We start from the raw sequence: 56,429 nt of genomic DNA, 5'->3' as shown, positions 1-56,429 counted from the left end.
CAACAATTTCATGCGGCACATGGCTGAGTTGCCAGGCACACGCATCGAGGGCAAAGACGATGGAAAACAATTGGCTTGATCAAGTGACCGAAAAACTCACCCGACAGACCGCTCGCAGCACGTCGCGTCGAGGTTTTCTCGGCGGCCTGGGCACTCTGTTGATCGGTGCGGGCGCCTTTACGCTGCTGCCGGTTTATCGCAACAGTGCCTTTGCCTCCACGGGCATTGCTGAAGAAGGCAATCCCAATAGCTGCGACTACTGGAGACATTGTGCGATCGACGGTTTTCTTTGTGGATGTTGCGGTGGCACGGCCAGCAGTTGTCCGCCTGGCACCGTGAAGTCAGACATCACCTGGATCGGCACCTGCCGAAACCCCACGGACGGCAAGGACTACGTCATTTCCTACAACGACTGTTGTGGCAAAAGTAATTGTGGGCGCTGCATCTGCCAGCGAGATCAGGGCGACACGCCGATCTATCGGCCGCAGAGCTCGAATGATCTCAATTGGTGTACCGGCAGCCAGGCGAATGTGCCTTATCACTGCTCGCTGTCGGTCGTGATAGGAGTGAAGGAACAATGATTCGCGCAGTTGCGCTGGGGCTTCTCCTGTCCAGCAGCTGCAGTTGGGCGACCGAGCCGGCTCAGGTCGATTACATGCTCAATTGTCAGGGTTGCCATTTACCAGATGGCAGCGGCTTTCCCGCACGACAGGTGCCAGATTTGCGTAATCGGATGGGCAGCTTTCTCAGTGTGCCGGGCGGTCGCGAGTATCTGGTGCAGGTGCCGGGCACCGCCCAGACGGCGCTGCCCGATTCTGATCTGGCACGCTTGCTGAACTGGATGCTCCACAGCTTCAGTGCGGCACAGATACCGGCGGATTTTCAACCCTATACCGCTGCTGAAGTAGGCACCTTGCGTCAGTATCCCCTGGCCAACCCATCAGTCATTCAAGCGCATCTGCTTGAACAGATCGTTCAGCGTGAGCAACAGCAGCACAGTGGAGCATTCGCAGATGAATAAGATGACCAGCCTGGCCTTACTGTTTCTGGCTCCGCTCGCCACCCAGGCGACGGAGGCGCCCACTGCAGCGTTGAGTGCAACCTGTGCGGTGTGCCACGGCGCAGAAGGCCAGGGTAATCAGGCGTTGGGCGCACCGCGCCTGGCGGGGCAGAACGCACAATATCTGGCTCGTCAGCTGCTGAATTTCAAAGCCGGCCGGCGCGGCTACGCTCAACAGGATCAGGCGGGGCAGAGCATGCGTGCGATTACCCAGAGCCTCAGTGAAGAGCAACTCGCCAGTCTGGCTGCGCACTACGCCGGTCTGCAACTGGCCAAGGCGCCACAGTCTGACAGTGCCACTGCCAAGGTTGGCGCAGCACGCTATCAGGATACCTGTGCCGCTTGCCACGGCCAATTTGCCCAAGGTTATGCACACCTGCAGGCACCTGATTTGCGAATCCTTGACGGCTGGTATATCGATCAGCAGCTGAACAATTACGCTCAGGGTTGGCGGGGGGCAGATGAGTATTCCGATATCCAGGGCAAGTGGATGCAAGCCATTGCCACGCAGATCAATAACGAAGAACGGCGAGCCGTGGTCGACTTCATAGAAACACTGGGGGTTGATCCAAAGTAAGGTAACCCAGCCCTGGCTGACGGTGTTATCCGAGAACCCTCCGCTGCCAGCGGAGGGTTTTTTATCGCGGCTTGTCACAGAATCTCATGGTATCGCTGGAATCTATCTGATCAACCGGCGGCTGCGACTAGGCCACCGTCCAGCGCCAGCGTATGTCCGGTGATCCAGGAAGAGGCCCTGGATGCCAGGAAGATGGCAGCGCCAGCCATATCGTCCTGATTGCCAAGACGCCCCCTCGGGACCATGGCCATGATGGAACCTGCATCTTGCTCAACCGCGTAAGCGGTCATTTTCGTGTGAAAAAAGCCGGGCGCGATTGCGTTGACATTGATATGAGCGGGAGCCAGATCAACCGCAAGGTGCCGGGTCAGATGAATCAGCCCGGCCTTGCTGGCGGAGTACGCATAGTTATCGACGCCGGGATTTACCAGGCCGTTGACCGAGGCAATATTGATTACCCGGGACGGAGTCTCTGCTTTAGCCGCAGTTTTGAGCAGTCCGAGCAGACGCTGCGTCAAAAAGAACGGTGACTTCAGATTCAGATCCACAACCTTGTCCCAGCCCGCCTCTGGATACACGGAAAACTCCGCGCCCCAGGTAGCGCCGGCATTGTTAACCAGGATGTCCAGGCCAGACTCACGCTTGCCAATCTCATCGACCAAAAACTCGATGCCCTCCAGGCTGGAGAGGTCAGCACGAATCGCAATGCACTCCCCAAGGCTTGCGACAGCGTTGGTAAAATTCGCCAGCTCCTCCTGGTTTCGCGATGAAATGTACACCTTGACCCCGCATTGCAGGTAGGCACGCGCGATCATCGCGCCAATCCCTCGCGCCCCACCGGTGACCAGCGCCACCCGACCTTGCAAACTGAATAGATCCTGCATACTGCCTCCGAGAAAAATGCGCCCGTCCGTCAACCGGACAAGCGCAGAAATTGAATTGGATACGCCGCTCAGGCGTGCGATCTCATTGATTGCCGAAGCTGGCGGCAGCCTTGGACAGGAACTTCTCTGTCTGCTTGAAGCCCGCCTCCAGGGCGCATTGATCTGTGGTGTCACAGATAGCGTCCCAGATCGCCAGCACACTCTCAGGGGTCTGCAAGGCAGGTGGGAGGAACACGCCATTGGTCTCGAAAATCCGCGTAGTGGCATAGCCACCTGCACCGGCACAGAGGATCGTGCGCTGCGGTGCACCCTCGTGGCACAGCAGTAGCGCGCCTGCGGTAACCGACTCAGGGGTCAAGAGTTCAAATACCGTCTTGTCCAATAAATCTTCGGTCATGCGGGTGGCGGCAGTGGGGGCCAGTGCATTGACCCGGATATCGTGTTTCTGTCCCTCCAGCGCCAGGGTATTCATGAGCCCTACAACCGCCATCTTGGCCGCACCGTAATTCGACTGACCGAAATTGCCGTAGAGACCGGAAGAGGAGGTGGTCATGACAATTCGCCCATAGTTCTGCGCCCGCATGATTTCCCAGACGGCCTTGGTGCAGTTGACCGAGCCCATCAGGTGCACGTCCATCACCAGCCTGAAGTCGGCCAGGTCCATCCTGGAGAAGCTTTTATCGCGAAGTATTCCGGCGTTGTTGAGCAGAATATCGACCCGCCCCCAACGCTCCATGACCTGCGCGACCATCGCCTCGACTTCAGAAAAGTTGGCAACGTTGGCGCCGTTGGCAATGGCTTCGCCGCCCATTGCCTGGATTTGCGCAACCACCTCGTCTGCAGCCTGCAACGAGTTACCCGCGCCGTCACGGGCGCCTCCCAGATCATTCACCACCACCTTGGCACCGCGCCTGGCCAATGCCAGCGCATGGGAGCGTCCGAGTCCGTTTCCGGCTCCGGTGACGATGGCGACACGCCCAGTGAAATCGATACATTGCTGACTCATATGAAACCTCTGCGATTGATACGGTTATTCAACGGACAAACCAGGTACGCCGCAGCCATCAAAACCACTCTTCTCGGGCCATGTAGAAGGCATCTTCGAAGTCGCACAGAATCTGTTTCCAGACCTGTATCTCTGGCAGTTCGTAGGCGTAGAAGTATTTGAGGGCTTGCAACTTGCCCAGGTAGAAGTTCCGGTCATCCGCATGCGGGTCCCTGGCCAGGCCAGCGCTCGCGGCTATGCCTTGCTTGAGCCACATCCAGGCCACAACCACGTTGCCAAACAGCTCCAGGTACTTGACCGAATTGGCCAGCGCCAAGTCGATGTGCAGTTTCTGCATGCCGCCAAGAACAGCACCGGTGGTTTCCTCGAGCACTTGAATGGCGGCCAGAAGCGCAGCCGCAGGCTCCTGCAATGCCGGGTGCTGGGTGGCCGTCTCAATGTCGTCACGCATCCTGCTGATACAGTTCGTGTATCCGGCCATATTGTCGGCGGGCACCTTGCGTGCGAGCAGGTCAAGCGACTGCACGCCATAGGTGCCCTCATGGATCGAGTTGAGGCGGTTGTCGCGGTAGAACATCTCGACCGGATGCTCATTGGTATAGCCATGCCCACCCAACACCTGAATCGCCAGGCTATTGGCGCGCGGGCCGTATTCGGATGGCCAGGACTTGATGATCGGCGTCAGGAAATCCAGCAGTACCTTTGCGCTTCTGCGCTCGGCCTCGTCAGGAGCAGTGCGCACGTCGTCAGCCAGTTGTGCACCGAACAGACACAGGCTGTAGGCACCTTCGGCGTAGGCCTTCTGTGCCAACAGCATGCGTCGCACATCCGCATGCTCAATGATCCGCACGGGCGCAGAGAGCGGATCCCTGGACGAAGGTAAACGCCCCTGTCGCCGCTCCTTCGCGTAGTCGAGGGAGTACTGATAACCGCTTAACGCGGTGAGCGCGGCGCTGGTTCCGACCATGATGCGTGCCTCATTCATCATGTGGAACATGTAGCGAATACCCTGATTCTCCTCACCTACCAGGTAGCCGATCGAGCCGCCCTGTTCACCGAAGTTGATCGCACAGGAGGTTTGCCCGCGCCCACCCATCTTGTGGAACAAGCCAGCCAGGCTCACATCATTGCGGCTGCCGACCGCACCTGTTTCATCGACCAGATACTTGGGAACAATGAACAGGGATACGCCCTTGATGCCCTTGGGCGCGCCTTTGATCCTTGCCAGGACGAGGTGAACAATATTTTCGCTAAGGTTGTGATCACCGCCAGAAATGAAGATCTTGTTGCCAGTAATCAGGTAACGACCCTCTTCAGTCCTGGTCGCGCTGGTCGCCAGGTCTGCCAACCCCGAGCCCGCCGACGGCTCGGTCATGGCCATGGTTCCGGCGAACCGGCCCTGACGCATCGGCACGACCCACTTGGCGATCTGTTCGGGCGTGCCGTGAGCCTCGATAAGGTTGCAGTTGGCATTGGTCAGACTGGTGTAACCCAGTGTGGTGCTGCCAGCAGCTGACAGGAAAGAAGTGGCCACACTTGCGACGATGGCCGGCAATTGCATGCCACCCCATTCATAATCGGCTTCCGGGCAAGCGAGCCCGGATTGGATAACGGCATCGATTGCAGGCTTGATCTCGGGAAGCATGTGCACCTGCTTGCCGTCGAACGTAGGCTGTTGCACATCCACCTTCTGCCGGATTGGCAGGAAGTAGCGTTGCGCGATCTTGCGCCCGGTTTCGATGGCCGCCAGATAGGTTTCCTTGCTGTGCTCGGCATAGCGCGGGCGGGCGGTCAGGGCTTGCGCATCGAACAACTCGAACAGATAGAAATGCAGATCTCTGACGTTTAGTATGGAGGCCGCCATGGTATTACTCCGCGAAGAATGGACGAGACCCGCCCATTTTGCCGAGGCCGGCCCCAGCCACCACGACATGGGATGTCTGATAGAAGGGATTTCTCGCAACAATGGACATGGCCGAGACACAACACTTACAGCGCTTTGCTGACTTTCTCAGGTTCTGGCGCGGAGTCTTCGGGCTGAGCCAGGAGCAACTGGCCGAAATGGTCGGCACCTCGACTCGACATGTCAGTCGCCTGGAAAACGGGATAAGCAAGCCAAGTGAGGTGCTGACCGACCAAATCGCGGACGCGCTAAAGCTTGGCCGCAGGGATCGCAGCCATCTGCGCATTGCTGCGGGTTACGCGACCAACGAAATAGCGCAGGACTTTCACAGCCCGGATCTCAAATGGTTAAGGTCTGCAATGCTCAGAACATTGCAGACGCTGGACCCGTATCCATCCACCCTGACTGATGGCGCGGGCAATATCCTGATGGTCAACAAGGCCTGGGTAGGCTTCTATCAGGACAAAGTCGATACCGAGCGGCTCAGGCAAACCGTCAACTTGTATGACTTTCTGTTCAACGACGGCAGCGATGGCGCGCTGAGCGAGGAATGGCAAGACGCATTGTCGTTGGTGATCATGGCGTTCAAGCAGCATGTCATGCTCAACGGCAGCGATCAGGAAGATCAGACCCTGAAGCGTATTCTTGGCTACCCCAACGTTCCAGCTGACTGGAAAATACGCGCCTCCAGGCTCGAGCCCAGAGCCAGCTTCAAAGTCAAAATTCAGCATCAGGGAATAGTCAGAGGCTTCTACAGCGTCAGCCAGATGGTGGGTGCACTTGGCCCGGCGGCGTACATGACCGAACCCAGGCTCAGCATCAACACCCTCTATCCCGAAGATGCCGCACTGAGCCTTGAAAAGCTGCTAACTACCTCCTTGGAACATCCCCTGTTGTACTACTGAGTGGCAGTGGCTCAACCGCATGGTTAATGCCATTGGAACAATCAGCACTGTGGTAGCGACAGCCTTAGCCTTCGCAACAGGCATGCTTCGTTGGTATTCGGTACCCGGGCTGATGGCTAATCTGATCACGGTTCAGGTCGACAAAACCGGTCGCTGCCTTCCATTTGATCTGGTGGTCCGGGTCGAGGGATGCGGCAAAGGCAGCGCCGATCATCAGCGCCTGGCTATCCACTCGGTGTTGACCTAGTTGCCCTGAACGGTGACCCGCCGGTTTCCACTTGGTAACGCCGCACGGCTACATGATCGCACCCCATGTCGTTGATTGCGCCGACCTCGGTGTGAATCGCCCCGGCTCGGGGCACCACTTCAAAATCCGCTGCATCTTCCAAATCTCATCCCGATCACTAGCGTCTAACTGACTCTGGTGCTTTTTGCTGTCTGCGATATGGCATAACAGGGCGGCTGGCGCCCTGTTAGCGGGATCGGATGGGGGTTAGCGGGTGTTCTTGTTATAGAGCAGCATGGAGGCTATGGCCGGCATCAGGATCAGCGCGCCGACCATGTTCCAGATGAACAGCAGTACCAGCAACAGACCCATGTCAGCCTGGAACTTCAGCGCCGAAAACGACCAGGTGGCGACGCCCATCGCCAGGGTGACGCCAGTGAAGGCCACTGAGGTGCCGGTGGTTTTCAGCGCTTCGAAGAACGCGGCGCGGAACTTCAGGCCTTGATGGAGGAAGCCTTGCATGCGGCTGTACAGGTAGATGCCATAGTCGACGCCAATACCGACGCCGAGGGCAATGACCGGCAGTGTAGCTATCTTCACGCCCAGGCCCATGTATGCCATCACTGCCTCGCAGAGCACGGTGGACAGATAAAGCGGGGCCATCAGAGCGAAGGTCACCCTCAACGACTTGAACTCCCACCAGACAACCAGCGAGATGATCACGAACACCAGAATCAGCATGAGCTTTTCCGAGTGTTTGATCACGATGTTGGTGGCGGCTTCGATCCCGGCATTCCCGGCGGCTTGCAAGATTTCGAACTCGCCGGTGTCGTGTTGCTGGCTGAACGCCTCTATCGCATTGACCACCCGCGTCAGGGTCTCGGCCTTGTGATCGGCCAGGTACAGGCTGATCGGCGCGACGCTGCAGTTGGGGTCGACGAACTCACTGGCGACACCGGAGCGTGCGTTGTTCATCACGAACTGGTCGCGGGAGAACTCGGCCCACTTCGGGTTGCCTTCGTTCCGCGCGAGAATGTTGAAGCGCATGGCACGGTACAGCGACTGCACTGACTCGACGCCCTCGACTTCCAGCAGCGTGTCTTCCAGTTGGTTGGCGAGGTCAGCCGCGGCATAACGCGCGCACTGCTCCTGCGGGGTCTTGAACATCACCACGAACACGTCGGTGCTGGTGGTGTAGTGATTGAGCAGGTAGGCGTTGTCCTGGTTGTAACGCGCATCCGGACGGAACTCCGGCGCACCCTTGTCCAAGTCGCCGATCTTCAGGTCCTGCCGGGCATGATAGCCAAAGCCCAGCAGCACCAGGCTGAACAGAATCAGCGGCACCGCGACCTTCGGCTCGACCACGGCGGCCACACGGCGGAAGATCGGCCACGAGGAGTGAGTGCGCTTGTGCTGTTGTTGCATACCCCGTGGACTGACGCCCACGTAGGACATCAATACCGGCAACAGGAACATCTTGGTGAAGATGGCGACGAACACGCCAATGCTGGCGGTGATGGCCAACTGTTGGATCACGCCGATATCGATCACCAGCAAGGTGATGAAGCCGACGGCGTCCGCCAGCAGGGCGGTGGTGCCGGGGATGAACAGGGCGCGGAAGGTGCGCCGAGAGGCTTCCAGTGGCGTGGCGCCGAGGCCCATTTCGCTCATCATCAGGTTGATGTTTTGCACTGCATGACTGATGCCGATGGCGAAAATCAGGAAGGGCACCAGGATCGAGTATGGGTCCAGTCCATAACCCAGCAGGCTGAGCAAACCGAGCTGGCAGGCTACGGTGAGCAGGCACGTCAGTACCGTTACCGCAGTGCTGCGCCAGCAGCGGCAATAGAGGTACAGCATCAGGCTGATCAGGCCAACGGTGATGGCGAAGAACAGCGCGATGTCGGTGGCGGCGGCCAGCAGGTCACCGATGATCTGGGCGAAACCGATGACGCGGATATTGACGCCCTGATCGGCAAAGTGCTCGCGCACCTGCTGCTCCAGGGCCTGGGTAAAGGCGCCGTAGTCCAGGGGTTTACCGGTATCCGGGTCGCTCTCGAGCAGCGGCACGCGGATCACCACCGACTTGAAGTCGTTGGCAACGTAGCTGCCGATCAAGTTGGCGCGCTGGATATTCTGTTTAACCTGCGCCAGCGACTCGGGGCCGCCGTCATAGGTGTCGGGGATCACGCGTCCGGCGCGCAGTCCCTCGGTCGTCACCTCGGCCCACATCGCGTTGGGGGTCCACAGCGATTTCAGGTTGCCGCGGTCGACGCCGGGCAAGTAGAAAATCTTGTCGTTGACCTCACGCAGCGTCTCCAGGAATTCTTTAGTGAGGATATCGCCCTGGGGGGCTTCCACCAGCACCCGTAATACGTTGCTCTGTGGGCGCAGCACGTCCTCGAACTTCAGGTAGTTGACGATGAACGGATGACCGGTAGGGATCATGCGGCTGAAGCTGGCGTCCGGGCGCAGCGACAGCGCGGCGATGCCGAGCACGACCGAGACAACAAGGAACATCAACAGCACGACCAGGCGATTGTGAAACAGGGCGCGCTCGGTGCGGTCCACCAGGTGCTGCATGGTGCTTTTCTTCAGCGGTCGCAGGGTTGGCCGCGAGTTCTGCTGGGCGGTCATTGCAGTTGCTCCTTGAACGTGGACAGGGGCAGGACTTGTAGGCCATTGCTGCCGATCAGGGCTAAGTGATCGGGGGACAGCGCGGTGGCGCCGAGCAAGGAGGCCTTGCTTGTGCCTTGCCAGGCCTTGAACTTCTGGCCGTCGCGACTGAACAGCAGCACGCCGCCCTGACCGGCAAGCACCAGGCTGCCATCAGCCAATTGCTCGCCGCCGTAGAGGCCGACACGTACCGGCAGCGCCAAGGTTTTCCAGTTCAGGCCCTGGTCCTGGCTGGAGAGCAGGGTGCCGCCGAAACCGAGAATCAGTAATTGACCGTCTTTGAGTTGCAGCAGCTTGTACAGCGAGGCCTGGGACAATTGCCGGGACGGCTGCCAGTGCTGGCCATTGTCGGTGGAGAGGGACACGCGACCGCCTTCGCCGGCGACAAGCAGACGACCATCGGCCAGGCCGAGCACGGCGTTCAGGTGCAGGCGCTCGGGGTTGTCCAGGTTGGATACATAGGCCCAGGTTTTACCGCCGTTGCGGGTGTGGAGGATGATGCCGTAGGCGCCAACCACCCAGCCTTCATCGGCATTGCGAAACCACACATCCAGCAGCGGCCGGGAGGGGCCGGACGCGCTGCCGGCCTTGACGTCGTCGAGGGCGAAGAGCGCATTGTCCAGCGCGGCGACCAGGGCTTCGTCATCGGGCGCGGCAGCACTGGCTGCTTCCAGGCGCGCGACTTCGGATTCCGCCCAGGTGAGCATCAGCGTGCTGATGTCGTTGCCGTCGAGCTGTTTACTCCAGCTCTTGCCAGCATCGTTGCTGTGCAGGATCACCCCGTCGTGACCAACGGCCCAGCCATTGCTCGGGTCGGGGAAGTGCACCGCAGTCAGCAGCAGGTCGACCGGTACTTGCGCCTGGCTGATGACGCCATCGGCATCGCGCAGCAGTATGTGACCGCTTTCGCCGACCATCACCAACTGAGTGCCCAGCGTTTGGGCGTCGGTGAGTGGGGCCTGATCAGCCAATGCCGATGGCCGTGAAGCGCGTTCCAGGCGGTCGGTCTGAGGTGCGGCTATGGCGCTGCCCATGGCGATCAACAGCGCGAGCGCGCTGAGCGAGAAAGTTTTCATGCGCAGTACTCGTGAAAGCGGAAAAAACTCGAGCCTTCAGGCGTCGGTGGGGGGGCGAGGCGTGGGTCGGCTAGCGGGGGGGAACACGCCAGGGAGGGCTGCTGCCGAGACGGTGCAGGCCTGCGGGGTGGACGTTTGCCAAAGGCACTGAAAGCTGGGGCGCGGTACATGCAAGCCCTCCTGTTTATTATTATCGGGGGTGTGCTGGATCGAGAGACTGCGGACGCTTGCAGGAGTACACAAGACCAGGCGACCGACAGAAGTGCCCGAGTATTAATCAAGGAATGGCTGGGCTGCTGGATGTTTCATGCCAGAGTTTTGCTAATCGGCGCCAGTCGGCAAACCCATTGAGCGCAAGCGCGGGCAGGGCCAGGACGTTCTCGTCCGGCCGGTCGATGGGTGATGTCATCGACGTCTCCAGGGGCAGGCTTGGCGTCTGCATGCGGCCTGCCGGTGTGCAGGGCAAACATCAATGAAATCGCCGCGCCGGCGGCTCAGCCAGTGGGGCGATTTCATCAAGCAGGCCGCATCCTCGGTCCTATTGGCTCCGCTGTTTGACGGGCGGTGGGGCCCAGCGGCCGCTTTGCAAGCGCTCGTCCGGATTGTAGATGCGCATGATCAGGTAGAAACCCTCCGCGGGCGCGGGCAGCCAGTTGGCTCTTTGCTTGGGGTCACTGGGGACCTGGTGCTGCAGATAGATATCCAGGGAACCGTCGTCGTTGGTCACGATGGCTTCGGTGCGGTTGCCGAACGAATAGCGGTTGATCGGGTTCTCGACAAAGGAGCCATCCGCGAGGTTGTACATCGACACCGACCAGAAGGCCTTGGCTGGCGGTAGCTGACCCTTGTCGAAATGCAGAACGTAGTTGCCCTTGCCGTTAAACGCTTGCCCTTGCTCGTCCTGGCGCGCGTCCATGTAAACGGCCTCTTCGGGCGCATTGCCGCCGGTGTACCACTTGGCGAAGGCGGCGCGGAACAGGTAATCATTACCCATCACGCCGGACTTCGCGCTCCAGCGCCAGCCATTGATTTTCTTGACGTCTGCTCCGCCGGACTGGGCGCTTACGTCCATCAGGTGCAGGGCAAATTGCGCACCTTTTATCAGCCCCGTGCGCTGGCTCGGCGTGAGCGAGTGGTAATCGAAAACCCGGTTGCCGTTCTTGAAGCCGATCTGTTCCAGGCTGGCCGCGACAACGGCGTCCTGGCCGGGTTTGGGTGGGGTGAACTGCAGGGCGTGCGCCAGTTTGGCGTAGAGCTCGAGGCCTTCCGGAAGATCCTTTGGCAGTTCGAAGGCTACCCGCTGCCTGGAAAAATCGAGGTCTGGCGCGACCTGCTGCTCGGATTGGCCGAATTGGCTCAGCGGCGTGAGGCGCAGTTGATCTTCAATCTCCAGGGCATTCTTCAGATCCTTGGGACCGTCGACGCCAATGCGACCCCAGACCACCAGGCTGTCGGACGGGCTGTCGATGCGCTTGACGTTGGCCGGCAACTCGCCCTGCCAGCCCGGTGCGACCAGTGCGTAGTGGCCGGCGGCGCGGCCGGTCGTTCGGCTGCCAACATAAGCAAAGGTGTCGCCGTTGGGGTCCCACAATTGGAAGGTGTAGTAACGGTTGGCGGCTACCGCCGGAACGGACAGCACCAACGGCTCGCGACTGACATCACAAAATGCCTGGGCGAACAGCGTGTCGTTGTTGGGAGTGGCAATCTGTTTGTATTCCGGCCCGCGTAGCTGACGCATCAGGCCAAACTGGTTGACGGCAGATTGTGGGTTGCCCAGCTTGATAATGTCTGGCGAGGTGCGCTGGCGCATCAGGTCTTCAAAGAGGATGCTCGGGTAGCCCCAGATGATGGCATTGGCCCCCAGGTAGAATGCGCTGGCCTCGGGGCCTGTCATCTGGCCCAGTTCCGGTGCCGGAGTGCGCTTGTCTGCCGCCTCGATACTGTGGGCTGGCAACAACCCGGCTGTGACTATCAGGGCCAGGGCGAGGTGCGGGAGCATGCGTTGAAGGTTGAGTTTCCTGGCCATGCTGTCGGGTAATTTGCCCATCGTTTCTCCTGGTGCGGCGTCAAGACGTGCCGCCTTATTGGCTCGTTATTGTTGTTGCGCTGGCAACGGGCAGCAGCCACCGCATGAGGGGACAGTATGGCGCCGCAGGCACAGGCCTTAAGGGCCTCTTACGCCAGATAGTTGACAATGAATGCCAGGCAGCGTGCCGTTCGCAGCCATGGGCGAGCGGGGCGCGCAGGTAAAAAAAGGGTTCTTCACGGATTACCGGGAAAGACGCTCTTGATCTTCATGAAAAAGAACTCGCTATCCCGGTAACCGTACGCCATTCGCTTGATGACCTTTATTCGATTATTTATTCCTTCCAACTGACCGGTGTGCATCGGCCAGCGAACCCGGCTGACGATGCCCCGCCAGTAAGTCTTTAGCCGTTTGGCGAACTGGATCAGTGCCGGTATTTCGCTTTCATGCGCATGGCGCAGCCATTGCTTCCAGGCCGATCGCCAACCCCAAGCGGTGCTCGGCGTCCAAAGCGTTTTGAGTTCAGTCTTCATCAAATAGACCTTCATCAACGCGTGGTTGGCCGCCAGCAGATCCTCCAAGCGGACCTGTTGCTCCGGTGTTTTCAGGTTCTGCGGGTTGCGCAGGAGCAGCCAACGCGCCTGCTTGATGACCTGTCGGGCCGGCTTGTCATGACGCAGTCGATTGGCTTCGTCGACACGAACCCGATCAATCACCTCTCGGCCATACTTGGCCACCACATGGAAGAGGTCGTAGACCACTCGCGCGTTGGGACAGTGCTGACGAACCTCCAGGTCAAAAGCGGTGTTCATGTCCATTGCCACCGCTTCGATTCGGGCGCATCCCTCTGGCCCCAGCTCTTCGAAAAACGGCCTGACCGCCGCCCGGCTGCGGCCTTCGCCGATCCACAGCACTCGTCGTGTATCCGCATCCAGCACCACACTGGCGTAACGATGGCCCTTGAACAGGGCGAACTCGTCCATCACCAGACGCCGTGGTTGCGCCTTCGGCAGATCGCTCAATGCCGCTTGCAAGGCACGACGCTCCAGCAACCGAACGGTGTCCCAATGCAGCCCAAACATCTGCGCCACGTGCAGCGTGGGAAGGCGCTCACAGGCTTGAATGACCGCCTCTGCCAGACGCCGCGTCATGCGGGCATAGCGATCCAGCCAACTGACGGCCTCCATGCGTTTACCACAGTCGCGGCAACCAACGCGTCGGAGCAAAACGCTCAGGCGCACCGCACGACCGAGAATGGGCAAATCACGAATGACTCGCTCGCAATACTCATGCGTGGTTGAACAGGGTTTTTGGCACCCGCCACAGGAAGGGAATCGGGTGGCGTGGGGTGTCAGATCGATCTGGAGGGCGTCACCATCAGGCTTGATCGTGACGACAGAAAAGCCCTCCCAAAAAGGAAGGAAAGTATTAATATCGCGCATAAGAACGCCGGTTTGTTAGATGTGTTTGCTCGCACGAACATCATCAATCAAATCGGCGTTCTTGTTTCTGTGTTTCCCGGGATTCCGTGAAGAACCAAAAAAAGGGGGTGGCTCAGCTTGCGCTGGCCACCCCAAAGGTTCACATGGAGTTGTGACGGTGTTAGCGGCCGCTGCGACGCAGGGCGGCCGGGCTGAAATCTTTCAGTTCGGCTTTGATGCCGAACTTGGTGGCCTTTTCCTCGTTGTCCAGGCCGTAGACGATGTAGCGGTTGGCCTGCAGGTCATAGTTGACCTCGCTGGTGTGGATCGCCGAGAGCACATCGTAACGTTGCATGCTGTGGGCTTCCTGGGTGCGCCACAGTTCGCCGCGGCCGTCGTAGAGGTCGGCGGCGAGGATGTTCCAGCTGTCCTCGTCGATGTAGAACACACGCTTGGCGTAGATGTGGCGCTCGCCCGGTTTCAACGTGGCCTCGACGACCCAGACGCGGTGTGGCTCGTAGCGCACCAGATCCTGGTTGAGGTGGTTGGGCTGGATGATGTCTTTGTACTTGAGCGTACGAGCCGCCAGCTTGTAGTCATTGTAGGGCACCAGCATTTCTTTCTTGCCCACGAGTTTCCAGTTGTACTTGTTCGGCGCACCACTGTAGAGGTCGAACTGATCCTGGGTGCGCAGGCCATCAGAGGTCACTTGCGGTGAATCGTAGGACACCTCGGGGGCGCGCAGTACACGACGCTGACCCGGGTTGTACGACCATGCCAGGCGCGGTTCCCTGGTCTGGTCGATGGGTTCGTGTACCAGGGTCTGGTTGCCGGCCACACTTTCCGGCGAGACGACCTTGCCCAGGAAGTAGTACAGGCGGTTCGGTTCCGGGTTGCCCATGGCCGAAGCCATGACGGCTGTCTGCTCACGGCGTACTGGGGTGAAGTTGCCGTTGCTCTGCACCACCATCTCGGTCGGATAGGTGGTGTAGCCACCGTCGCGGTAACGCACGAAGTGGTTGTAGATGGCTTCCAGGCCCTGCTTGGGGATCGGGAACGGTACGCTGGTTTTTCCGTAATTAAGCATGCCGTTGCCGCCGTCGGCCAGCTCGACGGTGGCGGCTTCCTTGGCGATCTGCGCGTACTCCGCCGCTGGCAGGGCGGCGGTACGGTGGCTTGGGTAGATGTTCATTTTGTAGCTGGGGTATTTTGCCAGCATGGCCTTGTGACCAACCGTCAGATGGTCGGCGTACTGCGCCATGTTGGCCTTGGTCACGGTGTACAGCGGCTGTTCGCTGGCGAACGGATCGACATAGCCCTTGCTGGCGTCGTATCCAGCGGGTGGGGTGGTCAAGCCGCCGGTCCAGGCCGGGATGGTGCCGCTGGCATTGCCGGCTTTTTCCGCACCGACTGGGGTCAGGTCCTGACCCAGCCGGGCTATTTCAGCAGCGTCCAGCTTGGCCAGGGCACTGCCGCTTACCAGGCTCAGGAGGCCGCCGAGAATGGCGGCAGAAAGCAGATTCTTATGCATGATCTTGCCTCGTCAAGTTAGAAACCCATGCGCAGACTGGCTGCGATGAAGTCTTTGTCAGTGGGGGCGAATGGGGTGTTGCCGGTGCTGGCCCAGGACACTTCCGCCGAGTAGTTCTGCAGGTAGTCGGCGCGCACGCCGAGCGAGCCGAGCAGGCGGCCTTCGACGAAGTTGCTGTCGTAGGACCAGCCCTTGACGTCTTGGCCGAAGGTGGCGAATGGCGAGATGTTGACCCCGGCAAATACGCCCGGGTAGTTCAGCTGTGCGCGGAGGCGGTAGCCCCAGGAGAAGTCCGAGGTGAAACCGTCCTTGCTGCAGGCGTATTTGCGGTACTTCTCGGTGGGCACGCCGCCGGTGCAGCCTTTCACGTTGCCGTTGGCCAGGTCGCTGCCATAAACGTCGACTTTGTTGTAGCGGCGCTCGGACTGGCCAGGAAGGTCATGCATGTACTTCATGCCGGCTTCGCCGATCAGGTTCAGGCTGTCGGCACCGAGCACCTGTGGGAAGGACTTGATCAAGCCCAGCGACAGTTGCGAGACCTTGAGGCGGTCGTAGCCGTCGTACGTGGAGCCAGGTGCGGCATTGATCGCATCCTGGCCGAGGGTCAGATCCCCCCCGATGACGCCGCCAATGACGCCGGGATTGCCGGCAAAGGCTGGAATCAGGTCGCCCGTCGCCAGTTGCACCGGCTGATTGGGCCGAAAGCTGTACTCACCAAACACCGAGGTGCCGGCAATATTGCTGGAGAAGCTCAGCCCAAAGATGCGGATATCCTCAGGGAACTCGGCGAAGTAGCGGGCGTTGTTCACACCATTGCCGTTGACCGGCGTAGGTGGACGCCAGCCGGCACCCGTCGGACCGTAGCGGTCAGTGATAATGCTGGCGTAGGGCATGCGCGAGTGAATATTCATCGCGTAGGCGCCGAACTCGGTGCCGATGCTGTCGGCGAAGTAGCGCAGCGCCAGACCGAATTGACCGCTGTCGGAGGCTTCCTTGTCGTTGGCGCGCTGGATGATTTGCCCGGTGGCATAGGCATCGGGGTCGTCCAGGCCGGCCGCAATGGGGCCTTGGGGGACGCCGTAGCAGCCTTGGGTAATGAAGTCGTTGGCCGAAAAGTAGGTGCCGCAGCCTTCGAGTACCGACTGGCGCCATTGCAACTGGTAGAACGCCTCCATGCTCAGGGCATCAGTCAGGCCATAGTTGCCGTACAGCATGGGCACTGGCAGCAGGGCTTCCTTGAGTTGCGAGCCAGGGCGGCGCAGGGCGGCGATGTCGACCGGGTTGGCGGCATTGATACCGTTCTGCAGGAACAGGCCTTCGCCCCAGTTGACCACTTGGTTACCCAGGCGCGCATTCAGCGGTCGCTCGGCGACGGTGAAGTCGCCAAACACGTAAGCATCCAGCAACGCCACACCCTGGAACTTGGCCAGTTCGTCGAAGTGGCTGTCATCCAGCTTGCTGTTGGGTTGGTAGCCATTGGCCGAGTGACCGAAGTCTACCTCGCGGTTGTTCAGGGTGTAGTCGTACCAGGCTTTTGCGCGAAGAAAGGCGCCGTAGTTCTGGTACTTGAACTCGACTTCGCCAAGCAAGGTGACCGGCGAGGACACCAGGTTGCGCTTGCGGAAGTTCAGGCGCCCGTCATCCAGGTTACGGCCACCGCTTGGGTTGAACTGGCCGGGTGCGCCGTAACCGATGCTATTGGCATTGCGTTGGTAGACGTAGGCACTGTCCGGTTTTTCCGCGCTCAAGATGGCACCAACGCTAACACTGCCGTTGGCGCGCCCACTGACTTCGCCCCATTCAAATTCGCTGGCCTGGGCGTGCAGGGAGATGGCGTAAGCCAATGGGGTCAAGCTCAGGGCCGTGAGGCTCAGCCAGCTACGACGGTGAGTGCTGCTACTCGCGAGTGAAGTCACGCGACTGCCTCCAGATTTTTTGTTATTGGGGGGGCTAATTGCCGGCATTGCTCGGGTGGCCGATTGGCCGCGCTCCGAGGGGTCTATAGATAGGTCAATTCGGTGGGGGATTCTGGATGTTTGATGCCAATGATTTGGCAGTTGGCGACAGAGGTTCGGGCGGGATGATTGCTGAGGGGTGGCGTGAATGAGCAGTAGGTTGACATCTAAGGACAAGTTTTTCGGCGTGCGTCGCTTTATGCTGCCGCTGCTCTAAGTCCGACTGTTCAACGCGGTCGTCGAATGTCGATTGCTCCCAGGCGGGCAATCCACAACTAATAAAAATAATCCTGGTACTGAGGAACGCTGCGTGTCGACCGCCAAGAACCTGATCCTGGGGCTGTGCTCCATTGTGTTGTTCAACCTCCCGCTGCAGGCCCAGGAATCCGTGTCGCCGCACCTGGCAAAAAACCCTGCGGGCTATGCCGCCGCTGGCAGCTGTCAGGGCTGCCATGCCGAGCAGGCCAAGGATTGGAAAAACTCCGATCACGACTGGGCGATGCGCGAGGCGACGCCGGCCAACGTGCTGGGTAACTTCAAGGGCGCACGTTTCGAGGACGCCGGCGTCAAGGCGAGGTTCTTCCGTCGCGGCGACAAATTTTTCGTCAACACTGAAGGTGCGGACGGCAAACCGACCGATTTCGCCATCAGCTACACCTTCGGCTATAAGCCGCTGCAGCAGTACCTGGTGGAATTCCCTGGTGGCCGCCTGCAGAGCCTGACCATCGCCTGGGACACACGACCCAAGGCCGAAGGCGGGCAGCGCTGGTTCTCGCTCTACCCCGGCCAGCGATTTACCCCGAACGATCCGTTGCACTGGACCGGGCGCTATCAGAATTGGAACGCCATGTGCGCCGATTGCCATTCGAGCAATCTGTTGAAAAACTACGACGATAAAACCGACAGCTTTGCCACCACCTGGCATGAGCCGAACGTCGGCTGTCAGGGGTGCCATGGTCCGGCGCAGAAGCACGTCGAGTGGGCCGAACAAGCCAAGAGCAAACCCCAGGATAGCGCTGCGTACGCGCCGGCAAATACCTCCGCCTCGGCCAAGGATGTGGGCTTGCCCGTGGATTTCAAAACCCTTGGCAGCCAGGGCCAGGTCGAGCAATGCGGCTATTGCCACAGCCGCCGGCAAAGCCTGGGTGTCGGCCAGCAACCGGGCAAGCCGCTGCTCGATGCGGTGCTGCCGGCCACCTTGCGTCCAGAGCTGTATCACGCGGATGGGCAGATCCAGGGCGAGGTCTACGTCTACGGCTCTTTCACCCAAAGCAAGATGTCCGCCGCCGGGGTGACCTGCACCGACTGCCACGATCCGCATACCACCAAGGTCAAGATTGCAGGCAACGGTCTTTGTCAGCAGTGCCACACCGAAACGCCACCAGTGCGTTTCCCCAGCTTGCAGGCGAAGAACTACGACAGTCCCGAGCACCATCGTCACCAGCCCGGTTCGGCTGGCGCGCAGTGCGTCAATTGTCACATGCCGGCGCAGACCTACATGGTCGTCGACCCGCGCCGTGATCACAGCTTCCGTCTGCCACGGCCGGACCTGGATACCAAGACTGGCAGTCCGGATGCCTGCACCGCCTGCCACAAAGATCAAGAACCGGCGTGGGCGGCCAAGACAATCGAAGATTGGTTTGGTAAACCGCAACGCCCGCCGCACTACGGCGAAACGCTGCATGCTGCGCGTCAGGGCAGTGCCGGTACGCTGGCGCAACTGACGGCACTGATTGGCGACCTGGGTAAGCCGGCGATCGTCCGTGCCACGGCCGCCGAACAGTTGGTAGCGTTGGGCGAGCCGGCGATACCGAGCTTGACCCAGGCGCTCAAGGACCAGAACCCGGTGGTGCGTGCTTACGCGATTCCGGCCTTTACCGGGCTCGCGCCAGTGGAGCGGGTCAAACATTTGCTGCCACTGCTGGATGACCCACAGCGTGCGGTGCGCGATGAGGCATTGCGGGCGCTGGCGAGCATTCCCCTGCTGGCCTTGCCCGAAGAGCGCCGAGCGGGATTCACGGCGGCCCTCGAGGATTATGAACGGCGTCTGCGCAGCAATGCCGATCTGCCCGGCAACCGCCTCAACCTGGCCGTGCTGCTGGAGCGCAAGGGCCAGCAGTTGGATGCGCTGGAGCAGTACCGCCAGGCACTCAAGCTTGACCCGTACTTCTCTCCGGCGCGGGTCAATCTGGTAACGCTGGCTAACGGCATCCTGCGTCAGGATGAAGCCGAGCAGGTCCTGCGCGAAGGGGTGGCGCTCAAAGAGATGCCGGCCAGCGATCACGGCAATCTGGCCTACATGTTGGCGCTGTTGCTGGTCGAACGTGGCCAGGCCGAGGAAGGTCTGCAGTGGATGGAGCAGGCCGCCGTGGCCTTGCCCGACAACTCGCGAATCCGCTACAACCAGGGCTTGCTCCTGTTGCAGATGAAGCGCCGCGAAGCCGCGCAGGTCGCGTTGGAAGCCGGCCTGGCGCAATCGCCGCAGGACCCCGACCTGTTTTACGCGCTGATTTACCTGCATGGCTCGGGCGGTCAGCGCGAGCAGGCGCTGTCGTACCTGCGGCGCCTGGAGAAGGCAGCGCCAGGCGACCCGCGCCTGGCGCCGCTCAAGCAGCAATTGGGCGTGCGTTAGCAGCCGGGATGGATCACGGCGCCGCTCAATGCCTGGCGCCGGGCGCACAGTTATCCAGTGACCAGGGGCGGCGTGCTTTCGCGCGTTGGCCCTCAGACTGGATAAAAGGTATTGGGTTGACGCCAACGGTTGGACAATTGGCGCCGAATGACAATTTTCTTCCGGGCAACTGGGGCACATTGCCTCCAGATTAATAAAAACAAGCCTGACAAATCGCCACGGGTTGCAGCGTGGCGGAGGAGAATTGCGATGACACGCTACGTGCTCATTCTGGCCTGCCCCATTTTGATTGCCGCCCTGTTGCTATTGACCGGTTCCTTGCAGAACCCCGCCCCCCCCAAAACCACGTACGGCCCTGTCCCCAGTTTCGACGCCATCTTCGGTCAACATTGATACGCGAAGCAGGCGCGATTGACCCATGCCCACGCGTAACCAGCCCAAGCCGCCTTGTTTCAACGGCGACGCTGCCCTGCTGGTCGATGGCGCACAGGTCGCGCAGCGCAAGGGCATTCACGCGACCCTCAACGACGACTCGATGCTGACCGGTAATGGTGGGCGAGGCGGGCGTAATGAAGGCGCGGCGCTCCCTCCTGACGATCAGGTGGCGTTACGCGTCGGTGTCGAATTCCAGCGCATCGAAATCGTGTGGCTGGGCTGATCGCCCTAGATCCCCCAAGGCCTCGCCGTGGCCGGTGTAACGACCGGTCGCAGGGTGACGCCTGCGGCTACCGGCCTTTTGGACTATTTGGAGAAACACCGATGCAGGTAAATACTTTGATTCGCATGATGGGCTTGGGCGTTGGTGCGCTGGCCAGTCTGCTGACGGCCAGTGTGGCGGTGGCTGAACAGTCGAAACCCAACATCGTGTTCTTTCTCGCCGATGACCTGGGCAATGCCGATCTGGGTTACCGCGGCAGCGATATCCAGACACCCGCGATCGACTCCCTGGCCCGGCAGGGCACCCGGCTTGAATCCTTCTATGCCCAGCAAGTGTGCACGCCCGCCCGTGCAGCGCTAATGACGGGGCGTTACCCGATACGCCATGGATTGCAGACCCTGGTGATATTTCCAGGGCACAGCTATGGGCTGCCGTTGGATGAACGCACCTTGCCGCAAGCGCTGAAAGAGGCCGGCTACAAGACTGCAATCGTTGGCAAGTGGCACCTTGGTCACTACAAGACAGGCTTCTGGCCGAACCAGCGCGGCTTTGACCACAGCTATGGCAACCTGATGGGCGAGGTGGACTACTTCAGTAAGGAAAGAGGGGGTGTCATCGACTGGCAGCGCGATGGCCAGCCGGTCAAGGAAGAGGGCTACCACACCCTGCAACTGGCGGCGGAGGCCGAGCGCCTGATCGACGCGCATGATCCGGCGCAGCCGCTGTTTCTGTACATGCCGTTCCTCGCTCCGCATGCGCCGTACCAGGCCCCCAAGGAATATGAAGATCGCTACCCCGGTATCCAGGACCCGACCCGCCGCACTTACGCAGGGATGATAACGGCGGTGGACGATGCCGTTGCCAGGGTACTCACGGCCCTGGAGAAGAAGGGCATGCGCGAGACCACCTTGGTGGTCTTCGCCAGCGACAATGGTGGCGCGCTATCTGCAGACATGGCCTCCGGTGCTGGCAAAACCAAGGTTGCACACCCTCCGGCCAGCAACCTGCCGTATCGGGGAGGCAAGGGCAGCCTCTATGAAGGTGCGGTGCGGGTACCGGCCATCGTCAACTGGCCCGGGCACATCCCGGCGGGGCAGATGGTTAACCAGCCGCTGCACATGATCGACTGGTTTCCAACGCTGGTGCACCTGGCGGGTGGCAAGGTCGAAGGCAGCAAGCCGCTGGATGGCAAGGACATATGGGCCAGCCTCACCGAACAGGCCCCATCCCCCCATCAGGAACTGCTGCTCAATGCCGAGGCTTATCGTGGCGCGTTGCGCGAAGGCAAGTGGAAGCTGCTGCACAGCGCGCTGCTGCCGGCCCGCAGCCAGCTCTTTGACCTGGAAGCCGACCCGCAGGAGAAGCATGACCTGGCGGCCGAGCATCCAGAGGTCGTCACCCGGTTACTGGCGAAACTGAATGATTATGGTCGTCAGCAGTTACCGTCGAAGTTTCTCGTCTCTCAGGGCCGTTACCTGAAGTACCAGGGTAAAGCGCTGTTCGAGAGCGAAGACAACGGCGCTGCCGAGCAGGCAGATGCCCAATTCATGAAAGCCTTGCAGGGCCTTTAAGCCCCCATCCCACAAACATTGTCATGCAGGCCTGACGGCCTGCCGGAGGCTGGGTTACGCCTGTGGCTAACCCACCCAGCGGGCTATTTGGAGAAACACTCATGCAGGTGAAGGTAAGTAGCGTGTTCCGCACAACCGGTTGGTGCGTTGGTGCGCTGGCCAGTCTATTGGCGAGCAGCGTGGCGCTGGCCGAAGAGCCGGATCGGCGCATTCTGCCGTTGGAGGTGCGTGTGGAGGGCGGCAAGGTCGGCCCGACCGTGCAAACCTCGCAAATGCCCAAGATCATCCCGGTCACCGCGCCAGCCGGTGCGCCGAACGTGGTAGTGGTTTTGCTCGACGACGTCGGTTTCAGTGCCAGTTCGACCTTTGGCGGCGCGATCGCCACCCCGGCGCTGGACAAGCTGGCGGGCGAGGGCGTGAGCTACACCCGTTTCCACACCACCGCCTTGTGCTCTCCAACCCGTGCGGCGCTGCTCACCGGGCGCAATCATCACAATGTCGGCGCGGGTAACATCACCGAGTTCGCCACCGGCTTCAGCGGCTACAACAGCGTGATCGGCAAGGACAGCGCGACCGTCGCCGAAGTGCTCAAAGGCAACGGCTACAACACCGCCATGTTCGGCAAATGGCACAACACACCCGTGTGGGAAACCAGTGCCGCCGGGCCTTTTGACCGCTGGCCGACCGGCATGGGCTTTGAAGAGTTCTACGGCTTTCTCGGCGGCGAGGCGCACCAGTATTTCCCCGGTCTGTTCCACGGCACTACGCCGACCGAACGCCCCGAGCATGCCGAGAACTACCACCTGACCACCGACCTCGTCGATCACGCCCTGCAATGGACCAGCACCCAGCAGGCCATGGCGCCGGGCAAGCCGTTCTTCATGTATTTCGCCCCTGGTGCCACCCATGCCCCGCATCAGGCTCCCAGCGAGTGGGTCGAGCCCTACAAGGGCAAGTTCGACCAGGGCTGGGACAAACTGCGCGAGGAAACCTTCGAGCGGCAGAAGCGACTCGGGGTGATTCCCGCCGACGCCGAACTGACTGCGCGGGATCCGTCGATTCCTGCCTGGGATTCGCTGACGCCGGAGCGCAAGAAAATTGCCGCGCGATTGATGGAGGTCTATGCCGGCTTCCTCGCCCACACCGACTATGAAATCGGCCGCCTGGAGCAGGGCTTCAAGGATCAGGGTGTGTGGGATAACACCCTGTTCATCTACATCGTTGGCGATAACGGCGCTGCGCCGGCGGGTGGATTGCAGGGCGTGTTCAACGAAATGACGTTCCTCAACGGCGTAGCGGAGGACGAAAAAGTCGTGCTGTCACGGCTGGACGAAATCGGCGGGCCGAAAGCCAACAACGAGTACCCGGTGGGTTTCGCCTGGGCCATGGGCACACCGTTCAAGTACACCAAGGCGTGGGCCTCGCACTTTGGCGGCACGCGCAACCCGATGGTGATCAGTTGGCCGGCGAAGCTGAAACAGCATGGCGAGCTGCGCACTCAGTTCCACCATGTCACCGATGTGTTGCCGACCATTCTCGAAGCGGCGGGCTTACCTGCGCCGGAGAAAGTCAACGGCGTCGCGCAAAAGCCAGTGGACGGTATTTCTATGCTCTACAGCCTGAATGACGCTAAGGCCGCCGAGCGGCGCAAGACTCAATACTTCGAGCTGTATGGCACACGCGGGCTGTACCACGATGGGTGGATGGCTGCCACCAGTCACAACCGTGCCTACAGCAAGAACCAGCCTGGCGTGCCTGCGTTCACCGAGGATAAATGGGAGCTGTACAACCTCGACCGCGACTTCAGCCAGGCCAATGATCTGGCCGCGCAGTACCCTGACAAACTCAAGGCGCTGCAGGCAATATTCGAGCAGCAAGCGCAGGCCAATAATGTTTACCCGCTGGACGACCGCGGTGCCGCGCGCGTGATCAACGCGCGTCCGAGTATTCTCGGTACGCGCCAGGAATTCACCCTGCGCGCGGGCGCGGTGCGGATTCCCGAAGACCTGATCCGCAACACGTTCAACCGCTCGTTCAGCATCGAGGCCGATCTGAAGCTGGACAAGCCAGGCAACGTGCAGGGCGTGATCGCCACAGCCGGTGGCTACTACGGCGGCTTCTCGCTGTTCATCAAGGATGGGAAACCGTTCTACACCTACAACTACTTCGGCAGCGAGTACACCACGCTGGAAGGCACCCGGCCGTTGCCGCAGGGGCCAGTCAAGCTGCGCTATGAGTTCACCTACGACGGTGGCGGTATCGGCAAGGGGGGGCAGGCGCGGTTGCTGGTCAACGGTGAGCCGGTGGCGGAAAAACGCATCGAACGCATCGTGCCGCTGGGCTTCTCGGCGGACGAGACGCTGGACATTGGCATGGACACCGGCACGCCGGGATCGGACCGCTATGAAGGCAATTTCCCGTTCAATGCAACCATTGATCAAGTCAAGTTCAGCCTTCAATGAGCCCGGCCCCATGACCATGACAAGGAGAGTATCGATGAGGTTCTTCCACGCCAGCCTGCTGGCTCTGGCGCTACCAGTGGGTCAGGCGCTGGCCACGACAAACACTGAAGGGCGCGTCTTACCGCTGCCGCCTGCGGCATTCAAGGGTGAAATCGGCACCACCTACAAAGACTCGAAACCGGACTTTCCGGCGCAGCTCAAGGCACCGGAAGGTGCCCCTAACGTGCTGGTGATTCTGCTCGATGACGTCGGCTTCGGCGCGATGTCGACCTTCGGCGGCATGGTCGATACCCCGGCGCTGGATCGCTTGGCCGACAATGGCCTGCGCTACAACCGCTTCCACACCACAGCCCTGTGCTCGCCGACGCGTTCCGCCCTGCTTACCGGGCGCAACCACCATCAAGTCGGCAGTGGCATGATCACCGAGTTGGCCATCGGCTACCCGGGCTATAACAGCATGTGGGGCGCGGAAAGCGTGACCATCAGCGAAGTGCTGAAGAATCACGGTTACAACACCGCGATGTTCGGCAAATGGCACAACACACCGGATTGGGAAACCAGCCCGGCCGGGCCGTTCGATCGCTGGCCGACGGGCAAGGGCTTCGAGTATTTCTATGGCTTCCTCGGGGGCGAGGTCAGCCAGTACGAGCCACAGCTGTACCAGAACACCGAAGCCGTCGAGCCGGCCACCACGCCTGAGCAGGGTTACCACCTGACCAGCGATATCACCGACCGGGCCATCAATTGGGTGCACACCCGCGACTCGATCGCACCGAACAAACCCTGGTTCGTCTATTGGGCACCGGGTGCTGCACACGCGCCGCACCACGCGCCGCAGTCCTACATCGACAAGTACAAGGGCCGCTTCGATAAAGGCTGGGATGCCTATCGCGAGCAAGCGTTCGCCCGGCAGAAAAAACTCGGTGTGATTCCCGCCGATGCCAAGCTGACCCCGCGTCCGGCCGAGCTGCCGGCTTGGGACTCGCTGAGCGCCGACGAGAAGAAGTTGTTTGCCAGGCAAATGGAGGTCTACGCCGGTTTTCTTGAGCACACCGATCACGAGACTGGTCGCCTGCTCAACGCTGTGCGCGAAATGCCGCGTGGCGATAACACCCTGGTGATCTACATCACCGGCGACAACGGCGGTTCCGCCGAAGGCAGCATGACCGGCACGCTGAACAACATGGCTACCCAGAACGGTATCCCCGACAGCGTGGCCGCGCAGTTGGCTGTGCTTGACGAACTGGGCGGACCCAAACACGAAGACCACTTCGCCGTGCCGTGGGCCTGGGCGATCAACACACCGTTCCAGTGGATGAAGCAAGTCGCTTCGCACCTGGGGGGTATCCGCAATGGCATGGTGATTTCCTGGCCCAAGCGGATCGAAGCCGAGGGCGGCTTGCGCAGCCAATTCAGTCATGTGACTGATATCGCGCCAACTATCTATGAGGCGGTCGGTATCCCGATGCCGGAAGAAGTGTCCGGTGCCAAGCAAACGCCACTGGCTGGCACCAGCCTGCTTTACAGCCTGAATGATGCCAAGGCTGCCGACCAGCACCGCACCCAGTATTTCGAGATGTATGGCAGTCGCGCCATCTACTCCGATGACTGGATGGCCTCGGTCAAGCACAGTCAGCCCTGGGATATGCTCAATCGCAAGGGTGACTTCGAGAACGATCAGTGGGAGCTGTACAACCTCAACGAAGACTTCTCCCAAGCCAATGATCTAGCGGCCAGACACCCGGAGAAGCTCAAGGCGCTGCAAGCGCTGTTCGACCAGCAGGCCAAGGTCAATCAGGTTTACCCACTGGATGATCGCTTTGTCGAGCGTGGCATGGATCAGACCCGGCCGTCGCTGGTGCGCGGTCGCACCGACTTCAGCTTCCGTCCGGGCACCGTGCGGATTCCCGAGGGCAGCGCGCCGAACACCAAGATGCGTTCGCACCGCATCAGCACCACAATCAACATACCGGCTGGCGGTGTCGAGGGCGTGATCGCGGCCCAGGGCGGCAGCGCCGGGGGGTGGAGCCTGTACGTCAAGGATGGGCATCTGCTGTACGTGAACAACTTCTTCGGCAAGAAGAGCGATGTATTGCGCAGCGCCGCGCCACTCCCGGTCGGAGAGGTCGAGGTGGTGTTCGAATACACCCAGGAAGTCAAACAGTGGGCTGGCGGCGGTAGTGCTCGGTTGCTGGTGAACGGCAAGCCAGTGGTCAAGGGCACGTTTGCCAATGTGGTACCGGGGCGTTTCTCCGCCACCGAAACCCTGGACATTGGTGCCGATCTGGGCTCGGCGGTGACCGAGGACTACCACGGCCCGTTCCGCTTCAACGGCAGCATGCAGCCGGTGCAGTTCAAGCTGCTCTAAAAAGCGCTGAGCAATATCCCAAAGGCGGCACGGGGCAACCCGTTGCCGCCTTTGTGCGTTCTACGGCGCGGTATCAGACCAAGTCATCCGTGGTTTGCTGTTTGCGCCACTCCCGCGGGCTTTGTCCGTGCCAGCGCTGGAAGGCACGGGAAAAAGCACTTTGGTCGCTGTAGCCGAGCAGGTCCGCCAGTTGCGAGATGCTGATGTTTGAATCCAGCAGGTAGCGGCTGGCCATGGCCTGGCGGGTGGAGGACAGCAGGTCCTGGAAGGTGGTGCCTTCATCTTCCAGTTGGCGCTGCAGCGTGCGGGTGCTGATATTCAGATGGCTGGCAATCTGCTCGATGGTCGCGCGGCCGTCGGGCATAAAGCTGCGGATTAGTTGTTGCACCAGCTCCGGCAACTGTTGGACGGCCTTCTGCGCGATGTTGTCGAGGTGTTGCTGGATCAGGCGATGCAGTGCCGGATCGGCGGCGTGCAGGGTGGTATCGAGCAGTGAGGTCTCGAACATCCAGCCATTGCAGGGGGCATTAAAACTCGGAATCAGGCCAATCAGGCGCCGGTACTGCCCGGGCTCGGCAACCGGGGCATGCTGCAGCAGCGCTGCCGACGGTTGCCAGCGCTTGCCCAACAGGGTGCGCATCAACGGCATGCCGATCCCCAACGCCAGTTCTGCACCATGCCGGGAACCGAAGATCGTCGGGTCGGTAATGGTGTAGGAAATGATGGTGTGCTCGCTTTGTTCCTCAAGTCGCACTTGTGCGGCGCCAGAGTGCACATGGAAGTAATTGCCCAGCTCGACCAGGGCCGCGCGTACGTCTTTGGCATTGCGGATCAGGTAGAGCAATGGGCCAAACACATTCAGGCCCTGAAACAGGCCGTATTGCAGGGCGAACAGTCGGTTGCGGCTTTGCAGCTCGCATTCATCGAGCAGGTTGAGCACCTTGCGATAGGAAATCAGGCTGTCCGGATGGGCTTCCAGGTCACGGGGCAAGCCGGCTTGCAGCAGCAAGATTTCAGCGTTCAAGCCCTGGCTGGCGGCAAATGTTGAAAAGTTGGCTAGACCAGAGGCCCGGACAAAGTCGGTCATGATGTGGGCACCTATTTATTTTTATTGGGCCATGGCGCCAGAAAATCTGGGGCTGCCGGCTTTTTATGAGTGGTTACTGCGGCAATGAGTCGTCGCCGCAGCCAGTATACGGCTGTCGCGTATTGAAATGTTTATAGCGGTAATTATCAAATCTTTGCGCAGTGCCTGGGGCAGTATGAATCTCAGATTGGATATTGATTCAGCAGCCTTCCAGGAGAATAACAATGGCGTTTCCAATTCCTTTTTATGACCACAAAGACTTGCTCAGCCTCGACACCAATGAGTTGCCGATCTACGAAAACGCCATGGCACCGTATTTCCCTGGTGTTGACGTGCAGCCGCTGTTCCTTGATCCGAGCGTCGGCATCTGGGTGCTGCGAGTTATTTTCCACCCAGGCGTAATGTTGCCCTGCCATTACCACACCGGGACAGTGCACTTGTTCACCCTGTCCGGAAAGTGGAACTACGTGGAGCACCCGGACCAGCCGCAGACCGCTGGTTGCTACCTGTACGAGCCAGGTGGCTCGATCCACACCTTCATGACACCGGCGGATAACACCGAACCGACCGATACCTTCATGGTGGTCTACGGTGCCAACGTCAATTTCGACAAGGACGGCAACTACGTCAACATGATGGACGCCAGCGACATCATGCAAATGATCGATCGCCTGACCAGGGAGCGAGGCCTGGAACCGGCCAAGTACATTCGTCCAGGCCCGGCCAGCTACAGCATCGGTCGTTGATGTCTACCTGTACCAGAGTCGTTCGGACACTGGTACCGACCCCCTGAATTCCTATCCTGTGTGCTCCGTCTGGCTGGAAACTTCCACGCTGGCGCTTGAGCGTGCACGAGTGTCAGCCGTGAAGGACAGATCATGACAAACGCCACTATGCCCATCGGCAGTGCCGGACAAACCCCTGACGTACCGCGCTCGGTATTTATCACTGGCGCCAGCGGCTTTATCGGCCGCGCCTTGGCCAACCGCTACCGGGCATTGGGTGCCGAGGTGCGCGGTATGGACTTGCAGGCCGACCCGGCGAGCAATGTCGTCGCCGGCAACCTGACCCAGCCAGCGGCCTGGTCCGGGCACGCCAAGGGGTGTGAGCTGTTTATCAACACAGCGGCAGTGGTTTCGCTGGCCGCACCCTGGAAGCTCTACCGTGACGTCTCGGTGCAGGGCGTGCGTAATTGTCTGGACGCCGCCGTCGTCGGGGGCGCCAAGCGCTTCGTGCAGTTTTCCTCGATTGCGGCGCTGGGCTGGGACCACCCCAATGACGCCGATGAGCATTGCCCGGTGGTCATCGGCAAACAGTACCGCTACGGCGTGGCCAAAGGCGCCAGCGAGCATCTGGTGCTGGCCGCCCATGCTGCCGGTGAGATCGACTGCACCGTGATCCGTCCGGGCGATGTCTATGGACCGGGTTCGCGCGCCTGGCTCAGCGAACCGCTGAAGATGGCCAAGGCCGGGGCGCTGATTCTGCCCAATGGCGGGAGCGGTGTGTTCACGCCGGTGTATGTCGACGACCTGCTTGACGGCGTGATGCTCGCGGCGGGCTTGGCGCAGGGGGCCGGGCAGATTTTCCACCTGTGTGGCGACGGCCCGGCGACCTGCAAAAGTTTTTTCTCCAACCACTGGCGTTGGGCTGGTCGCAGCGGTTCGCCGCGCAGCCTGCCGCTGTCGGCCGCCGTTGCGCTGACCCGCGTGATCTGGGGCGTCAACAAGCTGCTGCAAACGACCAATGAAGTCACCCCGGATGCCATGTACATGTTGGCCCGCAAGGGCAACATTTCCAGCGCCAAGGCCCAGCGTCTGCTCGGTTACCTGCCCAAGGTGGACCTTGCGGAAGGGGTACGCCGCTCCGAAGCCTGGCTGCGTGAAACCGGCCAGATCAGCTGACTCGATGAGCCCTGTGGTTGTGGGTGCGCCAAGTGCCCCGGCCGCTTTTACTGATACGGAGAACAATAATGAAGATAAAACTCTCGTGTACAGCATTCGCCCTGGCACTGGCAGCGTTGCCATTGGCGGCGACGGCGGCGGGCGACCCGTTTCTCAAGGCGCAGATGATCGCCGAAAACCTGGAACCGGTGATCGTTCATCCCGAGCAGCAAAAAGCCGTACAGGAAAAACTCGCGGCACTGGAAAAACACAGCGGGCGTAAGCCGAATATCCTGATCTTGCTGGTCGACGATCTGGGGTGGGGCGATGTCGGTGCCTATGGCGGCGGTACAGCCGTCGGTGCGCCGACGCCGCACATCGACAGCCTCGCCAGTGGGGGGCTGAAGCTGACCTCCACTTACGCCCAGCCGACCTGTACGCCGACGCGTTCGGCGATGATGACGGGCCGCCTGCCGGCGCGCACCGGCCTGACCCGGCCGATCCTCACGGGCGAAAATCCCAAGGTCAACCCCTGGGCCTCTGAGCAAACCGCCGCGGGCCTGCTTTCTGCTGCCGGCTACCGCACCGCACTGTCCGGCAAATGGCACTTGGGCGAGCCCGACGGTTTCCAGCCGCAGCAAGTCGGTTATGACGAATACCTGGGCATCCTCAGCGTTTCCAGTGAATTCTCTCAGGGGCTGGATGCGCGCTTGGTGCCCAACCTGGTGCTTAAGCCGGAGCGCATGGCCGCATTGAAAGAAGTCAGCCGCTCGGCGATCACCGCCGGCAAGCGCGGTGAACTGGCGCAGGTGCTCGAGCCCATCGACTCAATCGAGGCGCTGGCACAAATCGACCAGAAGTTCGCCAACTTCTCCGAGGACTTCATCCGTCGTTCAGTGAAGGCCCAGAAGCCGTTCTATCTGATCCACTCCTTCTCGCGGGTGCACAACGACAACTACCCGGCCAAGGGATACGCCGGGAAAAGTCCGGCCGGATTTCCCTACAAGGATGCCGTGGTTGAGGTGGACGACATCGTTGGCCGGCTGATGCAGACCCTCAAGGACACGGGGCAACTGGACAACACCCTGGTGTTCTTCACCTCGGACAACGGGCCGTCCGACGACCTGCTGCCCGACAGCGGCTACACCCCGTTCCGGGGTGGCAAGGGCAGCACCTGGGAAGGCGGCGTACGCGTACCGGGCATCGCCTACTGGCCGGGGATGATCAGCGCCGGGCGCCAGAGCGATGGTTTGTTCGACCTGATGGACCTCTTCAACACCAGCCTGGCTGTCACGGGTAACAGCGCCAAGGTGCCGAAAGATCGATACATCGACGGTATCGACCAGAGCTCATTCCTGCTCAGTGATCAGGGGGTATCCAACCGTGAAAGTGTCTACATGTATGCCGAACGCCAACTGATGGCGATCCGTTGGGAAGAGTTCAAGGTGCACCTCAAGGTCTTCGACGTGAAACGCGCGGGCGCCAACCTCGACGAGTCGCTGGTCTCCAGCACCGGCATGTCGCCCTGGGTCTACAACCTCTACGTCGACCCGAAAGAGCAGGTCAGCACCGGCCACCGTAACTTCGAATGGGGCCTGCCACGGGTGGTCGGTATAGCCGGACGCCACCTGGCGACATTCCAGAAATACCCGGCCAAAGACCTCGGCCTGGCCAAGCCGGTTCAGTAGTAACCCGAGCTGGCGGCCTGTAGCGCTGTGCGCCAGCTCGAACCTTCCCTGATGAGAGCGAGAATTACGATGAAAGCAGTCGTCATGCGTGACAAGCAACTGTTGGTCGACAGCATCCAGGCGCCCACCCCGGGGGCCGGCGAAGTGTTGGTCAAGACCCTGGCCTGCGGTATCTGCGGCTCTGACCTACACATGTTCCACCACTGTGAGCACGTGCTGGCCAACTTCAAGCGCGGCAATATTCCAGTGGCGTTCGATGTCCGACAGGACGTGGTGTTCGGCCACGAGTTCTGCGCGCAGATCCTTGACCACGGTCCCGGCAGTGACAAGAAACTCAAGGTGGGTACACGGGTCTGCTCGCTGCCGTTCGTGATCACCCCGAGCAGCTTTGACCACGTGGGTTACTCCAACCGTTATCCGGGTGGTTTCGGCGAGCAGATGGTTCTGTCCGAGTCCATGCTGGTGCCGGTGCCGGGTGATCTGCCGGCGGAAATTGCCGCGCTGACCGAACCCGTGACGGTGGCCGTGCATGCGGTCAACCGCGCACAACTGGCCGGTGATGAAGTGCCGATAGTGATTGGCTGCGGGCCGATTGGCCTGGCCATGATCGCCGTGCTCAAGTCCCGCGGCATTGGTCCGGTAATCGCTTCGGACTTTTCCGCCAAGCGCCGCGCGTTGGCCGAGAAGATGGGGGCCGACGTGGTGGTGAACCCGGCGGAACAATCGCCGTATCAATCCTGGCTGCAGGTGGCGGCGCCGAGCGGTTACGACATCAACGGGCCGATGGCATTGTTCGGCCTGGGGCCGCAGCCCAAACCCTGTGTGGTGTTCGAGTGCGTCGGCATCCCGGGCTTGATCCAGCAGGTGATCCAGAACGCGCCGCCGCGCTCGCGGCTGATCGTGGTGGGCGTGTGCATGGAGTCGGACACAATCGAGCCGTTGATTGGCATCGGCAAGGAAATGAATGTGCACTTCTCCTTCGGCTACAGCGGCGAAGAGTTCGCACAGACCCTGCACGACCTGGCTGACGGCAGGCTTGACGCGACCCCGCTGATTACCGGCACGGTGCAGATGGCCGGGGTGGCAGAGGCCTTCAGTGCGTTGGGCAAACCGGATGAACACGCCAAAGTGATGATCGCCTTCGACTGATTCGTCGGGCACTGATAGCGCGCCCGGTGCTCATCGCCGGGCGCTTTAGCATCACCCCCCAGCGAACCGGGCGGGTTTCAGTGAGTGGCAGGTGCCTGCGTTCTGTTGCTCTTCAGGGGTTGGCGTAGTTTGTCAAATAGCTGGCGCGCACTGCCTATCTAACGCTTTGACCCCGTACCGATAATGCAACCCGACATGACTTCCCATGGGACATGAGGCCCTGACCGAATGCGCCTCAGCCGAACGCTGCCAATCAGCCGCGTTCGCGCCGAACGCGTTGAGCGCCAGGCCATGCCCCCAACACAACAACAAATAGGGTCAAAGTGATGAGCCAGCGGCTTTGCCAGATTGCCTTTAGCGTCAGCGACCTGAGGCGCAGTCACCAGTGGTACCAGGACCTGTTCGGCTTTGTGCCGAGCGGCGGCACCGAAGCATTCAAGGGCTGGGCCGCCGAGAAGGTGCAGGGCGTACCGGGTGCGGCCAGCACCTGCTGGTGGTTGCTGGACACTCAGGAGCAGTTCCAGATCGAGCTGTTTCAATTTCATCGGCCCGAGAGCCGGCCGCTGCCGGGTGACTGGCGTCCGTGCGACATCGGTTACAGCCTGGTCGGTATCCATGTGCCGGATTTCGATGCGGCACTGGCCCGGGCCGAACGTCTGGGCAGCCCGCTAATCGGCGCAGTGGTGGGCACCGCCGGTTGTCGCCGCGTCTGCCTGCGCGATCCGGACGGGGCCCTGCTGGAGCTGATGGAAGACGATCCGCGTGCACCCAATCCGCGTGCCCGGCCACGTTCCGGGATGCTCTCAAGCGCTCGCTTCATCACCCTCTCGGTGGCCGACCTGAAGCAGTCGCGTGACTTCATGCTCAACGCCCTGCAGCTGGATGAAGCCCATGGCGTTGCTCTGCACGGACCTGAGCACGAGGCCCTGTGGGGGCTGGTCGGTGCGCGGCGCGAGAGCCTGCTGTTCTGGGCCGATGACATGCTGATTGAGGTCGTGCAGTACCTGGATCCGCCAGGCCGGGGGTTGCCGGCGGATTACCGAATCAGTGACTTGGGTATCCTCAATCTGGCGTTCGGCTACCGCAGCCAATCGGAGCTACGCCGGGTCTTCGACCGCACGGTGAATGCCGGTGCGAAGCCGAACTTTCCGTTTCCGTTCAGCGTGTACAACTGGGGCGTGATGTACGTCAACGACCCCCAGGGTTTCTCCTTCGAACTGCTGGCGGTGCGCAAGTATTACGACCGCTTCATGGGCTTCACACCCAAGCATTTCGACACCGAGGTGGCTCATCAGGTGTTGGTGGACGCACCACTTGAATTGATCTGGGAGCGTCTGGCCGATCACGCCGGCATCGGAGACTGGTTCTGCTACCAGGGCAAGCTGTTGCAGCCTGGCCAGGGGCATCCTGGCGGGGTGGGGGCGATACGCCAATTGACGCGTTTGGGCGAGCGGGTGGTGGAAGAAGTAGTGACCTTCGAACCGCTCAAACGCATGGATTACCGCCTGATCAGCGGCGCGCCGGTGAAGTTCCACTTCGGCCGCATCGAGCTGAGCCAGAGCGCCGATGGCAGGGTCTGGCTCGACTACAGCATCCGCTTTGCCGCACGCATTCCCGGCAGCCAGTGGTTCCTGCGGATGTTGATCGGCGGGCGCATGCGGCGCGGGGTGGAGCGCTTGAAGGTGATCTGCGAACAGCAGGCCCGACAGGCGCAAACACGCGGCCAAGTGCAGACGGCATGAAATGCCATACACCCGTTCGCTCGACCGGGCGACGACTCAATTGTCACAGCGCAAGCACTGTTGGGCTATCGAGCCAGGGTGACGGCGTGCGTCGTTCCTGGGCCTGGCTGTTCGAAACCGGCCAACTGGCTTGAACGGGTCCAACCTGAAGGGAGATTTCAATGCAACCGACTCATGAGCAGCTGTCGTGGATGTACCACCGCATGCTGTTGATCCGCGAATATGAAGACACCTTGGCCATGGTGTATTTCGAAGGCAAGTTGCCACCCAATGTGCAAAAAGGCCTGGCCTTCGATATTGGTGCCGGCAGCATTCCCGGCGAGATGCACCTGTCAGCCGGCCAGGAAGCTGCCGCGGCGGCCGTCTGTGTGCACCTTCAAGACAGCGATTCGGTGTGGGGCACTCATCGTGCGCACCACTTCGCCATCGCCAAGGGCGTGCCGCTTGATCGCATGACTGCAGAAATATTTGGCAAGGTCGACGGCCTCTGCCGCGGCAAGGGCGGGCACATGCATTTGTATGATGTCGAGCACAACTTCGCCTGCAACGGGATCGTCGGGGCCGGCATTCCCCATGCGGTGGGCGCCGCCCTGGCCGCACAGCTCAAGGGCAACGGGGCGGTGTCGGTGGCCGAGTTCGGTGAAGGGGCAGCCAACCAGGGCTCCTTCCACGAGTCGTTGAACCTCGCCAGCCTGTGGAAGCTGCCGGTGGTGTTTGTCTGCCAGGACAACAACTACGGCATATCGGTCAACAAAAAGGCGTCCACCTCGGTGGCCAGCAACGCCGAGCGCGCCGCCGGTTATGGCATGCCCGGCATCCAGGTGGCGGAGAACGACGCCGTGGCCATGTTCGCCGCTGCCGGCGAAGCCATCGCTCGGGCGCGACGTGGTGAAGGCCCGACGCTGATCGAGATGCAGGTGGACCGTTACTACGGCCACTTCCAGGGCGACCCCGAGGGCTATCGGCCCAAGGGTGAGGTCCGTGCCCTCAAGCAGCGCGATCCGATTCTACGCCTGGAGCGTCAGTTGCTGGAGCAGGGCCTGCTCGACGAAGCGGCGCTCAAGGCAGCCCGCGAGCAAGCCAGGCAGCAGGTCGCCGAGGCCATCGCCTTCGCCCGCGCCAGTGCCTATCCCGAGGTCGCCGAGGCCTTCCAGCATGTATTCGCAGAGTGAGAACCGTCCATGAGCCAATCAACTACCACGGCTGAATCCCGCAAGTTGCCGTTCTATGCAGCCATGGTCGAGGCCATCCGCCAGGAGATGCAGCGCGACAGTTCGGTGTTCTGCCTCGGCGAGGACGTCGGCCAGATCGGCGGGGTGTTCCAATCCACCGTCGGCCTGTTCAAGGAGTTCGGTGCGCAGCGCGTGCGTGACACGCCGATTTCGGAAACCGCCATTCTCGGCACTGCGCTGGGCGCAGCGGCGCAGGGCATGCGGCCGATCGCCGAGCTGATGTTCGTCGATTTCATGGGGGTGTGTTTCGACCAGATACTCAACAACATTTCCAAGACCACCTACATGTCCGGTGGTGCCATCAAGTTACCTCTGGTGATCACCGCGTCCACCGGGGGTGGCATCTGCGACGCAGCGCAGCACTCGCAGACGCTGCACGGTTACTTCGCCCACACCCCCGGTATCAAAGTGGTGATGCCGTCCAACCCCTATGACGCCAAGGGCTTGATGACGACGGCGATCCGCGACGACAGTCCGGTGGTCTATCTGTTCCACCGGGCCTTGCTCGGCCTGCCGGTGATGAACTTCATCGACGCCAGGTTTGCCGAGGAAGTCCCTGAGGAAAGCTACAGCATTCCCTTCGGCCAGGCGCGCCGGGTGCGTGAAGGCAGCGACGTGACCGTGGTCGCCTTCTCGCAGATGGTACCCAAGGCACTGGTTGCAGCGGGTGAACTGGCGGCCAAGGGCATCAGTGTCGAATTGCTCGATCCGCGCACTCTGGTGCCGCTGGACATGGACGCGATCTTTGCCTCGCTGGAGAAGACCGGCCGCCTGCTGGTGGTCGACGAGGATTACCTGAGTTTCGGCGTCACCGGCGAGATTATCGCGCGGGTGGCCGAGCAACTCGACCGCATCAAGCTGAAGGCGCCGCCGCGTCGCCTGGCCATTCCCGACGTCTCCATCCCTTATAGCCCGGCGCTGGAAAGTGCCGTGATTCCACAAAGCCGTCACATCGTTGCGGCGGTGGAAGAGTTGATGACCTTTAACCTCTGAGAACTGAAGCCATGATCAATATCCAACTGCAAGATGAAGCCTGGGAAAACCTTGAAGTCGAGATCGAGGCGTTGCTCGATGAGTGGCACGTGAAGGTCGGCGATACGGTCCAAGCGCAACAGTTGCTGGCCAGCGTGATGGTGGTCAAGACCAGTTTCGACGTGCTGGCCCCGGCTGCCGGAACCATCAGCAACCTGTTGGTGGCGGCTCAGGACAACTTCACCCGCGGCCAGGCCCTGGCTGAACTGACAGAGGCCTGACGATCATGACGCAGCAACCGAGTCCCGAGGACCGTAAACGGATACCGATAACCGGCCTGCGCGGCATCATCTCGCGCAGCATGACCCAGGCCTGGCAGGCACCCCGCGTGGCGCTCGGGCTGGAGCTGGAAATGGGCCCGCTGCTGGCCAGGGCCAAGGCCATGAGTGCCGTCGAAGGGGTCAAGATCACCCCGACAGTGCTGCTGTTGGTCGCCCTGGCTCGCACGCTCAAGCTTCACCCACGGCTGAACGCGCTGCTCACCGACCAGGGCATCGAGGAGGTGCATGCGGTCAACCTGACGGTGGCGGTGCATACCGAAAAGGGCCTGCTGACTCCGGTGATCCGTGATGCCGAGCAAAAGTCGGCGGTGCAACTGGCGGCCGAACTGGGCGAGTTGGCGTCCCGCGCGCGGGAGGGCAAGTTGCCGCCGACGGCCTATCAGAAAGGCACTTTTACCCTGAGCAATCTGGCCGCAGCCGGGATCGACTGGGTGACGCCGATCCTCAACGCGCCGCAGGTCGGCATTCTCGGGGTTGGTCGTACCCGCGAAGGGGTGGTGGTGCGTGACGGCGCACCGGCGGTGGCGCAGGTCGCCACGCTCACCCTGGTGTTCGATCATCGCGCGGTGGATGGGTATCCGGCCAGCCTGTTTCTACGTGACCTGGGCGCTTGCCTGACGGCGGCACAGTTCTGATGTCAGCGTTGTGCGGCAATCCACCTGCCGAGCCCAAGCTATTCGGTGCACGGCTGCAGTGCGCGTATGCCGAACAGGCCTGGATCAAAGAACAGTTGGCGGCCGGGATCGGGGGGCCGCAATTGGCCCTGGTGGAATACCTGCGGCCGGCACTGATCTACGGGCGCCGCGGTGGTGATCAAGAGGCGGCGCAGCGGCGCGCCGGCGCGCTCGGCTACGGGGTTGCACGGCGCAGCAGTGGTGGCGGGGCGGTACTGGCCGGTCCCTGGTTGCTGGGCGTCGAACTGCTGTTGCCGCACAGCCATGTGTTGGCGCAACTGAGTCCGGTGGAAAGTTTCCGCTGGTTCGGTCGTTGCTGGCAGCACGTGCTGCGTGAGCAGGGCTATGCCAGCCGGCTGGCCGATGCTGCCAGCATCGCCACGCACAATGCGGCGGCGCAGGCGGCAGCGGTGGACTGGATCTGCTTCGCCGGTCTTGGGCATGGCGAGCTACTCGATACCGAGGGACGCAAGCTGCTTGGCCTGGCTCAGTACCGGGGTCGCGCAGGGGTGCTGTTGAGCGCCGGTTTGCTGCTGGCCGCGACGCCCTGGGAAGACCTCGAATGGATTCACCTGGGCCAGCGCACCCGCTATTCAACCATGCAGCAACAGGCTTCAGCGGGGTTGCCGGGGCTACAACGGGACCTACTTTGCCAGCGTCTGGTGCTAACCCTGCAGGCGGAACTGGCGAGCGCGTCATGAGCATTTGACTGAGCGCATGACTGGCTGGCGAGCGCTCGGAAACTCCCGACCCAAGAAGCCGGCCGACCACGCTCGGACAATGATCCACTAACAGCCCGCGCGGCGGGCATACGGTTTTATGAGGTGTAAACGATGAATACCCAAGACTGGCAGGCCTGCCCGTTGGATATGAGTGACCTGGATCTGTCCGGGGACAAGCTGCGCGAGCAGTGGGATCGGCTGCATGCCGGCAACCGCGAACCCTTCCCGCCATCCGCGCAGTTGCAAGAGGCGTGGCGCCAGTATCACTTGGGCAACTTTGCCCAGGCGGTCAATATCGGCCTTGAAATGGATGGGCAAGGGCTGGTGCCAGCGGCTTTTGCGACCACAATTTATGCGCAGTACATCGAAAAGAACGACAAGAACAAGACTGAGCTGTTCAAAGAAGCCATGGCAATGTGCAAGAAAGCCGAGATGAGCGGTGTATCGAGTGCCAATGTGCATTACATGTACGCGGTTGCCATGGGGCGCTACAGCCAGTTTATCTCGATGATCGAGGCACTGGCTCAGGGCTTTGGCGGGAGCATCAAGGAGCAGCTCGAGAAATGCCTTGGCCTCGAACCGGATCATGCCGAAGCGTATGTCACCTATGGCGGTTGGCATGCCGGCATCACCGATCAGGCCGGTGCTCTTATGGCACGCATGCTCTATGGTGCGACCCAGTGCGGCGCCCATGAGCACTACGACGCGGCAGTCAAGCTGGCGCCTGGGGCGGTGGTGCCGTTTATCGAGTACGCGCGTGGACTGGAGGTGATGTATGGCAGTGACGATCCGGGTGTCGTCGAGAAGCTGCAGCGGGCCCTGCAGTTGACGGCTCACGATGCCATGCAGCGCCTGGATCAAGAGCAGGCGCGGCAGCAACTTGCCCAGCTCCAGGCCTGAATCCAACGTTACGTGCAGTCCTGATGAGGTGTGCGTGCGCGCGCGGATCGGATGTGGTTGAGGGCTATCCCCCGCAGGTTGAGCGCCAATCGCTGTCCGGTCCGTGAGCTACCTGGCGGCGCAGGTTCAGTCGCTGTCCGGGTTGAGTTGTTGGGGGTGAGCGGTTGGCTTGGGGCGTGTTTTGCGCTGTTGGCGAACCTGAGCCGCCGCCCGGTACAGCTCCTGGACGTCGAAATAGCTGGCGTTAGCGGCATAACGCGCCCGCAGCAGGGCCTGGATCGCCTCGTGCAGGTTCGTGTCTCTGACCCGGCGCAAAGGTTCTGGCGCCGGGTTCAATTGCAGCCAGTGTTCCAGGGACGTTTCCACCGCATCGAGGTGGCCTGAGGCGCAGGCCTGACGGAAGGCGCGCCAGTGTTTGCGCTCTTCCTGCCAGGCGGCGCAACGCTGCCGCCACCCTTGCCAGCGATAGAGTGTTCCGCCCAGTAATGCGATGAGCAGACCAAACAGGCTCAGGTGTACGGCATAGCGCTGGACCGGCGCGGCCAGCGGCTCGTCGTGTTCAGCAATGCTCAGGTGACGGGCGGGCAGCTCCGCCATTTCCAACTGCCCTGTCAGGGTATTGCGCCAGTGCAGCTGAATGGCGGGGAGCACGATTGGGCCGGCGCGCTCAAAGAGGTAGTGAACCTCGTCGATGCGGCGAATCGTTTGTCCGCTGCGTCCATCGGTCTTTTCCAGTTGCGTGGCCCGGCGATACACCCGTACCCCTGTGGGGGTATTGAGTGTCGGCGTCGGCGGCAGCAGGTGACCGGGCTCGCGCAATTCGATCTGCAGTCGGCGGGTCAGTAGGTCGCCGCTCTGCAATGGGGTCGTGTCCGGCTGGTAGGTTTCGCTCACGCTCAGTTGTGCGCGTGTGTGGGATTGGGCGCTGTACTCGGGGGCCATGGAATTGACTTGAATACGCATGTTGGGTAGCGACAAGCGGGCGTCGAGCGCGCGGTGATGCTCGTCGGCATAGCGCAGCCGGACCTCGGCGGGAGCAAGCGAGTGCTCGCCCGCCGCAAGGGGGGGAAATCGATAGGTGCGTTCGATGCCGGCATAGTCTTGCTCATCGATGCGCTGGAACACGTTGCCGCCACTGCCCTGCAGCTCGCCAGCCGGCCCTCCGACCCATTCGATTCGCGGAAAATCGGGGGCGCCCAGGAAGTAATTGGGCACCAGGACCTGCACTCTGAGGACGATGCTTTGGCCGGAGTGCACCGCACCTTCCGGTTCCTGGATCACCCGTATCAGCGGCTCCTGTGCCCAGCAGGGTGAGCTGAGTAGAAGCAGCACAAACAGCTTGCTCATGGTTCGTGGCTCTCGCGCTGTTGCAGTTGCAGGGCCATCTTGTTTCTGAGATAGCCGCTAAGGTTTGCGTCCAGAGAGTCGAGCCAGATTTGCGCCTGTTCCTCTGGCGTGACGTGCTGGGAGGCTTCGGTCTCAGCGCGGCGAAGTTGTGGGTCTGATTGCAATCCGTCCGGTGGAAGGTTGGGTTCGCCCGGATTGTCGGGAGCGCGTGGCTGCTCAAGCAGGTTCAGCAGCAAGCCGAGATTGTCCTGGGCCTGTTGCCAGCTCGGCCTCACAGTGAGCGCCTGCCGATACTGCGCGATCGCGTCCGGGTAGCGGCCGAGCATGGCCAGGGCGTTGCCCTGGTTGTAATGGGCGTGGGGCGTGTTTTCGACACTGAAGGCTTGCGCTGCGGATGCGTAGTCGCCCGCCCGATAGTACGCAATGCCTTGCCACTGAGGGTCCTGGTAGAGGGCCGCGGCTGCAGCGAAGTCACCGCGGTCAAACAGGCGCTGGGCCTGTTGGTCAGGTGTGCGCCAGAGCTGCCAGAACCGCCACTCGCCAGCTTCCGCTTCAGGGGCTGGCCCGAATACGAGGAGCAGAAGAAGCACGGGCGCCATACGACGAAAGCGCAGGAGCAGGAGCACGGCGACAGGCCAGAGGAGCCACCAGCCCTGATCCTGCCAATGGCTGCCGGCGCTGGATTGAAGTTGTGCGCGGTAGTGATCGTTGAGTCGCGCCTCCAGTCTGTCGAGGTCGCTGGAGTCCAGGCGCATGGGAACCACGGGCACCTCAACGGTGTAGGCCAGTGCCTCGGCATCCGCCGTGGCGGCCCAGATGACCACGGGGCGTTCGTTCAGCGTGTGCCTGGCGGCGGGTTCCACGGAGTCAGTAATCAGCAGCAGGCTGACGGGGGACGGCTCCTGTCTCTGCATTTGATCCAGGGCTGCGAGCGCCGCAGTGGTGTCCTTGCCGGGACGGGGCATCAGTTCGGGAGAGAGTCCGTCGAGGTAATAGCCGAGCAGGCTTGGGTCATCACTGAGCGGCAGCAGCATGTGGGCCGTTCCCGCATAGGCCAGCAGGGCGGTGCGTGCACCCTGACGCCGGTCGAGCAGGTCATGCAGCTTGCTCCTGGCCCGTTCAAATCGGCTGGGGCGAAGGTCGGAACTTGCCATTGAACTCGACAGGTCCAGTGCGATGATCAGGGGGGCGCGTTGTTCGGCAAATGGCGGTGGCTGGTAGGTCCAGCTGGGCCCTGCGGCGGCGAGCACAGCCAGCGTGGGCAGCAACAGCGGCCAGAGGCGCTGGCTCCGGGCCTGTCCGGGCACGTGAAGGTGCGCCAGCAAGTGGGGCGCGATCAGTTTGCGCCATGGCGCCAGGCTGTCCAGCCGTGGTCGGGCGAGGGCGTGGCCGAGTAGTAATAGCGGCAGCAGGGAGAGCCACAGGGGGCGCAGAAAGTGGATGGGGTAGAGACTGTCCATCAGGCACCTGCTCGCGTGCGGACGCCATGCCAGTTGGCCAGCCAACCCAGCAGTAGCAAGCCGAGGGCGGTGCCGAGTGGGTACACGTACAACGGGCTGGCTGGCTGGTGCTGGAGGTGGCGTTGCATGACCGGGAGCAAGCGGTCCAGCTCATCGATCGCGAGTGCCAGCTCCTGTTGGTCGCTTGCGTGCAGATAGCGGCCGCCACTGTCGTGGGCAATGCGTTGCAGGAGGGCTTCGTCCAAACGGTTTTCCCCTTCGCCCTCGGTCGATCCGAAACCAATGCAATACAGGCGAATGCCATGCTGGCGTGCAATGAGCGCCGCCTGTTCCGGGGGCATGCGGCTGGCCGTGTCGCGGCCATCGCTGAGAAGTATCAGGACCTTGTCCTGGGCGGCGCTGGAGGCAAACTGTTTCACGCCCAGACCGATGGCATCCCCTAGGGCGGTCCTGGGGCCGGCGATGCCAGGTTGCAGTTCGCCAAGGAGCGTACGCAAGGTGCTCTGGTCCTGGGTGAAACCGGCCTGGGTATAGGGGCGGTCACCGAAGATCACCAGGCCCAGGCGGTCATTGCGGCGACGTTCGATGAAGGTGTCCATAACCTGTTGCACGGCTTGCATGCGGCTGAGCCCGGCACCCGTGTCGGTGGTTTCCATGGACTGTGAGGTGTCTATCGCCAGCAGCAGGTCGCGCTGGGGTTGTAGTTTCTCGATGGGCGGTTCAAGTCGAGTCGGTGCCGCCAGTGCCAGCACCAGTAGACACCAGGCCAGCCCGTTGAGCAGGTGAGCGAGAAACCCGAGCGGGCGCTGGGTTGCTGTGCGGCCAGGGCGTTGGCCGGTGGCTTCGGCCATCTGCTGGAAGAAGGGTGTACGTACGGCGTCCTGGCGGCAATGACGGGCGGGCAGCACGAAGCGCAGCAGCCAGGGCAGTGGCAGCAGCAGGAGTAGCCAAGGCAGTTCAAGGACGTACATGGTGTTTTAACCAGACACGTGCTGATTGGAGCAGGGCTGAACGCTCGCCTTGTCCGAGGGCGAGGATACGCTCGGGTGGCCAGTAGGCCAGTTCGCCAAGCACCTCGGGAAAGTGGTAACCGGGGCACTGTTGCTGGATGAAGGCCAGCCAGTCCGGGCCGGACAGTGCCGCCACGCTTTCGCGGGGCCAGGCCTGCAGTGCGGCAAGTTTGAGGAGCGTCGGCAGCTCGGTGAGACGCGCCGGGTCGGCGGTGCAATGGCGTTGCAGCGCATCCAGTGTCGCCAGGGTGCAACGCCGATAGCGATTGGATCGCCAGCGACGCAGTTGCAGGCAGACTAGCCCGAGCAGAGTGAGTACGAGCAAGAGGGATAAGCTCAGGGCCAAGGGCGTTTGTGGCCAGGGGCTGATCGCGGCGGGCAGGGCAAGATCCTGCAGCTGTGCCAGGTTGGGTCGTTCAGTCATGGACGGGTCTGACGGGCTGTCAGTTGACCGAGCAGGCGGTGCAATTGCTCGGCACAGGGCGCTGCGCTGGAGATCGGCAGCAGTGGGATACCCAGCTGCCGTGTCGAACGGTGCAACGCCTCCAGTCGAGTCGCCTGCAACTGTTCGAGTCCTCGGCGTTGGGTCCCATGCCCAAGGTCGACAGTCATTTGTCGCTCCCCCTGACTGACCACCAGTCGACTCGATGGCAGTGGCCCGGCGAGTAGCGGATCGTGGCTCCAGCAGGCGATTACATCGTTGTGCCGGTCCAGCTCGGCGAGCAGTCGATGCGTCTGTTCGTCCAGGCCGTGGAAATCGCTGATCAAGAGAATCAAATGACCGTGGCGGGCGAGGCGGATGGCACGGCGTAGTACTTGGTTGAGCTGCTCCGGGGCGTCGTGCTGCAAGTCCGCCGACAGGGCGCGATTGTGCCGCACCAGCACCTTCAGGGTCTGCAGCAGGTAAGCGCTGCCCCGGTTCGGGCGCAGTTCATCGATCAAGGTATCGCCGAAGATGAGCGCGCCCACGCGGTCCTGCTGGGCCAGGCCAATCCAGCCGGCGAGGGCGGCCAGTTCAGCGGCGAGCACTGATTTCATTGCACGCTGGCTGCCGAAAAACTGGTTCATGCGCTGATCCACCAGTAGCAACAACGGCCGATCGCGCTCTTCGGCGAATTGACGGATGAAGGGTTTGCGCAGGCGGGCCGTGACTTGCCAGTCGATCAGTCGGGCATCGTCGCCGGGCCAATAGGCTCGCAGTTCCTCGAAGTTCAGGCCGCGGCCCCGTAAGCGCGAGTCGTGCGCTCCGGCGAGCAGGCTTCCGGGCAATGGCTGCGGTAGCAGGGACAAACCGCGGCTGGCAGTTCGCAGGGCGACCAGGTGCGCCAGGTCGACATAGATACCTTCCTCGTTCACCGCCGTGGGCGCTGTCCGTTGCCATGGCAGCGTCGACATGAGTTTCAAGCGACGGCGACCCATTGCAGCAGTTGCTTGAGCACATCGTCAGCCGCGATACCCTCGGCCTGTGCCTGATAGCTCAGGCCAATGCGATGGCGCAGAACGCGCAAAGTGACTGCGCGCACGTCGTCCGGGGTGACGAAGTCCGCCCCACGCATCCAGGCTTTGGCTCGCGCCACCTGCTCCAGGCCGAGGGTGCCGCGGGGGCTGACCCCGCGAGCGATCTGCAGGCCCAGGCGGGCGTCATAGCGATGTGCGTGGCGAGTGGCGCGGACAAGGTCGAGGATGTAGCGTTCGATACTGGCGCTGACATGCACCTGGCCGACTTCTGCACGAGCCGCCAGCAACGTCGCCTGGGGTAATTTCTTTACGGTCTGGGCCGCAGGCTTCAAGCCATAGCGTTCTTCGCGCACCACACGCAGCATTTCTTGTTCGGAGGCTGCATCGGGGTAGTCGACTTTCAGGTGTAGCAGGAAGCGATCCAACTGCGCCTCAGGAAGGCAATAAGTACCTTCCTGTTCAATGGGGTTTTGGGTCGCCATCACCAGAAACAACTCGGGCAGGGCATGGTGCATGCCTGCGGTGGTGACTTGTCGCTCCTCCATGGCTTCGAGCAGGGCCGCCTGGACCTTGGCCGGGGCACGGTTGATCTCGTCGGCCAGCACCAGGTTGGCGAATATCGGTCCCTGACGAAAGCGCAGCTCGCCGTGGCCGAACTCACCGTAGTATTGCTCCGCACCGGTGATGTCGGAGGGCAGCAGGTCCGGGGTGAACTGGATGCGCGAGAAACTAGCGTCGAGGAAGCTGCCGAGGCTTTTGATTGCCCGGGTTTTCGCCAGCCCCGGCACCCCTTCGACGAGCAGGTGCCCGTCGGCGAGCAAGCCCAGGAGAATGCCCTCGATCAGCTCTTCCTGGCCCAGTACGGTGCTAGCCAACTGGTTGCCGAGGTACTGCAGGTCATGCCAGTTGCTCATAGGAATCCATGGCGATGAACGCCCACGCGAGGTGTGGCTCGCGTGGGGACGTGTGGGTCAGAGAGAGAGTTCGCCAGCTTTGATCTGCTCGATCAGCTTGCCGATGTCGGCGGACAGCGGTTTCTGTCGAGGCGGGAAATCCTTGAAGCTTTGCAGATGCTGGATCATCTGGCCGAGCGCCGGCAGCAGCAGCCAGGTCTTGCGTTCGGCCAGTTGGCGGTTGAGGTCACCATCCTGGCGCTCGAACGGGTCCATACGCAGGTTGGTGACCAGCGGACGGCCCAGCGAGACCAGCGGGTTGTCCCACTTGCCGTCGAGCTTGGCGCGGAAGGTGATTTTCCAGGGGCCTGTACGCAGGGCGGTGAATTCCGACTCATCGTAATAGAACAGCAGGTTACGGTTGGAGTTGGGCTGCTGGCCCGTGAGGAAACTGCGCTGGTCGAAACCGTCCAGGTGCACCTTGTAGGCGTTGCCATTGTATTGGGTACCGGCCTTCAGTTTTTGCACCGTGTCCGGCTCGCCAGCAAAGGCTGCGAGAGTCGGGAACCAGTCTTCCATGGAGAAAATTTCCGCGCTGACTTTGCCCGCTGGAATATGTCCAGGCCAGCGCACCACTGCCGGCACCCGCACGCCACCTTCCCAGGTGGTGCCCTTGTCGCCACGGAACGGCGAGGTACCGCCCTCTGGCCACATGTATTGATAGGCACCGTTGTCGGTGGTGTAGAGGACGATGGTGTTGTCGGCGATGCCCAGGTCATCGAGTGACTTGAGTAGCTCCCCCACGTGACCGTCGTGCTCGGCTAGTGCATCGCCGTAGATGTCGGCGGTCTTCGAGGCGCGGGATTTGCCCTGTGACTCTTTTTTCAGGTGCAGGAACACGTGCAGGCGGCTGGCGTTGTGCCAGACAAAAAACGGTTTATCCGCCTTGACCTGGCGCTGCATGAAATCGATCGATTTGGCGGTGATTTCGTCGTCGAAGGTTTCCATCCGCTTGACCGTCAATGGCCCTTCGTCCTTGGTCGCGCCATCGGCGGTGCCGGATATGATGCCGCGTGGGTTGAAGAGCTTCTGGTAGGCCGGCGCTTGTGGACGGTCCATGTCTTCGAGGTCTTCGTTGGCATTGAGGTGGTAGAGGTTGCCCCAGAATTCGTCGAAACCGTGGCGGTGCGGCAGATGCTCCTCGCGGTCGCCGAGGTGGTTCTTGCCGAACATGCCGGTGGCGTAGCCTTTGCTCTTGAGCACTTCGGCCAGGGTCGGGTCTTCCTTTTGCAAGCCCGTGGCCGAGCCAGGCATACCGACGGTGGTCAGGCCGGTGCGCACCGGCAACTGCCCGGTGATGAACGCGGAGCGGCCAGCGGTGCAACTGGCCTGGCCGTAGAAGGAGGTCAGGCGCATGCCTTCCTGGCCTATACGGTCGATGTTCGGCGTGCTGACGCCGAGAATATCGCCGCCGTACGAACTGATATTCATCCAGCCGACGTCATCGCCGAAAATCACCAGAATATTGGGCTGTTTGTCTGCGGCTTGTGCAGTACCCAGGCTGGTAGCCAGTGCTATTACACTCAAGATGCCACCGATGCGTTGCATCGATGAGCGCAGGCTAAGACGCATATGACCTCCTAATGTGCGCGAGTGCCGGAGGAGAAAGCATTTGTTCTCTGCGCCGCTTCATCAGACGGTTTGTTAAGGCAAAGAAACTTCACTCGGGCAGCGGCAAGGTTTGTTGTTATTGGGTGCGAGTGTCGCGGTACATCTGGTCAATATTAAGGGATGTGGGTTACCTAAAATCCTACATTTGGTGTCATAAACGTGGCAGATAACGCCTTGGTCAGCGGATTTCAGGAGTCACTGAGCCGACCTGCAAGCGAGGCAGGGAAGGGGGCCTGTTGTCGGCCATGTTCTGCAAGCTGGGGTCAGCACCGTCATGGCAGTGCAGGATCAGATCAATGGCGCAGGGGGGCGGACCTGCTCTGCCGGCGTGCCGAGTCATCACTGAATGTGAATGAGGCGGGACACGCTGTGAGTTCTAGCTGCGCCGATAAGTCCCCGGGGCGCTTCCCGTCCAGTTCTTGAACGCGCGCTGGAACGCGGCGCTGTCAGCAAATCCCAGCTCGCAGGCGAGCCTTGCCAGCGGCACCTGGCTGGTGGTCAAACGGACGATTGCACAATCACGGCGCAGTTCATCTTTCAACGCCTGGAATGACGATCCGTCGCTGGCCAGCTGCCTTTGCAGGGTGGACTTCGCCATGTGCAGGGCGTCGGCCGTGGCTGCGAGGTCAGACCAGGCAGGCTGTGTTTTCTGCAAATGGCAGCGTACGCGCGCACTGATGGAGTCATTGCTGCGTCTGGGAGCAATGACATGCGCTTGCGCGTTGGCCAGGAACGCCTGCAGAGCACCTTCGTCACGACGTACGATGGCTTGCAGGTGCGTTGAGTCAAACCAGAGTGTCGACTGATCCGTGTCGAATTGTCGGGGACTGGGAAATACCTTGGCATAGCTGTCCGCGTAAGGCGGGCATCGGAACGCGAAGTCAAAGCGTATGGCAGGAAGTCGTCCGCCCACCAGCCATGCCAATAGTCGCCAACTGACACGCAGTAGTAATTCATGCAAAAAATGCGGCCGTTCAAGCCGCGGATTGGTAAAGCGCAGGGTCAGCCCGGTCAATTCGCCATCGTGCACCGTCTCCAGCACCACGTCGTCTTGCAGCAATCCGAATGTACGGGCGATACGACCGATTGCCACCTCCAACGTGGTGGCGCTGACGCCAGAACGGGCGATCAGGGCAAAGCTGCCGCGCCTGAGGGGGCGAGAAAAAAAACCGAGGAAGTCGTCGTCCAGGCGCTGGATCAGCAGCCGATACAGCCCTACGTACTGGTCTACGCTCACCCGTGCATTGACCTGCTGGAGCAGTTCCGAGGCGATACCTGCATCAGCCAGAAAAGCATCGCATGGCTGACCGCGAGCCCGCACGCCAGACAATATGCCATGCACGAAGGCGATAGGAATGGTGACTGGAGACTGGAGCATCAAGAGGCGAGGCGTCGTGAGTTGAGGTCTTTTGTCATCTGATCGACGCAATCGGCAATATTGGATTCGGTCAGTTGCTTCTAACATAGCCGGCGCAAACAAAACAATTGACCCACCAAGCCCGCCACACCGCATGAGACATTGAACGGCATGATTCGACCCTAACACGGTGCGGTTCAGCGGTGCCCATGCGCTGCGCCGGATGAGGCTGCGGGTGCGGTGTAGTTGCAGTGTGTTCCCGAATCCGGCTATGTGAGTGGCCAGACGCTGATGTGCAGTGGCGCCTTGACGGGGAGCCAGGCGATGACAGTTCCAGTTCAAATCGAGAAGAGCATTTAACGATGATCGTCCTATACCATTGCATGAGTGCACGTTCTTTTCGGCCATTGTGGATGCTTGAAGAGTTGCAGGCACCCTATGAGCTGAGAATGCTGCCCTTTCCTCCGCGAGCACACGCTCGGGAGTACCTGGAGGTCAATCCACTGGGAACAGTCCCTGCGATGATTGACGGTCAACTCCTGATGACAGAGTCGTCCGCCATTTGTGAATACCTTGCTGTCCGTTACAGCACCCATGGTCTTCACCTGTGTGCTGACGAAACTGACTTCGGGCTTTATCTGAACTGGCTACACTTTGGCGAAGCAACGCTGACCTTTCCGCAAACCCTTATCCTGCGCTATAGACGCTTTGAAACGGTGTCGCGCCGAAGCCCCCAAGTGGTAGAAGATTACACGCGCTGGTTTCTTGGCAGGCTGAGGGCCATAGATGCAGCCCTGGCGGGGCGTACCTACCTCTGTCAGGAGCGATTTACTGGCGCAGACATCTCGGTGGGTTATGCGCTGATGCTGGCAGAGTTCATTGATCTAGGTGGGCATTTTCCAGAACGCGTCCAACAGTACTGGACGAGATTGCAACAACGAGCCGGTTTTCAAAGGGCCCTGGCTGCACAGCAACAAGCAGCTGAACAGCAAGGCGTGAGTCTTATCCACTCGCCGCTTACCGGCTCTGACTAAACACCCTTTCTACTCACGCCGAACTCAGCTGAAAAAGGTTCTTCACGCGATACTGGGAAACACAGAAACAAGAACGCCGATTTAATTGATACAGAGGCCTTTAGGTTGTTTGTTCGATCTCGGGCTGCGCACCCTATACGATTGTCAGGCCTTACCAATGCGCCACTAAAATGCCTCGCGGGATCTGGCCAGCGGGGCTTTTTCGTTTTTGGCTCCACCGGAAGGCAAGCAAAATCCAAAGAAAAGCAGTGCGGCCATGCGCGCACTGGTGTTTGATTTGAAATCGGCCCGCCCCTCAAAAATGCAGGGCCGTCGACCCTTGGCATCATTCACGCTTTCAGCCTTCGATGGGCTGACCCCGCTGCGCTTATGGTCCCCAAGTGGCGAGGTGCAGATCGGCTTTGTGTCGAATCCGTGGGTCCTGGCCTCCTTGGGTTTTCTGTCATTGGCGATCATCGCCGCACTGTCCCGGATCGCCCCGGGGCTAGGGAAACTCGTGGTCTGGCGCAAGGGCAACCTGGCCGTCGGACTTGCTCCGCGCATCGCGCTGGAAGAGGTGCTGTTTCGCGGGTTCCTGCAAGGACACCTCGAACACCTCACGTCTGCACTACGAGCCGCCCTGATCAGTGCCATCGCCTTCGCCGCCTGCCATTCCTTCCTGGCGCTGAGTGTGACCGAGGTTGGCTGGCCGATTTTGCTGTTCACGCTGGTTGAGGGGCTGGTCTGTGCTTTCGTCCGTATGCGCTATGGCGTAAGCGCCGCGATCAACCCTTCGCGGCAGGGACATGCCGGCCAAGAACGGCCCCAGGGACTTCAGCTAGATCGGATATGATTACCCGAACGTTGAGGGATGAGTCAGGCTTAGGTCGGTGCTTGGCAACTGCTTAAATCAAAAGGGAGCACGCATGAGCAAATATCTGGTTTTGTTGTTGGTTGGCGCCACAGGCGTTGCTCAGGCTCAATCGTTATGCACTTACCCATGGTATCAATCGATCGATAAGATACTGCATACAACTGACGGGCAAGGGCATGGGCCGGATATAGGCTCCGATGAATGGAAGTCGGTTATCGAATTCAAATTAGGGGTTCGCGATGGGGCAAATGTCCCTGAACGAAGCTCTGATCAGTGGTGCCAATACATTGATCGGCATATCAATGGGATGCAGGCGACCGGGGGCAGTACGGGGAAGTCGTCGATAGCCAATGTGACACTGGGCCCTTCTTACGATTGCACCAAGGTGAAGCCTGGCGCTATCGAAGCGATGATATGTGAAGACAAGGTGTTATCCGCGCTCGATCGCAATCTGTCGCAAGTGTATGCCAGCGCGAGTATCAAGGCCGGCAACGAGCATCCCCCCCGGCTTAAAGCAGAACAACGTGGATGGATAAAGGGTCGCGATGACTGCTGGAAAAGTGATGACGTCGGTGCATGCGTGCGCATGGAGTACCAGCGCCGCATCGCCGAGTTGCAAGCACGGTACCGATTGGTACCGGAAACCGGGCCTGTCTATTACGAATGCGAAGGCAACCCTGCCAGCGAAGTTGCTGTCATGTTCTTTAAAACCGATCCGCCGACATTAATCGCCGAGCGTGGCGACAGCGTATCGCTCATGTACCAGCAGCCAAGTGGCAGTGGCGTAAAGTACCTTGGACGCAATGAAACGCTTTGGGAACATCAGGCCGAAACCATAATCACTTGGGGATACGGGGCGCCCGAATCACATTGCAAAAGAAAGCCTTGAGCAACGATCCAGTCAGCTGGGGAATTGCATTGTGGCGAAAGCTAGCAAGTGGCCGGATGCAGCTTTCGTGAACAGATGCAAACGGCCAATTGCTGCTGTTCACTACAGGCAGCTTTTGGCCCAGAGTGTGTAAAAACGCTCTGACCTCATCGTCTTGGAACATCGATCTTTGTTGGCTGAGCGATCGCATGGTCAATGCGGCGGCGTCGCATCGGTCGCGACCTGGAACACGTTAACGCTGTTTTTACAGCCTCTGGGATGGGCCAAAATCAGCCTTTTTTATGCCGACAGCGCCTTCATCAAACCGTTAGCACCCATGATTTTCATCACCCGTTTCATGTTGTAGGCGAGCACGTTCAAACTCATCTCCGCACTTACCCCGGCCAGCTTTCGCGTCAGGAAGTGAGTTGCACCCATCCATTGTTTGAGCGTCCCGAAGGAATGCTCAACAGTCCGTTTTCGGACTCGCATCATCTCTGGTGCTTTGCTCAGCCGAAGCTGCATCTCCTCCAATACGTCTTCATACTCCCAGCGTCGAACTCGTCGTTCCGTGCTCGGTGTGCACTGCGATTTCAACGCACAGCCCCGGCATTTCGAACTCCAGTAACGATGCATCTTCAGGCCTTTTTCAACGTAGGAATAGTGCCAGATCAGTGCCTCTCCAGCCGGGCAAATGTATTCGTTTTTCGTCGCGTCATAAACGAACGCATCTTTGTTGAATCGACCATCCGCCTTGGCGCTTGAAGTCATCGGCTTTGGCACGTAGGCAGTGATGTCCGCGTCGTGACAGGCAAGGATTTCTTCACTCTTGAAGTAACCTCGGTCAGCTACCACCGCCAGCGTTTCGGACGCCATGGCATCGCGAGCCTGCTTCGCCATCGAGCTGAGTTGATCTCGGTCGGAACCGAAGTTGGTGACCTCATGAGCAACGATCAAATGGTTCTGGGTGTCGACCGCTGTTTGCACGTTGTAGCCGACAATTCCCGTGCCGCGCGTCATCATGGAGCGGGCGTCTGGATCGGTCAGTGAGACCTGTTTATCCGGCGATTCGTTGAGCTGGATTTCGATCGCTTTAAGCTCTTTCATTTGCGTCTTCAGCTTGGCAATTTTCTCCTCCAGCCGCACGGCGCTGGGCTCGGAGGCTGTTGGCTCTTGCCGATCGGCAGCATCGAGTGCTGTCAGGTAACGGTTGATGCTCGATTCAGTTTCTTCCATTCGCCGCTTCAGTTTGGCGCTGGTGAAATTGCGGTCGCGGTTGTTGACTGCTTTGAATTTACTGCCATCGATGGCGACCAGATTTTCTCCGAACAGTCCCAACTGCTGACAGAGCACAACGAACTGGCGACAGACGCCTCGAATGGCCTTGCTGTTGTCTTTTCGGAAGTTGGCGATGGTCTTGAAATCCGGCATCAAACGCCCGGTCAACCACATCAGCTCGACGTTGCGTTGAGCTTCTCGCTCCAGGCGTCGGCTCGACTGGATGCGGTTGAGATAGCCGTAGATGTATATCTTCAACAGAATCGCGGGGTGGTAAGCGGGACGGCCGGTGTCAGCCGGAATAGCACCGTCAAAACCCAAGGAAACCAGGTTGAGTTCGTCGACAAAAACGTCGACTACGCGCACCGGATTGGTATCGCTGACGTAGTCGTCGAGGCTCTCGGGAAGTAAGGTGCCTTGGCCTCGATGTTCACCTTGGATAAAGCGCTTCATGGGCGATCCTTGCGATGAAATCTTCAGAAATCATAGCAAGTGTTCGCGAAGGCGTTTTTACACACTCTGGGCCGGAAGCAGCCCTTCGTGACAGCCTGCAACCGCCCCAAAACAGACGCTAAGGATTACAGGAATCGATAGTTTCCTGGTGCCTTCGTGCGCCGTATAGTGGGAGTTTTTTCGGTCAAAGGAATGGCTATGAAGCCCTCAAGCTGCCTACTCATCGGTGTGATTGGCGATTGTGATATCGCCAATGTCTCTTCGCATTGCGCTAAAGGGGGAACGTCATGCGTGTGGGAATGATCCTTGCTGGGATCGGCACAACGTTGGCGCTGGTGTCGGCATCACCAGCCCAGCCCGCGTCCCTGTCGCCAGCAGCGATCGACCAGGGTGTGATTTCGGTGCGGGTCCAAGGCTCGGGGCCAGACGTTATTTTGATTCCGGGATTGGCGTCGTCTTACGAAGTCTGGGCTGATTTGGTCTCCAGATTACGGCAGAGTCACCGTCTCCATCTCGTACAGGTGGCTGGCTTTGCCGGCTCGCCTGCCGTATCCGATCCAGGCGCGAAAGTGGCAGCGCCGACGGCCGAGGCGATCGCTGAATATATTCGCAGCCAGCGCATCGAGGCACCGGCCATCATCGGTCATTCGTTGGGTGGTGAGGTGGCACTGATGCTAGGTGCTCGTCATCCGGAGCAAGTGGGACGCCTGATGATTGTCGATGCGTTGCCCTTTTATACGTTGCTGTTTGACCTCTCTGCGACCAGCGAAACGGCGATCCCGCAGGCTGCTGCGGTGCGCGATGCAATGTTAGCGGCAACGGCTGAGCAGGCGGAAGTCATGCAGCATGCGTCCATCGCCCGTCTCGTCAAAACTGAAGCAGTCCGGCCAGGCTTGGCCGCTGCGGGAATAAGCTCGAACCGAAAGACCATGGCCGATGCCATGTATGAGCTGATGGTCACCGACCTGCGGCCTGAGCTTGGACGCATCAGGGTGCCGGTCGAGGTTGTCTATGCCTATGACCTGCTTTACGGCATACCTGCGACCCACGTTGATGCAATGTTCCGTAACGCCTATGTCTCGACACCAAACATCAGTTTCAGACGCATTGACGGCAGTTTTCACTTCGTCATGCTTGATCAGCCAGAACTGTTCGCCAATGCGGTCATCAAGTTCCTGGACCAGTGAGTAGCGGCTGCGAGGGGGGCTAGGGATAAAAAATCCGTCCCCTTTTCAGGCGTCGTCTGCCTCGGGCGCACGGAAGGCCTTGCTGTAATAGCCGGACTGGTCGAAACAGCAAACGTGCTTCTTGCCGGACGCGAGCATGTCGCAGGCATCACCTATTCGCTTTGCGCGCGTCTTGAGTTGCTTGGCTGAAGAAATCCAGTGTATCCAGTCGACTCGTGCGATGGTCGTGGTGCTCTTCCAGACTTTATGGGCCTCTGGAGTGGCCGCCAGTGCCTCCCGAAAATCCGGCGGGACTTCAGGCTCGGGTTCCTTTTTCACAGGGGTTAGCTCGAGTGTCACGACATCCCCAACGGCCGCGCCTGCGGCTTCGAGTAACGCTCTGTCTACTTGCAGCCAATGACTCAGTTGACCATCCGGCTCAAGGGTTGCCTGGAAAGGGTGCCCATTGATTGTGCCTTCAACTGTCGTCCTTCCGCGCCTGGGAAGCTGTTCACTCGCGTCTCTTGGCAGTACCAGGAACGCCCACGACGTATCGTTGCCAGGCTTTGCCGGACGAAGGAGCTTTGCGTCGAATCGGGATTTCACATCGACTGTTGTCATTGCAACGCCTCCAACTGATACGTCTGGAAGGTCGACGCTACCGACTAGCCATTAGCCTGTCCAGCGGCTGCTGATGGCCGCTGGTTGCCCTTCGCATCGCGCAGCTAACGCTCCATAAGACCCCGGCCCGAACGTGGATTCGACATTCTTCCCGGGAATGCATCTTATAAAATTAATGAATTTTTCTTATTGGTTTGGCTGGCGTAGTTTGATTCAAGGACACGGAGAACCGCCTTGAAATCATCCCCTCTGAACTCAGCTGAAAAATTTTATACGTCACGGGCCAATGAGTACGCACGCCAGAGCCGTATTGCATTGGCCGGGTATGACGCCTGCCAGGATCTTGCTGCGTGCATGCTGGCGGCAAGCCTGGGCGGTGCAGGTTCGGCGAAAATACTGGTGGTTGGCGCGGGGGGTACCGCTCAAGAAATAATTGCGATGGCAGCGCTGGAACCGACCTGGCGCTTCACGGCGGTTGATCCCTGCGCGCCGATGCTGGAAGCCGCGACGCAGCAGTTGCAGGCCAACGATGTGCTCGACAGAACACACCTGCATCTTGGCTATGTTGAAGACCTGGCAGCGGATGCGTCATACGACGCCGCCACCTTGATCGGGGTGCTCCATCATCTCGATGGGGATGCTGCGAAGCGCCAAACGCTACGATCCATTCGGGCTCATCTAAAGCCCGGTGCGCCGCTGATTGTCGCGGGCAATCACTATGCGTATGCCAGCCAACCGCTATTGCTTGCCGCCTGGGGGCAACGGTGGCGGCAGCATGGCGCCAGCCCGGATGAAGTGAAGGCCAAGTTGGGGAAGATTCTTCAGGGCGCTGACCCGCCCCATTCCGAGGCGGCGGTTCAACAATTGCTGTTTGACTCGGGATTCGCAGACGCTACGCGTTTCTTCAGTAGTCTGTTCTGTGGGGCCTGGCTGACGCGTAAAACCAGTTGAGCGACGCGCTCAACGTCGGTGCCCCCATGCCCTAGATGATTTGCGCCAAGCGCAGCGCCACCGCGGTTGCCTGTTCGGCACTGCTGATGTTGGTGAAGCCAAGGACCAGGCCATGCCTGGGCTCGGCTTCCAGGTACCACTGGGACAGCGGCTCGACGGCGATACCCACGGTCCGGGCACGCTGGGCCAGTTGGACATCATCACCTTCGCGAAGGCCCACCACCAGGTGCATCCCGCCGGCCTGGGGGTTGATCAGCAGGCGTTCACCCAATTGTTGTTGCAGTGCCTCCACCAGCCATTGGCGGCGGCGGGCGTAGAGACTGCGCATTTTTTTCAGGTGGCGGGCGAAGTGACCCTCGTTGAGGAACGCCGTGACGGTTGCCTGCAGGAGGTGGGGGCAGTGGTTATGCAGACGGTCCGCCTGGCGGGCGAACGCTTCGCTCTGTTCGACCGGCACCACCAGGTAGGCCAGGCGCAGGCCTGGGAACAGCACCTTGCTGAAGGTGCCGGTGTAGAGCACGCGACCCTGTTGGTCGAGGCTCTTGAGGGCGGGCAGGGGTTTGCCCTGGTAGCGGTATTCGCTGTCGTAATCGTCCTCGATGATCCAGCTGCCACGGCGGTTGGCCCAATCCAGCAGGGCCAACCGCCGTGGCAGTGACAGCGACACACCCAGTGGGCTCTGGTG

Annotated in this window: 51 protein-coding genes (2 of these 51 only partly in view); 29 read left to right on the top strand and 22 right to left on the bottom strand. The window is 60.7% G+C overall.

Features of this window, described 5'->3' with window-relative positions:
• The 4 genes in view from mauD to Q1W70_RS25775 are tightly spaced (at most 32 nt apart) and all read left to right on the top strand, a layout consistent with a single transcriptional unit that may run on beyond the window.
• On the top strand, positions 1–27 hold the 3' portion of the coding sequence (gene mauD / locus Q1W70_RS25790; protein ID WP_166589347.1) for a methylamine dehydrogenase accessory protein MauD. It extends 570 nt beyond the left edge of the window; 27 of the gene's 597 nt are visible here — the last part of the coding sequence; its start codon lies beyond the left edge, outside the window; its stop codon occupies positions 25–27.
• Positions 28–59: 32 nt separating this feature from the next.
• Positions 60–581: a methylamine dehydrogenase light chain gene (locus Q1W70_RS25785; protein WP_110660982.1), complete on the top strand. Its 522-nt coding sequence runs from the start codon at positions 60–62 to the stop codon at positions 579–581.
• Positions 578–1,021, top strand: coding sequence for a cytochrome c (locus tag Q1W70_RS25780; RefSeq protein WP_166589346.1), 444 nt, complete (start codon positions 578–580; stop codon positions 1,019–1,021). The genes Q1W70_RS25785 and Q1W70_RS25780 overlap by 4 nt, the downstream gene beginning before the upstream one ends.
• Positions 1,014–1,637, top strand: a complete 624-nt coding sequence (locus Q1W70_RS25775; protein ID WP_166589345.1) for a c-type cytochrome — start codon at positions 1,014–1,016, stop codon at positions 1,635–1,637. The genes Q1W70_RS25780 and Q1W70_RS25775 overlap by 8 nt, the downstream gene beginning before the upstream one ends.
• 110 nt (positions 1,638–1,747) lie before the next feature.
• Here Q1W70_RS25775 and Q1W70_RS25770 read toward each other — a convergent pair whose 3' ends face one another.
• From Q1W70_RS25770 to Q1W70_RS25760, 3 genes are all read right to left on the bottom strand, one after another.
• Positions 1,748–2,521: an SDR family oxidoreductase gene (locus Q1W70_RS25770; RefSeq protein ID WP_166589344.1), complete on the bottom strand. Its 774-nt coding sequence runs from the start codon at positions 2,519–2,521 to the stop codon at positions 1,748–1,750.
• Between the two features lie 82 nt (positions 2,522–2,603).
• The gene (locus Q1W70_RS25765) at positions 2,604–3,527 is read right to left on the bottom strand and encodes an SDR family NAD(P)-dependent oxidoreductase (RefSeq protein ID WP_166589343.1); all 924 of its coding nucleotides are present in this window, start codon (positions 3,525–3,527) and stop codon (positions 2,604–2,606) included.
• Between the two features lie 58 nt (positions 3,528–3,585).
• Positions 3,586–5,391 (bottom strand): acyl-CoA dehydrogenase, encoded by a 1,806-nt coding sequence (locus tag Q1W70_RS25760; protein ID WP_166589342.1) that lies wholly within the window; start codon positions 5,389–5,391, stop codon positions 3,586–3,588.
• A 101-nt stretch (positions 5,392–5,492) separates the two neighbouring features.
• Here Q1W70_RS25760 and Q1W70_RS25755 point away from each other — a divergent pair, with 101 nt between their 5' ends.
• Positions 5,493–6,335 (top strand): helix-turn-helix domain-containing protein, encoded by an 843-nt coding sequence (locus tag Q1W70_RS25755; protein WP_218585149.1) that lies wholly within the window; start codon positions 5,493–5,495, stop codon positions 6,333–6,335.
• A gap of 112 nt (positions 6,336–6,447) precedes the next feature.
• Entirely contained in the window at positions 6,448–6,582 is a 135-nt protein-coding gene (locus Q1W70_RS25750; protein WP_256669761.1) for a hypothetical protein, read from the top strand.
• Positions 6,583–6,828: 246 nt separating this feature from the next.
• Here Q1W70_RS25750 and Q1W70_RS25745 read toward each other — a convergent pair whose 3' ends face one another.
• The 5 genes from Q1W70_RS25745 to Q1W70_RS25725 form a co-directional block, all read right to left on the bottom strand.
• Positions 6,829–9,198 carry an efflux RND transporter permease subunit gene (locus Q1W70_RS25745; protein WP_166589341.1) on the bottom strand — a complete coding sequence of 790 codons (2,370 nt, stop codon included), beginning with the start codon at positions 9,196–9,198 and terminating at the stop codon, positions 6,829–6,831.
• Positions 9,195–10,313: a WD40/YVTN/BNR-like repeat-containing protein gene (locus Q1W70_RS25740; protein ID WP_166589340.1), complete on the bottom strand. Its 1,119-nt coding sequence runs from the start codon at positions 10,311–10,313 to the stop codon at positions 9,195–9,197. The genes Q1W70_RS25745 and Q1W70_RS25740 overlap by 4 nt, the downstream gene beginning before the upstream one ends.
• 277 nt (positions 10,314–10,590) lie before the next feature.
• Positions 10,591–10,722: a hypothetical protein gene (locus Q1W70_RS25735; protein ID WP_256669967.1), complete on the bottom strand. Its 132-nt coding sequence runs from the start codon at positions 10,720–10,722 to the stop codon at positions 10,591–10,593.
• 129 nt (positions 10,723–10,851) lie between these two features.
• Positions 10,852–12,360, bottom strand: a complete 1,509-nt coding sequence (locus tag Q1W70_RS25730; RefSeq protein WP_302098303.1) for a DUF1254 domain-containing protein — start codon at positions 12,358–12,360, stop codon at positions 10,852–10,854.
• Positions 12,361–12,575: 215 nt separating this feature from the next.
• Entirely contained in the window at positions 12,576–13,727 is a 1,152-nt protein-coding gene (locus tag Q1W70_RS25725) for an ISL3 family transposase (RefSeq protein ID WP_302098917.1), read from the bottom strand.
• On the opposite strand from Q1W70_RS25725, the gene Q1W70_RS25720 reads away from it, so the two are divergent.
• Positions 13,650–13,871 (top strand): hypothetical protein, encoded by a 222-nt coding sequence (locus Q1W70_RS25720; protein ID WP_256669976.1) that lies wholly within the window; start codon positions 13,650–13,652, stop codon positions 13,869–13,871. The genes Q1W70_RS25725 and Q1W70_RS25720 overlap by 78 nt on opposite strands.
• A 70-nt stretch (positions 13,872–13,941) precedes the next feature.
• Here the strand turns inward: Q1W70_RS25720 and Q1W70_RS25715 are convergent, their stop codons facing one another.
• Positions 13,942–15,291 (bottom strand): DUF1329 domain-containing protein, encoded by a 1,350-nt coding sequence (locus tag Q1W70_RS25715; RefSeq protein WP_302098302.1) that lies wholly within the window; start codon positions 15,289–15,291, stop codon positions 13,942–13,944.
• Between the two features lie 17 nt (positions 15,292–15,308).
• Complete coding sequence (locus tag Q1W70_RS25710; protein WP_166593130.1) at positions 15,309–17,207, bottom strand: DUF1302 domain-containing protein; 1,899 nt, start codon at positions 17,205–17,207, stop codon at positions 15,309–15,311.
• Positions 17,208–17,556: 349 nt separating this feature from the next.
• On the opposite strand from Q1W70_RS25710, the gene Q1W70_RS25705 reads away from it, so the two are divergent.
• From Q1W70_RS25705 to Q1W70_RS25680, 6 genes are all read left to right on the top strand, one after another.
• A complete protein-coding gene (locus tag Q1W70_RS25705) occupies positions 17,557–19,878 on the top strand; it encodes a tetratricopeptide repeat protein (protein ID WP_185819174.1) in 2,322 nt (773 codons plus the stop codon).
• 249 nt (positions 19,879–20,127) lie between these two features.
• The gene (locus Q1W70_RS25700; RefSeq protein WP_182344421.1) at positions 20,128–20,271 is read left to right on the top strand and encodes a hypothetical protein; all 144 of its coding nucleotides are present in this window, start codon (positions 20,128–20,130) and stop codon (positions 20,269–20,271) included.
• A gap of 25 nt (positions 20,272–20,296) precedes the next feature.
• Positions 20,297–20,536, top strand: coding sequence for a hypothetical protein (locus Q1W70_RS25695; RefSeq protein ID WP_302098301.1), 240 nt, complete (start codon positions 20,297–20,299; stop codon positions 20,534–20,536).
• A gap of 101 nt (positions 20,537–20,637) precedes the next feature.
• Positions 20,638–22,107: an arylsulfatase B gene (locus tag Q1W70_RS25690; RefSeq protein ID WP_302098300.1), complete on the top strand. Its 1,470-nt coding sequence runs from the start codon at positions 20,638–20,640 to the stop codon at positions 22,105–22,107.
• A 101-nt stretch (positions 22,108–22,208) separates the two neighbouring features.
• Positions 22,209–24,569 carry an arylsulfatase gene (locus Q1W70_RS25685; RefSeq protein ID WP_166591231.1) on the top strand — a complete coding sequence of 787 codons (2,361 nt, stop codon included), beginning with the start codon at positions 22,209–22,211 and terminating at the stop codon, positions 24,567–24,569.
• Positions 24,570–24,603: 34 nt separating this feature from the next.
• The gene (locus Q1W70_RS25680; RefSeq protein WP_178117406.1) at positions 24,604–26,937 is read left to right on the top strand and encodes an arylsulfatase; all 2,334 of its coding nucleotides are present in this window, start codon (positions 24,604–24,606) and stop codon (positions 26,935–26,937) included.
• Between the two features lie 73 nt (positions 26,938–27,010).
• Here Q1W70_RS25680 and qhpR read toward each other — a convergent pair whose 3' ends face one another.
• Entirely contained in the window at positions 27,011–28,024 is a 1,014-nt protein-coding gene (qhpR, locus tag Q1W70_RS25675) for an AraC-like transcriptional regulator QhpR (protein ID WP_166591229.1), read from the bottom strand.
• A 224-nt stretch (positions 28,025–28,248) separates the two neighbouring features.
• Here qhpR and Q1W70_RS25670 point away from each other — a divergent pair, with 224 nt between their 5' ends.
• From Q1W70_RS25670 to Q1W70_RS25620, 11 genes are all read left to right on the top strand, one after another.
• Entirely contained in the window at positions 28,249–28,770 is a 522-nt protein-coding gene (locus tag Q1W70_RS25670; RefSeq protein ID WP_166591228.1) for a 2,4'-dihydroxyacetophenone dioxygenase family protein, read from the top strand.
• Between the two features lie 132 nt (positions 28,771–28,902).
• On the top strand, positions 28,903–29,925 hold the full coding sequence (locus Q1W70_RS25665; protein ID WP_218585208.1) for an NAD-dependent epimerase/dehydratase family protein: 1,023 nt from the start codon (positions 28,903–28,905) through the stop codon (positions 29,923–29,925).
• Positions 29,926–29,993: 68 nt separating this feature from the next.
• Entirely contained in the window at positions 29,994–31,592 is a 1,599-nt protein-coding gene (locus tag Q1W70_RS25660) for an arylsulfatase (protein WP_166591227.1), read from the top strand.
• A 69-nt stretch (positions 31,593–31,661) separates the two neighbouring features.
• Positions 31,662–32,741 (top strand): zinc-binding dehydrogenase, encoded by a 1,080-nt coding sequence (locus tag Q1W70_RS25655; protein WP_166591226.1) that lies wholly within the window; start codon positions 31,662–31,664, stop codon positions 32,739–32,741.
• A gap of 326 nt (positions 32,742–33,067) precedes the next feature.
• Positions 33,068–34,483, top strand: a complete 1,416-nt coding sequence (locus Q1W70_RS25650; RefSeq protein ID WP_166591225.1) for an SRPBCC family protein — start codon at positions 33,068–33,070, stop codon at positions 34,481–34,483.
• Between the two features lie 161 nt (positions 34,484–34,644).
• Positions 34,645–35,655, top strand: a complete 1,011-nt coding sequence (locus Q1W70_RS25645) for a thiamine pyrophosphate-dependent dehydrogenase E1 component subunit alpha (protein WP_166591224.1) — start codon at positions 34,645–34,647, stop codon at positions 35,653–35,655.
• A gap of 9 nt (positions 35,656–35,664) precedes the next feature.
• Positions 35,665–36,708 (top strand): alpha-ketoacid dehydrogenase subunit beta, encoded by a 1,044-nt coding sequence (locus Q1W70_RS25640; protein ID WP_166591223.1) that lies wholly within the window; start codon positions 35,665–35,667, stop codon positions 36,706–36,708.
• Positions 36,709–36,719: 11 nt separating this feature from the next.
• Positions 36,720–36,968, top strand: coding sequence for a lipoyl domain-containing protein (locus Q1W70_RS25635; RefSeq protein ID WP_166591222.1), 249 nt, complete (start codon positions 36,720–36,722; stop codon positions 36,966–36,968).
• 5 nt (positions 36,969–36,973) lie between these two features.
• Positions 36,974–37,663 (top strand): 2-oxo acid dehydrogenase subunit E2, encoded by a 690-nt coding sequence (locus Q1W70_RS25630; protein ID WP_166591221.1) that lies wholly within the window; start codon positions 36,974–36,976, stop codon positions 37,661–37,663.
• Positions 37,663–38,403 (top strand): lipoyl protein ligase domain-containing protein, encoded by a 741-nt coding sequence (locus Q1W70_RS25625; RefSeq protein ID WP_166591220.1) that lies wholly within the window; start codon positions 37,663–37,665, stop codon positions 38,401–38,403. The genes Q1W70_RS25630 and Q1W70_RS25625 overlap by 1 nt, the downstream gene beginning before the upstream one ends.
• 132 nt (positions 38,404–38,535) lie before the next feature.
• On the top strand, positions 38,536–39,324 hold the full coding sequence (locus tag Q1W70_RS25620) for a hypothetical protein (protein ID WP_166591219.1): 789 nt from the start codon (positions 38,536–38,538) through the stop codon (positions 39,322–39,324).
• 126 nt (positions 39,325–39,450) lie between these two features.
• Here Q1W70_RS25620 and Q1W70_RS25615 read toward each other — a convergent pair whose 3' ends face one another.
• From Q1W70_RS25615 to Q1W70_RS25580, 8 genes are all read right to left on the bottom strand, one after another.
• A complete protein-coding gene (locus tag Q1W70_RS25615; protein WP_166591218.1) occupies positions 39,451–40,671 on the bottom strand; it encodes a BatD family protein in 1,221 nt (406 codons plus the stop codon).
• Entirely contained in the window at positions 40,668–42,131 is a 1,464-nt protein-coding gene (locus tag Q1W70_RS25610) for a VWA domain-containing protein (protein WP_166591217.1), read from the bottom strand. The genes Q1W70_RS25615 and Q1W70_RS25610 overlap by 4 nt, the downstream gene beginning before the upstream one ends.
• The gene (locus tag Q1W70_RS25605; protein ID WP_166591216.1) at positions 42,131–43,102 is read right to left on the bottom strand and encodes a VWA domain-containing protein; all 972 of its coding nucleotides are present in this window, start codon (positions 43,100–43,102) and stop codon (positions 42,131–42,133) included. The genes Q1W70_RS25610 and Q1W70_RS25605 overlap by 1 nt, the downstream gene beginning before the upstream one ends.
• Positions 43,089–43,565: a DUF4381 domain-containing protein gene (locus tag Q1W70_RS25600; RefSeq protein ID WP_166591215.1), complete on the bottom strand. Its 477-nt coding sequence runs from the start codon at positions 43,563–43,565 to the stop codon at positions 43,089–43,091. Before Q1W70_RS25600 ends, Q1W70_RS25605 begins: the two co-directional genes overlap by 14 nt.
• The gene (locus Q1W70_RS25595) at positions 43,562–44,536 is read right to left on the bottom strand and encodes a DUF58 domain-containing protein (protein WP_302098299.1); all 975 of its coding nucleotides are present in this window, start codon (positions 44,534–44,536) and stop codon (positions 43,562–43,564) included. Before Q1W70_RS25595 ends, Q1W70_RS25600 begins: the two co-directional genes overlap by 4 nt.
• Before the next feature lie 5 nt (positions 44,537–44,541).
• Positions 44,542–45,513, bottom strand: a complete 972-nt coding sequence (locus tag Q1W70_RS25590) for an AAA family ATPase (RefSeq protein WP_166591213.1) — start codon at positions 45,511–45,513, stop codon at positions 44,542–44,544.
• Positions 45,514–45,570: 57 nt separating this feature from the next.
• The gene (locus tag Q1W70_RS25585; RefSeq protein WP_232534606.1) at positions 45,571–47,124 is read right to left on the bottom strand and encodes an arylsulfatase; all 1,554 of its coding nucleotides are present in this window, start codon (positions 47,122–47,124) and stop codon (positions 45,571–45,573) included.
• Positions 47,125–47,539: 415 nt separating this feature from the next.
• Positions 47,540–48,541, bottom strand: coding sequence for an AraC family transcriptional regulator (locus tag Q1W70_RS25580; RefSeq protein WP_166591212.1), 1,002 nt, complete (start codon positions 48,539–48,541; stop codon positions 47,540–47,542).
• Between the two features lie 341 nt (positions 48,542–48,882).
• On the opposite strand from Q1W70_RS25580, the gene Q1W70_RS25575 reads away from it, so the two are divergent.
• The 3 genes from Q1W70_RS25575 (at position 48,883) to Q1W70_RS25565 (ending at position 51,296) form a co-directional block, all read left to right on the top strand.
• Positions 48,883–49,554 carry a glutathione S-transferase family protein gene (locus Q1W70_RS25575; RefSeq protein ID WP_166591211.1) on the top strand — a complete coding sequence of 224 codons (672 nt, stop codon included), beginning with the start codon at positions 48,883–48,885 and terminating at the stop codon, positions 49,552–49,554.
• 301 nt (positions 49,555–49,855) lie between these two features.
• On the top strand, positions 49,856–50,386 hold the full coding sequence (locus Q1W70_RS25570; RefSeq protein ID WP_256669873.1) for a CPBP family intramembrane glutamic endopeptidase: 531 nt from the start codon (positions 49,856–49,858) through the stop codon (positions 50,384–50,386).
• Between the two features lie 73 nt (positions 50,387–50,459).
• Complete coding sequence (locus Q1W70_RS25565) at positions 50,460–51,296, top strand: MliC family protein (protein ID WP_166591209.1); 837 nt, start codon at positions 50,460–50,462, stop codon at positions 51,294–51,296.
• 279 nt (positions 51,297–51,575) lie between these two features.
• Here the strand turns inward: Q1W70_RS25565 and Q1W70_RS25560 are convergent, their stop codons facing one another.
• Positions 51,576–53,006, bottom strand: a complete 1,431-nt coding sequence (locus tag Q1W70_RS25560; protein WP_166591208.1) for an IS1182 family transposase — start codon at positions 53,004–53,006, stop codon at positions 51,576–51,578.
• Positions 53,007–53,293: 287 nt separating this feature from the next.
• Here Q1W70_RS25560 and Q1W70_RS25555 point away from each other — a divergent pair, with 287 nt between their 5' ends.
• On the top strand, positions 53,294–54,193 hold the full coding sequence (locus Q1W70_RS25555) for an alpha/beta fold hydrolase (protein WP_166591207.1): 900 nt from the start codon (positions 53,294–53,296) through the stop codon (positions 54,191–54,193).
• 45 nt (positions 54,194–54,238) lie between these two features.
• Here Q1W70_RS25555 and Q1W70_RS25550 read toward each other — a convergent pair whose 3' ends face one another.
• A complete protein-coding gene (locus Q1W70_RS25550; protein ID WP_166591206.1) occupies positions 54,239–54,793 on the bottom strand; it encodes a YdeI/OmpD-associated family protein in 555 nt (184 codons plus the stop codon).
• 234 nt (positions 54,794–55,027) lie between these two features.
• On the opposite strand from Q1W70_RS25550, the gene Q1W70_RS25545 reads away from it, so the two are divergent.
• Positions 55,028–55,744, top strand: a complete 717-nt coding sequence (locus tag Q1W70_RS25545; RefSeq protein ID WP_302098296.1) for a class I SAM-dependent methyltransferase — start codon at positions 55,028–55,030, stop codon at positions 55,742–55,744.
• 31 nt (positions 55,745–55,775) lie between these two features.
• On the opposite strand, the gene pdxR is transcribed toward Q1W70_RS25545, so the two are convergent.
• Positions 55,776–56,429 carry the final stretch of a MocR-like pyridoxine biosynthesis transcription factor PdxR gene (gene pdxR, locus Q1W70_RS25540; protein ID WP_182344461.1) on the bottom strand. Its footprint extends 747 nt past the window's final position, so 654 of the gene's 1,401 nt are visible here — the last part of the coding sequence; its start codon lies off the right edge, out of view; its stop codon occupies positions 55,776–55,778.

The organism is Pseudomonas kielensis, assembly GCF_030505375.1.
Lineage (GTDB): Bacteria > Pseudomonadota > Gammaproteobacteria > Pseudomonadales > Pseudomonadaceae > Aquipseudomonas > Aquipseudomonas kielensis.
This window is presented reverse-complemented; position numbering and strand designations above follow the sequence as displayed.

What these genes read in the sequence shown, in the direction of transcription:
- Q1W70_RS25605 (WP_166591216.1), bottom strand. Translation starts at nt 43,102, where the DNA reads ATGTACGTCCTTGAACTGCCTTGGCTACTCCTGCTGCTGCCACTGCCC.
- Q1W70_RS25695 (WP_302098301.1), top strand. Translation starts at nt 20,297, where the DNA reads ATGCCCACGCGTAACCAGCCCAAGCCGCCTTGTTTCAACGGCGACGCT.
- Q1W70_RS25575 (WP_166591211.1), top strand. Translation starts at nt 48,883, where the DNA reads ATGATCGTCCTATACCATTGCATGAGTGCACGTTCTTTTCGGCCATTG.
- Q1W70_RS25645 (WP_166591224.1), top strand. Translation starts at nt 34,645, where the DNA reads ATGCAACCGACTCATGAGCAGCTGTCGTGGATGTACCACCGCATGCTG.
- Q1W70_RS25735 (WP_256669967.1), bottom strand. Translation starts at nt 10,722, where the DNA reads ATGACATCACCCATCGACCGGCCGGACGAGAACGTCCTGGCCCTGCCC.
- Q1W70_RS25580 (WP_166591212.1), bottom strand. Translation starts at nt 48,541, where the DNA reads ATGCTCCAGTCTCCAGTCACCATTCCTATCGCCTTCGTGCATGGCATA.
- Q1W70_RS25760 (WP_166589342.1), bottom strand. Translation starts at nt 5,391, where the DNA reads ATGGCGGCCTCCATACTAAACGTCAGAGATCTGCATTTCTATCTGTTC.
- Q1W70_RS25620 (WP_166591219.1), top strand. Translation starts at nt 38,536, where the DNA reads ATGAATACCCAAGACTGGCAGGCCTGCCCGTTGGATATGAGTGACCTG.
- Q1W70_RS25590 (WP_166591213.1), bottom strand. Translation starts at nt 45,513, where the DNA reads ATGAGCAACTGGCATGACCTGCAGTACCTCGGCAACCAGTTGGCTAGC.
- Q1W70_RS25630 (WP_166591221.1), top strand. Translation starts at nt 36,974, where the DNA reads ATGACGCAGCAACCGAGTCCCGAGGACCGTAAACGGATACCGATAACC.
- Q1W70_RS25765 (WP_166589343.1), bottom strand. Translation starts at nt 3,527, where the DNA reads ATGAGTCAGCAATGTATCGATTTCACTGGGCGTGTCGCCATCGTCACC.
- Q1W70_RS25740 (WP_166589340.1), bottom strand. Translation starts at nt 10,313, where the DNA reads ATGAAAACTTTCTCGCTCAGCGCGCTCGCGCTGTTGATCGCCATGGGC.
- Q1W70_RS25715 (WP_302098302.1), bottom strand. Translation starts at nt 15,291, where the DNA reads ATGCATAAGAATCTGCTTTCTGCCGCCATTCTCGGCGGCCTCCTGAGC.
- Q1W70_RS25670 (WP_166591228.1), top strand. Translation starts at nt 28,249, where the DNA reads ATGGCGTTTCCAATTCCTTTTTATGACCACAAAGACTTGCTCAGCCTC.
- Q1W70_RS25770 (WP_166589344.1), bottom strand. Translation starts at nt 2,521, where the DNA reads ATGCAGGATCTATTCAGTTTGCAAGGTCGGGTGGCGCTGGTCACCGGT.
- Q1W70_RS25640 (WP_166591223.1), top strand. Translation starts at nt 35,665, where the DNA reads ATGAGCCAATCAACTACCACGGCTGAATCCCGCAAGTTGCCGTTCTAT.
- Q1W70_RS25555 (WP_166591207.1), top strand. Translation starts at nt 53,294, where the DNA reads ATGCGTGTGGGAATGATCCTTGCTGGGATCGGCACAACGTTGGCGCTG.
- Q1W70_RS25730 (WP_302098303.1), bottom strand. Translation starts at nt 12,360, where the DNA reads ATGGGCAAATTACCCGACAGCATGGCCAGGAAACTCAACCTTCAACGC.
- Q1W70_RS25600 (WP_166591215.1), bottom strand. Translation starts at nt 43,565, where the DNA reads ATGACTGAACGACCCAACCTGGCACAGCTGCAGGATCTTGCCCTGCCC.
- Q1W70_RS25755 (WP_218585149.1), top strand. Translation starts at nt 5,493, where the DNA reads ATGGACATGGCCGAGACACAACACTTACAGCGCTTTGCTGACTTTCTC.
- Q1W70_RS25665 (WP_218585208.1), top strand. Translation starts at nt 28,903, where the DNA reads ATGACAAACGCCACTATGCCCATCGGCAGTGCCGGACAAACCCCTGAC.
- Q1W70_RS25700 (WP_182344421.1), top strand. Translation starts at nt 20,128, where the DNA reads ATGACACGCTACGTGCTCATTCTGGCCTGCCCCATTTTGATTGCCGCC.
- Q1W70_RS25610 (WP_166591217.1), bottom strand. Translation starts at nt 42,131, where the DNA reads ATGGACAGTCTCTACCCCATCCACTTTCTGCGCCCCCTGTGGCTCTCC.
- Q1W70_RS25615 (WP_166591218.1), bottom strand. Translation starts at nt 40,671, where the DNA reads ATGAGCAAGCTGTTTGTGCTGCTTCTACTCAGCTCACCCTGCTGGGCA.
- Q1W70_RS25660 (WP_166591227.1), top strand. Translation starts at nt 29,994, where the DNA reads ATGAAGATAAAACTCTCGTGTACAGCATTCGCCCTGGCACTGGCAGCG.
- Q1W70_RS25680 (WP_178117406.1), top strand. Translation starts at nt 24,604, where the DNA reads ATGAGGTTCTTCCACGCCAGCCTGCTGGCTCTGGCGCTACCAGTGGGT.
- Q1W70_RS25595 (WP_302098299.1), bottom strand. Translation starts at nt 44,536, where the DNA reads ATGTCGACGCTGCCATGGCAACGGACAGCGCCCACGGCGGTGAACGAG.
- Q1W70_RS25550 (WP_166591206.1), bottom strand. Translation starts at nt 54,793, where the DNA reads ATGACAACAGTCGATGTGAAATCCCGATTCGACGCAAAGCTCCTTCGT.
- Q1W70_RS25745 (WP_166589341.1), bottom strand. Translation starts at nt 9,198, where the DNA reads ATGACCGCCCAGCAGAACTCGCGGCCAACCCTGCGACCGCTGAAGAAA.
- Q1W70_RS25685 (WP_166591231.1), top strand. Translation starts at nt 22,209, where the DNA reads ATGCAGGTGAAGGTAAGTAGCGTGTTCCGCACAACCGGTTGGTGCGTT.
- Q1W70_RS25565 (WP_166591209.1), top strand. Translation starts at nt 50,460, where the DNA reads ATGAGCAAATATCTGGTTTTGTTGTTGGTTGGCGCCACAGGCGTTGCT.
- Q1W70_RS25655 (WP_166591226.1), top strand. Translation starts at nt 31,662, where the DNA reads ATGAAAGCAGTCGTCATGCGTGACAAGCAACTGTTGGTCGACAGCATC.
- Q1W70_RS25650 (WP_166591225.1), top strand. Translation starts at nt 33,068, where the DNA reads ATGAGCCAGCGGCTTTGCCAGATTGCCTTTAGCGTCAGCGACCTGAGG.
- Q1W70_RS25560 (WP_166591208.1), bottom strand. Translation starts at nt 53,006, where the DNA reads ATGAAGCGCTTTATCCAAGGTGAACATCGAGGCCAAGGCACCTTACTT.
- Q1W70_RS25635 (WP_166591222.1), top strand. Translation starts at nt 36,720, where the DNA reads ATGATCAATATCCAACTGCAAGATGAAGCCTGGGAAAACCTTGAAGTC.
- qhpR (WP_166591229.1), bottom strand. Translation starts at nt 28,024, where the DNA reads ATGACCGACTTTGTCCGGGCCTCTGGTCTAGCCAACTTTTCAACATTT.
- Q1W70_RS25750 (WP_256669761.1), top strand. Translation starts at nt 6,448, where the DNA reads ATGGCTAATCTGATCACGGTTCAGGTCGACAAAACCGGTCGCTGCCTT.
- Q1W70_RS25785 (WP_110660982.1), top strand. Translation starts at nt 60, where the DNA reads ATGGAAAACAATTGGCTTGATCAAGTGACCGAAAAACTCACCCGACAG.
- Q1W70_RS25775 (WP_166589345.1), top strand. Translation starts at nt 1,014, where the DNA reads ATGAATAAGATGACCAGCCTGGCCTTACTGTTTCTGGCTCCGCTCGCC.
- Q1W70_RS25690 (WP_302098300.1), top strand. Translation starts at nt 20,638, where the DNA reads ATGCAGGTAAATACTTTGATTCGCATGATGGGCTTGGGCGTTGGTGCG.
- Q1W70_RS25585 (WP_232534606.1), bottom strand. Translation starts at nt 47,124, where the DNA reads ATGCGTCTTAGCCTGCGCTCATCGATGCAACGCATCGGTGGCATCTTG.
- Q1W70_RS25625 (WP_166591220.1), top strand. Translation starts at nt 37,663, where the DNA reads ATGTCAGCGTTGTGCGGCAATCCACCTGCCGAGCCCAAGCTATTCGGT.
- Q1W70_RS25570 (WP_256669873.1), top strand. Translation starts at nt 49,856, where the DNA reads ATGCAGGGCCGTCGACCCTTGGCATCATTCACGCTTTCAGCCTTCGAT.
- Q1W70_RS25780 (WP_166589346.1), top strand. Translation starts at nt 578, where the DNA reads ATGATTCGCGCAGTTGCGCTGGGGCTTCTCCTGTCCAGCAGCTGCAGT.